Origin of the sequence: Mycolicibacterium hippocampi (genome assembly GCF_010723735.1) — a bacterium.
GTDB lineage: Bacteria > Actinomycetota > Actinomycetes > Mycobacteriales > Mycobacteriaceae > Mycobacterium > Mycobacterium hippocampi.
Window position 1 is genome coordinate 1,250,476 of sequence record NZ_BLLB01000002.1, and the last position, 57,315, is coordinate 1,307,790.

At 67.0% G+C, this 57,315-nt stretch carries 53 protein-coding genes, 1 tRNA gene and 1 pseudogene (1 of these 55 only partly in view); 20 read left to right on the forward strand and 35 right to left on the reverse strand.

All coding sequences use genetic code 11. The annotated features are described in order from the left end of the window. Positions 1-92, reverse strand: partial view of a nuclear transport factor 2 family protein gene (locus tag G6N53_RS07050; RefSeq protein WP_163887828.1) — the 5' portion only. The gene continues 367 nt to the left of window position 1, outside the view; 92 of the gene's 459 nt are visible here — the first part of the coding sequence; its start codon is at positions 90-92; the stop codon falls past the left edge of the window. Positions 93-867: 775 nt separating this feature from the next. Here G6N53_RS07050 and G6N53_RS07055 point away from each other — a divergent pair. Further along, entirely contained in the window at positions 868-1,308 is a 441-nt protein-coding gene (locus G6N53_RS07055; RefSeq protein ID WP_163887829.1) for a hypothetical protein, read from the forward strand. A gap of 68 nt (positions 1,309-1,376) precedes the next feature. Here the strand turns inward: G6N53_RS07055 and G6N53_RS07060 are convergent, their stop codons facing one another. Together G6N53_RS07060 and G6N53_RS07065 are read right to left on the reverse strand one after the other, a co-directional pair. After that, entirely contained in the window at positions 1,377-1,655 is a 279-nt protein-coding gene (locus tag G6N53_RS07060) for a hypothetical protein (RefSeq protein WP_163886472.1), read from the reverse strand. Beyond that, a complete protein-coding gene (locus tag G6N53_RS07065) occupies positions 1,652-2,020 on the reverse strand; it encodes a hypothetical protein (protein WP_237166446.1) in 369 nt (122 codons plus the stop codon). Before G6N53_RS07065 ends, G6N53_RS07060 begins: the two co-directional genes overlap by 4 nt. Before the next feature lie 222 nt (positions 2,021-2,242). Here G6N53_RS07065 and G6N53_RS07070 point away from each other — a divergent pair, with 222 nt between their 5' ends. Both G6N53_RS07070 and G6N53_RS07075 read left to right on the forward strand, forming a co-directional pair. Beyond that, positions 2,243-2,518 carry a hypothetical protein gene (locus G6N53_RS07070; RefSeq protein ID WP_163887830.1) on the forward strand — a complete coding sequence of 92 codons (276 nt, stop codon included), beginning with the start codon at positions 2,243-2,245 and terminating at the stop codon, positions 2,516-2,518. A gap of 42 nt (positions 2,519-2,560) precedes the next feature. Further along, on the forward strand, positions 2,561-2,842 hold the full coding sequence (locus tag G6N53_RS07075) for a hypothetical protein (RefSeq protein WP_163887831.1): 282 nt from the start codon (positions 2,561-2,563) through the stop codon (positions 2,840-2,842). A 316-nt stretch (positions 2,843-3,158) separates the two neighbouring features. Here the strand turns inward: G6N53_RS07075 and G6N53_RS07085 are convergent, their stop codons facing one another. From G6N53_RS07085 to G6N53_RS30425, 8 genes are all read right to left on the reverse strand, one after another. Then, positions 3,159-3,962, reverse strand: coding sequence for a hypothetical protein (locus tag G6N53_RS07085; RefSeq protein ID WP_163887833.1), 804 nt, complete (start codon positions 3,960-3,962; stop codon positions 3,159-3,161). Between the two features lie 771 nt (positions 3,963-4,733). Beyond that, positions 4,734-5,678 (reverse strand): hypothetical protein, encoded by a 945-nt coding sequence (locus G6N53_RS07090; RefSeq protein WP_163887834.1) that lies wholly within the window; start codon positions 5,676-5,678, stop codon positions 4,734-4,736. Then, complete coding sequence (locus G6N53_RS07095; protein ID WP_163887835.1) at positions 5,675-6,928, reverse strand: helix-turn-helix domain-containing protein; 1,254 nt, start codon at positions 6,926-6,928, stop codon at positions 5,675-5,677. Before G6N53_RS07095 ends, G6N53_RS07090 begins: the two co-directional genes overlap by 4 nt. Next, positions 6,909-7,094, reverse strand: coding sequence for a hypothetical protein (locus G6N53_RS07100; protein ID WP_163887836.1), 186 nt, complete (start codon positions 7,092-7,094; stop codon positions 6,909-6,911). The genes G6N53_RS07095 and G6N53_RS07100 overlap by 20 nt, the downstream gene beginning before the upstream one ends. Further along, a complete protein-coding gene (locus G6N53_RS07105) occupies positions 7,091-7,345 on the reverse strand; it encodes a hypothetical protein (protein ID WP_163887837.1) in 255 nt (84 codons plus the stop codon). The genes G6N53_RS07100 and G6N53_RS07105 overlap by 4 nt, the downstream gene beginning before the upstream one ends. A 30-nt stretch (positions 7,346-7,375) precedes the next feature. Next, positions 7,376-7,762 carry a hypothetical protein gene (locus G6N53_RS07110; RefSeq protein WP_163887838.1) on the reverse strand — a complete coding sequence of 129 codons (387 nt, stop codon included), beginning with the start codon at positions 7,760-7,762 and terminating at the stop codon, positions 7,376-7,378. An 84-nt stretch (positions 7,763-7,846) separates the two neighbouring features. Then, a complete protein-coding gene (locus G6N53_RS07115; protein ID WP_163887839.1) occupies positions 7,847-8,170 on the reverse strand; it encodes a hypothetical protein in 324 nt (107 codons plus the stop codon). Then, complete coding sequence (locus G6N53_RS30425) at positions 8,167-8,295, reverse strand: hypothetical protein (RefSeq protein ID WP_264063547.1); 129 nt, start codon at positions 8,293-8,295, stop codon at positions 8,167-8,169. Before G6N53_RS30425 ends, G6N53_RS07115 begins: the two co-directional genes overlap by 4 nt. Before the next feature lie 173 nt (positions 8,296-8,468). Between G6N53_RS30425 and G6N53_RS07120 the strand changes: the two genes are divergently transcribed. From G6N53_RS07120 to G6N53_RS07130, 3 genes are read left to right on the forward strand one after another with little or no spacing between them, the layout of a single operon-like run. After that, entirely contained in the window at positions 8,469-9,059 is a 591-nt protein-coding gene (locus G6N53_RS07120; protein ID WP_163887840.1) for an RNA polymerase sigma factor, read from the forward strand. Positions 9,060-9,088: 29 nt separating this feature from the next. Continuing rightward, positions 9,089-9,829 carry a hypothetical protein gene (locus G6N53_RS07125; protein ID WP_163887841.1) on the forward strand — a complete coding sequence of 247 codons (741 nt, stop codon included), beginning with the start codon at positions 9,089-9,091 and terminating at the stop codon, positions 9,827-9,829. A gap of 26 nt (positions 9,830-9,855) precedes the next feature. Continuing rightward, the gene (locus G6N53_RS07130; protein WP_163887842.1) at positions 9,856-10,800 is read left to right on the forward strand and encodes a hypothetical protein; all 945 of its coding nucleotides are present in this window, start codon (positions 9,856-9,858) and stop codon (positions 10,798-10,800) included. Positions 10,801-11,225: 425 nt separating this feature from the next. On the opposite strand, the gene G6N53_RS07135 is transcribed toward G6N53_RS07130, so the two are convergent. After that, entirely contained in the window at positions 11,226-12,752 is a 1,527-nt protein-coding gene (locus G6N53_RS07135) for a recombinase family protein (protein ID WP_163887843.1), read from the reverse strand. Between G6N53_RS07135 and G6N53_RS07140 the strand changes: the two genes are divergently transcribed. After that, positions 12,751-14,541, forward strand: a complete 1,791-nt coding sequence (locus G6N53_RS07140; protein ID WP_163887844.1) for an Hsp70 family protein — start codon at positions 12,751-12,753, stop codon at positions 14,539-14,541. The two genes, G6N53_RS07135 and G6N53_RS07140, sit on opposite strands and share 2 nt — an antisense overlap. 172 nt (positions 14,542-14,713) lie before the next feature. On the opposite strand, the pseudogene G6N53_RS30125 reads toward G6N53_RS07140, so the two are convergent. The 3 genes and pseudogenes from G6N53_RS30125 to G6N53_RS07155 all read right to left on the reverse strand — a co-directional run. After that, a pseudogene (locus G6N53_RS30125) lies at positions 14,714-14,806 on the reverse strand (2-deoxy-D-gluconate 3-dehydrogenase); the annotation flags it as partial. A 1-nt stretch (position 14,807) separates the two neighbouring features. Next, complete coding sequence (locus G6N53_RS07150; RefSeq protein ID WP_163887845.1) at positions 14,808-16,040, reverse strand: FAD-dependent oxidoreductase; 1,233 nt, start codon at positions 16,038-16,040, stop codon at positions 14,808-14,810. A 63-nt stretch (positions 16,041-16,103) separates the two neighbouring features. Next, on the reverse strand, positions 16,104-16,856 hold the full coding sequence (locus G6N53_RS07155) for a hypothetical protein (protein ID WP_163887846.1): 753 nt from the start codon (positions 16,854-16,856) through the stop codon (positions 16,104-16,106). Positions 16,857-17,035: 179 nt separating this feature from the next. On the opposite strand from G6N53_RS07155, the gene G6N53_RS07160 reads away from it, so the two are divergent. From G6N53_RS07160 to G6N53_RS07170, 3 genes are read left to right on the forward strand one after another with little or no spacing between them, the layout of a single operon-like run. Then, positions 17,036-18,250, forward strand: coding sequence for an acetyl-CoA C-acetyltransferase (locus tag G6N53_RS07160; RefSeq protein ID WP_371870879.1), 1,215 nt, complete (start codon positions 17,036-17,038; stop codon positions 18,248-18,250). A gap of 2 nt (positions 18,251-18,252) precedes the next feature. After that, positions 18,253-19,041, forward strand: coding sequence for an enoyl-CoA hydratase/isomerase family protein (locus G6N53_RS07165; protein ID WP_371870807.1), 789 nt, complete (start codon positions 18,253-18,255; stop codon positions 19,039-19,041). 11 nt (positions 19,042-19,052) lie between these two features. Further along, positions 19,053-20,348 (forward strand): acyl-CoA dehydrogenase family protein, encoded by a 1,296-nt coding sequence (locus G6N53_RS07170; RefSeq protein WP_163887847.1) that lies wholly within the window; start codon positions 19,053-19,055, stop codon positions 20,346-20,348. Here G6N53_RS07170 and G6N53_RS07175 read toward each other — a convergent pair. From G6N53_RS07175 to G6N53_RS07205, 7 genes are all read right to left on the reverse strand, one after another. Beyond that, complete coding sequence (locus tag G6N53_RS07175; RefSeq protein WP_163887848.1) at positions 20,345-21,310, reverse strand: phosphotransferase family protein; 966 nt, start codon at positions 21,308-21,310, stop codon at positions 20,345-20,347. The genes G6N53_RS07170 and G6N53_RS07175 overlap by 4 nt on opposite strands. Continuing rightward, the gene (locus tag G6N53_RS07180; RefSeq protein WP_163887849.1) at positions 21,303-22,103 is read right to left on the reverse strand and encodes an SDR family NAD(P)-dependent oxidoreductase; all 801 of its coding nucleotides are present in this window, start codon (positions 22,101-22,103) and stop codon (positions 21,303-21,305) included. Before G6N53_RS07180 ends, G6N53_RS07175 begins: the two co-directional genes overlap by 8 nt. Continuing rightward, positions 22,100-24,316 (reverse strand): molybdopterin-containing oxidoreductase family protein, encoded by a 2,217-nt coding sequence (locus G6N53_RS07185; protein ID WP_237166448.1) that lies wholly within the window; start codon positions 24,314-24,316, stop codon positions 22,100-22,102. The genes G6N53_RS07180 and G6N53_RS07185 overlap by 4 nt, the downstream gene beginning before the upstream one ends. Positions 24,317-24,391: 75 nt before the next feature. Then, entirely contained in the window at positions 24,392-25,303 is a 912-nt protein-coding gene (sodC, locus tag G6N53_RS07190) for a superoxide dismutase[Cu-Zn] (protein ID WP_163887850.1), read from the reverse strand. A gap of 57 nt (positions 25,304-25,360) precedes the next feature. Beyond that, positions 25,361-26,422 (reverse strand): GGDEF domain-containing protein, encoded by a 1,062-nt coding sequence (locus tag G6N53_RS07195; protein ID WP_163887851.1) that lies wholly within the window; start codon positions 26,420-26,422, stop codon positions 25,361-25,363. Between the two features lie 64 nt (positions 26,423-26,486). Next, entirely contained in the window at positions 26,487-28,484 is a 1,998-nt protein-coding gene (locus G6N53_RS07200; protein WP_163887852.1) for a lipocalin family protein, read from the reverse strand. 240 nt (positions 28,485-28,724) lie between these two features. After that, positions 28,725-30,380 (reverse strand): GMC family oxidoreductase, encoded by a 1,656-nt coding sequence (locus G6N53_RS07205; RefSeq protein WP_237166449.1) that lies wholly within the window; start codon positions 30,378-30,380, stop codon positions 28,725-28,727. 115 nt (positions 30,381-30,495) lie between these two features. Here G6N53_RS07205 and G6N53_RS07210 point away from each other — a divergent pair, with 115 nt between their 5' ends. Then, complete coding sequence (locus G6N53_RS07210) at positions 30,496-31,389, forward strand: MerR family transcriptional regulator (RefSeq protein ID WP_163887853.1); 894 nt, start codon at positions 30,496-30,498, stop codon at positions 31,387-31,389. On the opposite strand, the gene G6N53_RS07215 is transcribed toward G6N53_RS07210, so the two are convergent. The 3 genes from G6N53_RS07215 to G6N53_RS07225 all read right to left on the reverse strand — a co-directional run bounded on the left by G6N53_RS07215 (position 31,332) and on the right by G6N53_RS07225 (position 33,885). Further along, positions 31,332-32,165, reverse strand: a complete 834-nt coding sequence (locus G6N53_RS07215) for an alpha/beta fold hydrolase (protein ID WP_163887854.1) — start codon at positions 32,163-32,165, stop codon at positions 31,332-31,334. The two genes, G6N53_RS07210 and G6N53_RS07215, sit on opposite strands and share 58 nt — an antisense overlap. A gap of 41 nt (positions 32,166-32,206) precedes the next feature. Then, positions 32,207-32,908: an alpha/beta fold hydrolase gene (locus G6N53_RS07220; protein WP_163887855.1), complete on the reverse strand. Its 702-nt coding sequence runs from the start codon at positions 32,906-32,908 to the stop codon at positions 32,207-32,209. Between the two features lie 320 nt (positions 32,909-33,228). Then, the gene (locus G6N53_RS07225) at positions 33,229-33,885 is read right to left on the reverse strand and encodes a GntR family transcriptional regulator (protein WP_163887856.1); all 657 of its coding nucleotides are present in this window, start codon (positions 33,883-33,885) and stop codon (positions 33,229-33,231) included. 81 nt (positions 33,886-33,966) lie between these two features. On the opposite strand from G6N53_RS07225, the gene G6N53_RS07230 reads away from it, so the two are divergent. Continuing rightward, positions 33,967-34,974 carry a 1-aminocyclopropane-1-carboxylate deaminase gene (locus G6N53_RS07230; RefSeq protein WP_163887857.1) on the forward strand — a complete coding sequence of 336 codons (1,008 nt, stop codon included), beginning with the start codon at positions 33,967-33,969 and terminating at the stop codon, positions 34,972-34,974. On the opposite strand, the gene G6N53_RS07235 is transcribed toward G6N53_RS07230, so the two are convergent. The 4 genes from G6N53_RS07235 to G6N53_RS07250 all read right to left on the reverse strand — a co-directional run bounded on the left by G6N53_RS07235 (position 34,946) and on the right by G6N53_RS07250 (position 39,858). Further along, positions 34,946-37,729, reverse strand: coding sequence for an AAA family ATPase (locus G6N53_RS07235; protein WP_163887858.1), 2,784 nt, complete (start codon positions 37,727-37,729; stop codon positions 34,946-34,948). The genes G6N53_RS07230 and G6N53_RS07235 overlap by 29 nt on opposite strands. Before the next feature lie 70 nt (positions 37,730-37,799). Further along, entirely contained in the window at positions 37,800-38,645 is an 846-nt protein-coding gene (locus G6N53_RS07240; RefSeq protein WP_163887859.1) for an SDR family NAD(P)-dependent oxidoreductase, read from the reverse strand. Between the two features lie 2 nt (positions 38,646-38,647). Beyond that, complete coding sequence (locus tag G6N53_RS07245; protein ID WP_163887860.1) at positions 38,648-39,001, reverse strand: nuclear transport factor 2 family protein; 354 nt, start codon at positions 38,999-39,001, stop codon at positions 38,648-38,650. Positions 39,002-39,784: 783 nt separating this feature from the next. Continuing rightward, positions 39,785-39,858: transfer RNA gene (locus G6N53_RS07250), tRNA-Gly, on the reverse strand. Positions 39,859-40,104: 246 nt separating this feature from the next. On the opposite strand from G6N53_RS07250, the gene dcd reads away from it, so the two are divergent. The 8 genes from dcd to rfbA all read left to right on the forward strand — a co-directional run bounded on the left by dcd (position 40,105) and on the right by rfbA (position 47,734). Next, positions 40,105-40,677: a dCTP deaminase gene (gene dcd / locus G6N53_RS07255; RefSeq protein WP_163887861.1), complete on the forward strand. Its 573-nt coding sequence runs from the start codon at positions 40,105-40,107 to the stop codon at positions 40,675-40,677. Between the two features lie 226 nt (positions 40,678-40,903). Then, positions 40,904-42,613 carry a DUF7159 family protein gene (locus G6N53_RS07260; protein WP_163887862.1) on the forward strand — a complete coding sequence of 570 codons (1,710 nt, stop codon included), beginning with the start codon at positions 40,904-40,906 and terminating at the stop codon, positions 42,611-42,613. Positions 42,614-42,686: 73 nt separating this feature from the next. Beyond that, a complete protein-coding gene (locus G6N53_RS07265; RefSeq protein WP_163887863.1) occupies positions 42,687-44,027 on the forward strand; it encodes a UDP-glucose dehydrogenase family protein in 1,341 nt (446 codons plus the stop codon). A gap of 10 nt (positions 44,028-44,037) precedes the next feature. Further along, positions 44,038-44,361 (forward strand): DUF1330 domain-containing protein, encoded by a 324-nt coding sequence (locus tag G6N53_RS07270; RefSeq protein ID WP_163887864.1) that lies wholly within the window; start codon positions 44,038-44,040, stop codon positions 44,359-44,361. Next, positions 44,361-45,707: a cytochrome P450 gene (locus tag G6N53_RS07275; RefSeq protein ID WP_163887865.1), complete on the forward strand. Its 1,347-nt coding sequence runs from the start codon at positions 44,361-44,363 to the stop codon at positions 45,705-45,707. The genes G6N53_RS07270 and G6N53_RS07275 overlap by 1 nt, the downstream gene beginning before the upstream one ends. Before the next feature lies 1 nt (position 45,708). Continuing rightward, positions 45,709-46,455, forward strand: a complete 747-nt coding sequence (locus tag G6N53_RS07280) for a maleylpyruvate isomerase family mycothiol-dependent enzyme (RefSeq protein WP_163887866.1) — start codon at positions 45,709-45,711, stop codon at positions 46,453-46,455. A gap of 47 nt (positions 46,456-46,502) precedes the next feature. Then, positions 46,503-46,871 (forward strand): nuclear transport factor 2 family protein, encoded by a 369-nt coding sequence (locus tag G6N53_RS07285; protein WP_163887867.1) that lies wholly within the window; start codon positions 46,503-46,505, stop codon positions 46,869-46,871. Further along, a complete protein-coding gene (gene rfbA, locus G6N53_RS07290) occupies positions 46,871-47,734 on the forward strand; it encodes a glucose-1-phosphate thymidylyltransferase RfbA (RefSeq protein ID WP_163887868.1) in 864 nt (287 codons plus the stop codon). Before G6N53_RS07285 ends, rfbA begins: the two co-directional genes overlap by 1 nt. A 3-nt stretch (positions 47,735-47,737) precedes the next feature. Here rfbA and G6N53_RS07295 read toward each other — a convergent pair whose 3' ends face one another. From G6N53_RS07295 to G6N53_RS07320, 6 genes are read right to left on the reverse strand one after another with little or no spacing between them, the layout of a single operon-like run. Next, complete coding sequence (locus G6N53_RS07295; RefSeq protein WP_163887869.1) at positions 47,738-49,840, reverse strand: xanthine dehydrogenase family protein molybdopterin-binding subunit; 2,103 nt, start codon at positions 49,838-49,840, stop codon at positions 47,738-47,740. Then, entirely contained in the window at positions 49,837-50,826 is a 990-nt protein-coding gene (locus G6N53_RS07300; protein ID WP_163887870.1) for an FAD binding domain-containing protein, read from the reverse strand. The genes G6N53_RS07295 and G6N53_RS07300 overlap by 4 nt, the downstream gene beginning before the upstream one ends. Then, complete coding sequence (locus G6N53_RS07305) at positions 50,823-51,344, reverse strand: 2Fe-2S iron-sulfur cluster-binding protein (RefSeq protein WP_163887871.1); 522 nt, start codon at positions 51,342-51,344, stop codon at positions 50,823-50,825. The genes G6N53_RS07300 and G6N53_RS07305 overlap by 4 nt, the downstream gene beginning before the upstream one ends. Positions 51,345-51,386: 42 nt before the next feature. Beyond that, the gene (locus G6N53_RS07310) at positions 51,387-52,622 is read right to left on the reverse strand and encodes a YibE/F family protein (RefSeq protein ID WP_163887872.1); all 1,236 of its coding nucleotides are present in this window, start codon (positions 52,620-52,622) and stop codon (positions 51,387-51,389) included. Positions 52,623-52,655: 33 nt separating this feature from the next. Then, entirely contained in the window at positions 52,656-53,921 is a 1,266-nt protein-coding gene (locus tag G6N53_RS07315; RefSeq protein ID WP_371870808.1) for a pyridoxal phosphate-dependent aminotransferase, read from the reverse strand. 51 nt (positions 53,922-53,972) lie between these two features. Continuing rightward, on the reverse strand, positions 53,973-57,191 hold the full coding sequence (locus G6N53_RS07320; RefSeq protein ID WP_163887873.1) for a (Fe-S)-binding protein: 3,219 nt from the start codon (positions 57,189-57,191) through the stop codon (positions 53,973-53,975). Positions 57,192-57,315 lie beyond the last annotated feature (124 nt).

A 57,315-nucleotide genomic window follows, 5' to 3' on the forward strand; every position in this document is an offset into this window, starting at 1 on the left:
GTGAGGGTGTCGGCGAACTCGTCCCAGTGCTTGGTGTCGAGCGCGCGGAGATACCGGTACTTGACCTGCTTGATGTCATCGATGTCACCCATGGCGACATTGCAGCACACCGCGGCAACGCGGCATAGGGCAGAGTGTCTGAGCGGCCGGGATCGGTTCGGGCGCTATCGTGGCCTGGGTCATGACCGAACCCCTGGGGTTGTCCATCGGTAGCTATTACTCAAAATGCATAGCCGGTTCTCATGTGTACGTACGCAAAATGCCAGGTGACCGACATTCGGGCCGTGGAGCACAACGACCAGGCGGTTCCGATGGAGTACTCGAACATCATGTTTTACGCCGATGCGGTATGTGACTCAAGGGCAACCCCGCTAGGTTCCGGTCGAATAAGGTGACTATCGGGGTCATAGACCGCAACTCGTTAGGGGCTCCTGGTGTTTGGTAGAAGAAGAAGAGAACGTTCTCAACTAGGTCAGCAGTTGGATGCCAAAGGTGGATGGGGTGATTCGAAGGACCCGATGGTAGGCCTTTCCGAGGTCGCCAAACAGTCGGAGTTTGGTGAACCGGACAACCCATCGCCCTGGATCTCCCGGCAAGCAAGTCTGAACGATGGCGCGTCACAACCAGCAGGCTCTGTTGCAGCCACACTGGTTATGATCGCGCTGCTAATTATTTTTGTCGCCAATTCGGTCCCGACGGCCACCTGGCCCTTCATTGCCGTAATTATCGTTGCCTTGATCGTGGGAGTGACTGTCCTTTCGGTCACTATTGCTCTAACGTCTGTGTTTTGGCTGCGGAGCGCATCGAGAAACACCGAGGATGTTCGCTATAGGTCCAGCTCAACCTCCAGAGAAAGCTCGGACTGAGATGGCTTGGGATCCGTCCGAGATTCTGAGTTCACTCGCCCAAAAGGGGCTTTCGTCACGGCGTGTTGCCGCCGCCACAGCAAGTGGATACGTGATTGGTCTGGTCCCCGAAGCGTTCCTCGATTACGTACCGGATCTCGGCCCTGAGGATATGGGTACCGCAGGGGGGCTAGCTGGTTTTGTTATCTATGTATTGACAACTACACAAACAGAGTCTCGAGCACGACGCCAGCTTCTCCAGGCTTGCCTGCGCGGAGGCTGGCAAGAATTCGCCTTCGAGCTGAAAAGAAACGGCCGTGGTGACCTTGCCGATAAATTGAGGGCGATTCTCCAAATGTATAGACGTGATTTGATTTCGAGGCGTGATTTAGGCTTTGAACTGCGTCGGATCCAGCGCGAGTTTCTAAGCGGACAACGAGACGATGTCAATGACGAGGAGTGAATTCTTGCGCGCGGCCTCCCCGGCGATTTGCTGATCAGTTCGCATACCCGCCTCGGGCGGCTCACGACTCATTCTCGCTGTTCGATCTCATCTTGTCCCATTAGCACTGCCCGGTACCAAGCCTCTGGCGGAACGCTGATGGCACTCATGACGTCCACGGTGGGAGGTTCGTCGTCGTTGCGGACGCCTAATTTGCAGCGCAGGTGCGTCGTCAGATCGCTCATGTATTCATGTAGGCCGGACATGCAGCGGTCCTCGGCGGTCACCTCTGCATGCAGGAACCTGCCCGGCAGCTCGGAAATTTCCACGTCAAGGGGTGCGCGCTTGGCGCTGCGTCGTACTGTCATCGGTTCACCACCCGTAGTCGAGCGGACTTCGTGGCGCGCCGGCGCGTTTGCAAGAGCTTCTCGGCCTTGTCGGCGATGGCCTCGTCGGTGTCCGGTAGGCCCAGCCTGCCGAGCAGTTGGGCCAGGAGGCCGCGCTGGAATCGGACCTCGCTGATCAGCGGGTGGATGACCTTCTGCTGGGCGGAACCGAGCACAGTCAGCGGTTCCTTGGCCGCTGCCGTTTCGAGTTGGTGAATCCGGTCGGCAACTCTGCACGCCTGCGTCAACAGGGCCACCTTGTGCGGCTCGTTCTCCAGGTCGAACTCGTCGGTGACGGTTCTCCACAGCTTCTGGCCGTGGCCGTCGCGGCGTAGGCCGCTCGGCATTCTCAGTCTCATTCTTCCTTCTTTCAACGTGGCGAAATAGCCGCTGAGCTGCGGCTGGTCTAAAAATCGGAATCCGGTTTGCTCGCCGGATGGCTCACCCGCATTACCGGCCGGTCGAAGCCCCCGGGGACGGGGGGTAACCCCCGTGGGGCTCATAATTCGTGGGTCGCGGGTTCCCACGCCCGCGCGACCACAACGGCGGAACTACCACAAGGGGGCGCGATGGCCGTCGGCGACAAGGTCTGGCTCGTGACGGTTACAACCGAACCGGCCGAGGAGACTCCCGGCAACCCGACGATGACGGGTTACTTCATCCACGCGAGCCCCGACGGTGCCGCCGACCGGCTGCGGGAAGCGCTCGACGAATGCGGCGTAGACGACATGCCTCCCGAACTGTTCGAGAGCGAGTTCGAGGACGATGGGACGTACCACGGCAGCTTCACGATTGACGAGCAGCTCCTGTCGTACACAGTGGCGGAGCTGACGGTTGGCCACTAATCGCCGAACAGGTCGCCGTCGTCGCGCGTATGGTGGCCTCCGATGACCGCGGACGATCCCGAGATTGCAGATCCCCCCGGCGCAGTGCGCGTTGAGGGGTGGAGGGTCCAAGATGGCCGCCACGAACGGTTCGTCAGCTTCCAAGCCCGTGAAGGTACTGAACTCGAGGTCCACGTCACCGGCTTCCAGCAAGCTGACGGTCAGTACCGCGAGGTCCGGATCTTCGTCGGTGACTGCGAACTCGGCATCGATGATGTCGACACCGTGATCGGCGATCTCGTTGCCGCGCGTGATGAAGCACGAGCTCTTCACCACGCCGACTGATCGGCGCCGCAACCCATAGCATCGGTTCCACTTGCGCGTCGTGTACTCGTTACCTTTTCAAGCAGCTCGTGGGCGCACGACTATCGAACGATTATGTTGTGTCGGTTCGACATTGGAGTAACTCCGTTGGTAGCTGCGGATGGACTCTATCGGTGCCATGCCCTGCGGCGGATCGGGTCGTTGGTGACGCCGGTCGAAGAGCGCCCGACGCTCGTCCATCGAGTCGGTCCACAGCGTGCCGTCGTTCTCCAGGACCGCAGCGGCCCAGTGCTGACCGGACTGTTCCCACCATGTATCGAATGTCTTGCTCATCGGGTCAGAGGCCCTGGACGCGGCGACGGATCGCGGCTGCGTCGGCCAGCGCGGACAGGTTCAGCTCGTAGCCGTGCAGCACGGGGACGACGAACGGCGAGATCTCGGCGTATCGCTGCACCGAGTCGGGTCGCGGGACGGATCCCATCGCCGAGAGCCGACCGGCGGCGGCTTCAAGGGTGCGCCTTGTACCGGGGTGGCCGAGGATGCACGCGGTGAACATGTTGGTCGCGACGTTGTTGGAGTTGACAGGGCCGATCTCGTGACCGTGGTGGGTGGCGATCCTCTTGTATGCCTCCCACAGCGGTCGCAGTTGTCCCGATGCGGTTTTCCAGCGGTCGACAGCATCGCCTTGTGCGCGGGTGAAGCTGAGTACGTTGATCAACCTCGGATCTCCAAGGTCGGGGAGATTACCCGCGACCTCGTTGAGTTCGTGCTGTGCGACGACCGCGTTGAACTGGTCGACGATGGCTGACTCCCACGCTGGACTGGCGTCGTAGATCGCGGCGTTGAGCCGATGCACCGCTGCGTCGATCAGGGCGGTACCCGCTCCTTGGACGAAGGTCAGTAGGTCGGATGCGGCCTGGATGAAACCGTCTCGGGCGGTGTCGAACTCGTCCGCCTCGGCCGTCCGGAGACCGGACGCTGCGGCGTCGTAGTCGGACTGTGCGGCGTCGTGTGCACGCTCGGCGTCTTCGTAGATCTGAACCTCGGCTCGGACCTGTTGGGGAACGTCGATTCCGAGCTTGCTGATGGACTTCACGATGCCGAGGCTGCGGCGGTTGATTGTCGCGTTCTGCGTGAGCATGCTTCTCCTGGTTGATGTGGTGGATAGCGAGAAAGCCGCCCGAGTTGGAGAGATTCGCCTCTCCGCACCCGGACGGCCGTTGCGTCGGTATTGAGTTGTAGGTGGCCGACTCGCTACGTCTTCGAGCCGGGGTGCACCCAAGTTGTCCGACTGCTGCTGTTGCTGAGCTGCTCGGCGAAGAACTGAGCGAACTCTGCGCCGGGGTCCTCGGTAGTGGACTCGCCTGTAGCCGAACGGTGTCCGGCCTCAAGGACGGTGAACAGTTCGTGTAGCGATGTTTTGGTAGTCAACGACTTTGACCCTTCTCGATGTTGAGCGTGCTGTTGGATCCGGCCAACTTGCGTGTCGTCGCTCACGTTGCCACCGTCTTCAGTGCGCCGACCAGTGCCAGTGCTTCCCGGCAGCGCTGTCGATATCGCGCGCCAGCATCGCGGTTGCATCGCTTGCAGTACCCGGACGGAAGCCGGTCCTGCGGACCACGAATGCGGTGGCCGTTACGGCATAGTTCGCCCATGACGTTGCCACCTTCCTTTCATTTCTAATGGGTGGTTGCCAAACAAAAAGACCCCCGGCACCTTTGCCGAGGGCGTGGGCTGATCCGGGCACAAGAAAGCCCCCGACCATCACGGCCGGGGGCGATCTCGAAGCGACATCAACCCGAACAGAACGAGGCGCACCGGAAAGGCAGCATCCCGGTGCCCCTACACTACTAGGGAACCAACGGACCGCTTATACGCCCTAAGCGGCCCGCTAGCAATGTGTCATTCGTCACTAGTCGGGTCTGCCTGCGAGAACGTGCGTCCGATAGAGCTTCATTCCGTCGAATACGCCGTCGAACACGTTGTGGTGGTACGGCTGTGGCGCGGCGTCCGACTTGCTGATCGGGATGCCGAGGCCGGTTCCTACGAGCAGGCGGTCCCGAAGTTCCGGGTGATCCACCGCCCGCGCGGCGATGTTGCCGGTCGAGTCGCCGTAGTCGGTATCCGGCCCCCGCCCGAGGGGTACCGAGCCCGCACGCCAGAACTTCAACCACGGGTCAGCGGCCCAGCACGGCACTGTCCACGGCACCACCGCGCCCGTGGGCAGGCGCGCCTGTGGCCCGGTGCTCACCTGTCCGCAGGGCACGCCGTACGCGGCGGAGTAGGTCGACAACACCCGCCTGCCGCTAGCACGTGCGCGGCGGTAGCGGCGACGGCTGTTCTTTCCGTCCAACTGACAGCGCGCAGAACAGTATTCGGCCTGTCCGCCGATACTGCGCTGTACGAATCCCTCATGGTCACGCGCTAGATTGAGCCGGGTCCCGCACTCCCGGCACACCTCAAGGTGGTCGGGGTCGCTGTAATCCTCGAACCCGTACGCGCCGCCTGTCTCGGCGTGGAGATCGAGCAGCGAGCCTGACTCCATCTGAACCGACCGATCGCGGTCGGCGCTGTCGTAGGTATCCGAGCCCGCGACGCTGCTCGGGTGCCCGCCACGGTTGTCTTCTGCGGCCAGAGCACCGTCGCCGTGGATGCCACGGTTTCGATACCACCGCTTGCGGTCGTCCCAGCACTGCCCGGGTTTGAGCTGCCGGGGTAGCGACTGCCTGCGCCGCTTCGGCTCGGCCAACTCGGCCAGTTCGGGATGGCTGTTGATGAACAGATTCCACCGATGACGCTGTGCGGGATCGTTCTTCAACTCCCGCATCGCGGCGAGCATGTCGGGGTCGATACTCACAACATCCCCCATTCCGTTCTCGTCGTGGATGTCCTTCGGCGCGAGCGCTGGCCTCTGCGTCGCTGTTTCTGCGGACCTGGGTCGGCTAGGTCCCGCTGATCGCCGAGTTCAGCGAGCCTGGCCTGAAGCCGCACCTGGTAGTCCTCCCACTCGGCGGTCTGCGCGAACGGGTCGGGACAGGTACCGAGTTCGGCCCGGGCGACCCGTTCCCGGATCTCCCGCTGTCGGCGCGCTTCTCTTTCTGCGGCGAAGCGCTCCTCTTGCTCGCGGTCCCACTCGATGTGCGCCTGAACCTTGGCCGAGTACCAGGCTTTGCGTTGGGTGAGGTTGTTGGCCTGGTCGATCGCGAACGTCGACCGCAACGATTCCCGGTAGCCCGCCACGCCGAGCCGGTCCGCCACGGCGTCCAGGTCGGCCGCAGGCGTCAAGCCTTCCCGATCCAGCACAGTGAAGGCCCTGCCGACCGTGCGGGTCGACAGTCCCAGTAGTTTCGCGATGTCGGACACGCTTCGGTCCGGCATCACACTGCGAATAGCGTGGACCCACCCGGCCACCGGGCCGAGCGCGCCCCGGGCGCGGGTGAATACGTCGTGCGGGCGTAGGTGGGCGGACAAAGAACACACAAATAAGTCATCCCGGGATGTGTTATTTGTGTGCGTTTTGTCCTTCCAGTCGAGGTGCAGCTCCACCTTCCGCAGCGACCGCCCCCGGCCGGTGAGCGTGATCAGCCCACGGTCGGCCAGCGCCCGCAAGGCGCGGGACGCGTTCTTCGGATGCTGAATGCCAGCGGTTGCCGCGAGGAACCGTGCCGAGCAGTCGAACGAGTAGGCACCCCGATCCACCGCCACCGACACCAGCGCCAGCGCGGCCATGCGGTGGGTGATGCCTTCCCTCGACGGCCACGACGCGAACAGCACCCTGCACATCAACTGCCGCGCCCGATCCTGGATGGACCGGACGCCGTCGACCGCCACCGGAGGCTCGTAGATGTCCTGCGCCCACTCCCACTGCCGGGACAGCAGCTTGTCCAGGTTGCTCGGCACCCTGTCGAACTCCGAGCGGTCGCGCAGCTGTCGGCCCAGATCCGAGCGCAACACCATGTGCTCGTAGTCGACCTCGGTGAGGTCATGGCGTATGCACGCCAGGGCCACCACGCCGAGCGCCTGCGGGGGCCAGTTGCCCCACGCATCGCCCTGTCCGGACAGCCACGCCAGCGCTTGCGTCTCCGAGTCAGGTAGTCGATCGGACATCGTTGCCCCCCAGGGCAGCGTCGATCTGGCCGCGCAGCTCGGCCAGCTCGTCGTTGTTGAACAGCAGGAAGGCCGATGTGCCGGCCTTCCCGATCTTGTGGGTCACCTCCGAACGCTTGGCGTTCCAGTGCGTGTGGAGGACGGGACTGTGTGCGCCTGCCGTCATTCCGGCACCTCCGGGATGTGCAGCTCATACGTCCACATACGGCCGTCGATGGCGACCGGCCGCAGGAATCCACGCAGTTGCAGCCGGAACGTCGCAGTGTCGAGCTGCTCGGTAGTGATGTCGGTGGGTGCGCCGACGATGTGCAGCGCCGCCAGCACGTCCGCAGGCGTCGCCTCCGGGTGTGCGCCGATGGCGTCGAGCCAGTCGAAGTTGTCCACGCCGCTGGGCGCGGTCTTCGTTGATGTGGTCATGTGTCGGTCTCCTTCAGTCGGTTGTTCGGGCTATGCGTTGCTGTCGCGGACGTGCGCCACTGCCATCGGCAGCGCGAACGCTGCGGCGGTCGCGAACTCGTCGTCTCCCAATGCTTCGAGCGCCTTCACGCCTTCGTCATGGGCGACGGACGCGCGCTCAGGATCGATTGCCTTCTCCCGTTCCACGCTCTTGCAGAAGGTCCGAACCAATCTGCGAACAGTGGCCCGCATGATGCGTCCGCCTTCATCGGCGTTCATGCCGCGCCAGCCCGTTGTTACGTCGCCGTCTGAAACTTCCAGTTCCACTGCGGCATACACCGCCGCGTTCCATGCCGTTGCGCCGTTGGGGTGAACAACAGCGTCGAAGTCCTCTGCGGACGCGCGCCCGTCTTTGCTCATGCGATCGGCCCAGTTCATGTCTTCTCCTATCTCGTGGTGGCTGTGGCGGCTGTGGTGGTCGGGGTGGCCCGTCTGCCTCCCGGCGATGGACCCACCCAGCGGTCAGAGCGTGGACATGGCGTTGGCGTAGGCGTCGCGCAGCCCCGAGCGCAGGTCGATCCCTTGCCGCTCGGCTACGTCCAGCACCGGGGCCAGGACGTGCCGCGTCATCATCGAGAGCGCAGACGCCGCGACGTACCCGAACTGGTCGGGTCCGATGCGGTCCAGCCACTGGGCCGCTACCGCGTCGGTCTTGGCGTCGTCACCGGCCGATTCGGCGAATGCGTACATCAGCAGCGTCGCGTTCGATTCCAGATCATCGACGTTGATCTGGCCGATTGCCGTCCCGTCGTCGGCTACGACGTTGATTCCGGTCGTTTCAGTCATTCGGGTTCTCCTCGGGTTGTCGGCGGCAGCGCGTCCCCGCTGCCGTGGGGTCGCTCGGTTTGAGCGGCGTCGGCGATGACGTTCATGCCGGGGCTGTAGCCGTCGCACTTCTGCCGTAGTTGCATGTGTCCGCTGCGACCCTCTCGGGGTCCGGCCTGCCGGGATCTGTGGTCCCGGCGGTTCCTCGCCTCCGTCGTCATCGTTGACAACATCGACAGTAGCAACCACAGCATGTTGCGGCAAGACATGTCGAGGCGCGACATGACAGGACTCGACATGTTTTGCTAGGCTCGGGCGCATGACCAGCGCAAAGAACGGCCGATCGGTGATGCAGCCGATCGGAGACGATTGGGTCGTGACAATGGAATGGCCGGACGGCGTCGAGGACGGCGGGCCGGCCCGGCTGGTCATCGAGCCAATAGGCAGGATGCCGGTCGGCGGCCTCTCATCTACGGTGCTGCGCCGAATCAACTTCCGAAGCGCCATCGAGAACGTCCGCGAACAGATCGCTGCATCGGAACGTCGCAACAGCGAGCACGAAGCCATTCGCGAATTCGAGCGCGAGCAACTACGGACGGCGCTCCGCGAGGGCATCACCGAGGCGTACCTCGCGCTGTTGTCGTGGCACTACGTGCAGGCCGCAGAACGCGGCCAAGCCAACATCAACAACTATCTAGCCGAGATGCTTGGCAAGCCCGTGGGCACCGTCCGCGGCCATCTAATACGCGCACGCCACGACGGTCTTCTGTCAGGCAGCCACGGACGCAAAGGCGGCGAACTCAGCCCCGAAGCCCAGGCGTTGATAGAGCCTTACGCGAAACGGTGGCTCGACGAAATGGACAAGATCGTTCACGGCAACCGCGCGCACATCGCTGGCGCTGAAACTTGACATCGCACCAGGAAGGGAACCCACCGACCGTGAAAGCGTGGCTCGATGGCGTTGCCGCAGATCTTGAGCTCCTCGCGGAGCTATTCGCCGAAGGCGATATCAGAGTGGTGCGAGATGGTGCCGATTACTATCTCACAGCTCCTGACATCGACAATCCGCCACCTGATACTAGGTTCCACTCGGCAGCGACAGCCCGACTACACGATCTTAACGGCCTTGCACGGCTCGAGGACATCGCCTTTCGTCCCGTCGGCCTCAGTGGCAAATACACCGACGGCGAGCGCGTGCATCATGTGGTCTCGCCCGCGCCCGCCCGCCTAACACTCCGAATGGGCAGACCGAAAGCGACGATCACCCGCGCAGATGGCACAGTCGTCCCCGATCCTCCCTCACCGTGGCCGAGCCGCGCCGAACTCGTAGCGTCCCGTCGAGCGGTCGCCAGGGTTATCCGAATCACTGCACGCAACGAAGATCTGGACTGGTACGACCTCTACAAAATCCACGAGATCATCAGAGACGACATCAAATCGGAGGATATCGGAGTAGAGGGGTGGGCGAATAAGATCGAGGCCCTCGGTTGGGCAACCAAGGCAGAGGATGGGGCGTTCACAGCTTCCGCGGATCGGTACGACATCAGCGGCGAAGATGCACGCCACGCGGTAGATAAGCACCCGGAACGACCGAAGCGCACCATGAACCTGCATGAGGGCCACGCGTACATCAAAAGGCTGGCAAAGCGGTGGATGGACTACCGCATAGCGGCAAGGTAATCGCCGCAACCGCACGAGAGGAACCGATGCAGATACTCGCCTCGGCGCTGCCGGGGTTTCGTGACCTGCGGGCACCACTAATTGCGGGTTACCTGTGGCTGCTCTGTTTGTGGACTTTGGTCAAGCCGAATATCGCGGTTAGGCCTGCAAACGACATTGCCGCTTCGATCTACGACCTCGCCGTAGCCACAGGCCCGATCTGGATTGGCCTGGCCGTCAGCGTCGGCGCGTATCTCGTGGGCTCAGTTTCGCAGATACTATCGCCTGTTGTCCGCCTCGTTACCCGCCGCACGGTTAATCGCGCCGCACGCCTGTTGGGTGGAGCCTTGTACGCGTTGTACGCTGCGGCGCAACTGGGCTGGGCGCGAGTAAGGCACGGAATCCGTCAACGCTCAGTCTCCGCTATAGGAAAGTTGACAATTGCGACCGATTTTCAACCCTCGCTAGCCGCTAAAGCACTCAGTTTGCGCCTGATCCCACCACCGCCAAAATGGTCGGATAATCCAGCACTAACCAGGCATCGGTTTGCCGCCGACGAGAAGTTACGTAAGCTCGAAAAATCAGCGCCGGCAGGTTGGGTGTCTGAACACAATATCGAAGAGCTGCGAAACGAACTCAGTGACAGGTATCAGAGGGCCGCGGATCAGCTGCGGGATGAAATGTCTCTTCCCGCAACACTTCTGGTTGGAGAGAACCCCGCACTCTTCTCCGAAGCCGATAGGCTAAAAGCGGAGGGAGAACTAAGGCTAGCGCTCGTTCCGCCTATTGCGGCAATAACAGTATTGCTCTCGATATCACACACGCCTATCTGGCTCTGTCTTTTCGTCGCACTTATTATTATTGCCGCCCAGGGCCTGGACCGCGAGCACAAGTTTCAAACGCTCATGGACGGCGCTTTGCGGCAGGGTCAAATAATTGCACAGAGCATCGAAGAATTTAAAAGCTGGGTCGACACAATCCCGGCAGAATGAGAGTCACCCCTTGTATGGCTGGCGACGCCACCGCTGGAACCGTTCGACGTCGCCGACGTCTAACCGAGCATGGATGACGCACTAGACCCGGAGACAGACGACCTCGTGCGCTGGGAACTCGAACTACTCGCGCACGACCTTGGGCTCACCCGACCCGAGTTCGACCCCGACCCGAGTTCGACGCCCCGGATGCCGGCATCCGTTATTGCGGCGACGACGGCTTGCCACCCGGCCGCGGAACCGCTGGGATTGAGCTGACTGGTGAGTGTCTCTAGGTCGCCGAGGTCGAGGGCGACCGCCGGGCCGCGACCTTCCGGGGAGTAGGAGAATCCGAGGCGCACGTTCATCGACCGGAGCCAGATGTTTCGGGCCTCTGTCTCCTGGCGTTCCCACGGCCTCCTGGAGGCCGCGCCAGCCGGGATCGGCTAACTCATCATGCGGCTGGGACTGTGGGTATTGAGGCGCGCCAGGATGTCACCCGGGACATGCAGATGACCCTGGAACACGCCACCTTGAGTTCTCGTCTTGTGCTCTAACAACACCTCGTACCGGATGCCGGAGTCCAACAGCAGACGCCGCCTGACGGCCGGGTCAGCGTCCCAGTAGTCTCGGTACGTCCGACCGGTCGGGACGTGTTCGGTCCTCGCTGGTTGAATCGGCAGCGCCTCCAGTTCGGTGATGCGAACATCGAGATCGGCGACCTGCTCGGCGAGCGTCTCCAAGACGGCCTGCGACGATGCGCGCCGCATCGCGCCGGTGACTGCCTCCAACTGCATCTTGGCCGACTCCAGCTCGTCGGTGTGATCCGACGCGGGGACCACCACAGGCTCGTGGACCTCCACGTCGCCCAGCTCGTCTAGGAACGTTTCTTCCATCACTGTCTCTAGCCAATCGGCGGGAATCTGACAGCCGTGCCGCTCCGGGCAGTAGTAGTACCGGTACCGCTTGCCCTTGGCTAGCTGAGACTTCTGGTGCATCGCGCTGCCGCACTCCTGGCAGACGGCGATCCCGAGCAACGGGCTCGCGTTGCCGGTTCGGTTCGTCTGCTTCGGCTTCTTGCGCTGGTCCAAAACCACCCGGAGCGAACGGAACTCGGACGCCGTCAGGATCGGCTCCGACTTCATCACGCCGGGATCAGCGTTGCCCTGATGGACCGTATAGCCGAGCAGAGTCTTGGACTCCAGCAGCCGGTGCAGCGTCGTGGTGCTCCACGCGCTCGGACGGCAGTCCGGGCACTCCCACGAGACCACTTCGTGGTTCTCGCACGCCGTGCCCGTTGGGGGCTTGCCCTGGAGTTGCCGTTGTCGGTCGCGGGCGGATGGCACACCCTCGGCGGTGAGCTTGTCAGCGATGGACTGGACAGAGTCGCCGCGCATCACGTCGGCGACGATTCGGCGGATTACCTGGACCGCCTCTGCGTCGTGGACTAACCGGTAGCCGCCTCCGGGCAGCTTCTCGGGCTTGAGCCCGTAGTGAACTGTCTCACCGCCCCATCGGCTGTCGGATCGGAGCTTCTTACGGGCCTGGACAACTCGCTCCCGGATCGCGTTCCGCTCGACCTCGGCGAAGATCGACGCAAGCTTGACCCACACCTGGCCCATCTGGGTATCGGTGTCGATCCCGTCGTCTACGCAGACGATGCGTTTGCCCCGGTCCATGCACCAGCGCAACAGAGTCTCGGTGTCCATCGAAGACCGAGAGATCCGGTCCAGTTTCCACGCGACCAGCACGTCCCAGGGCTGCGGGGGAGTGTCGCTGAGCCACTTGCCGAGCGCCTCCCGGCGGAACGGGTCGACCGCGCCGGAGATGTCCAGATCCTCGGTAATCGCGACCACCGTGGCATCGTGGCCTTGTGCCCACCATTCGATCCGCTCTCGCTGGCGTACCGGAGAAGTCGACTCGTCGGTCATCCGCGACAGCCGCACCGCACCTAGAACGTTGAACCCCGCCATGGTTGAGCACTCTAGCCCGTTAGGGTTGTCCATCGGGACGACCAACCTCGTCGCCGCCAGTGTCGGACGTCAACCCGTGATCCGGCGGTCGGTGCTGACCCTGTTCGGCCACGCGCCACCCGAGGTCGGCGCCGCGCGCAGCGATGCCAACGGAGTCGTGCTCTCCGGTTTCGTCGACCGCGTCGGCGATCCGGTTCCGCTGGTGGCCGCCGACGGGAACCGGTACCCGGCCGAACAGCTGCTGGTCGAGGCGCTGGAGTCGATGGCGGGCCTCGCGACCCGGCAACGGCCCTCAGACGTCGCGATCGCCGTGCCCTCCTACTGGAGTCCGGCGATGTCGGGTGCGCTGCAGAGCACCGTGGCGGCGAGCGAGATCCTGGCGCCGGGCGGGGTGCCGCCGCGGTTGGTCCCGGACGCGGTGGCCGCCCTGACTGCGCTGAACGCCAGCCCCGGTCTGGACCGGCGGGGCACGGTGGCCCTGCTGGACTTCGGTGGCGGCGGTACCAGCATCACCCTCGCCGATGCGGCGTCGGCGTTCGACGTGATCGGGCGCACCGAGAGGATCCCCGACTTCGCCGGAGACCAGATCGACCAGGCGTTGCTGAGCCATGTATTGGAAGGCATCAGCGGTGGGGGTGGCGACGTGGATCCCGGCCAGACCGCCGCGGTCGGGTCACTCGCCGTGTTGCGCGAGCAGTGCCGTACCGCCAAGGAGCAACTGTCCCGCGACACCGTCACCGAGCTGAACGTCGAGCTACCGGGCTACCGCGGTGACATCCGGGTGACGCGGGCCGAGCTCGAGGAGCTGATCGCCCGGCCGCTCGATCGGGTGGTAGGTGCGATCGAAGACATGTTGGCGCGCAACAACATCAGTTGGAGCGGTGTCTCCACGGTGGCCCTGGTCGGCGGCGGCGCCAGCATTCCGCTGATCGTGCAGCGACTTTCGGAGCGGTCGCAGGCCAGGGTGGTCGCCACCGCGCAGCCTGCTCTCGACGCCGGGGTGGGCGCCGCACTGTTCGCCGCGTACGGGCGCGGCGCGGACACCGCCACCTGGGCGGCACCGGCGGTACCCGTGCCGGGACCGCCGGCTCAGGACGCGGACTCGGCGACACTGGGCGCGTTGGCGTGGTCGCAGGACGACGCATCGGGTGACGACGTCGTCCCGTACTCCGGTGAGGACTTCTACGTCGCCCCGGAGGCGTACGAGCCCGTTGACGCCTACGAGCCCGAACCTGTGGATCAGGACGACGACAAGTTCTGGCAGCGCCTGCCCATGTCGGTGTTCGGAATCGCGGCGGCCATCGCCCTCGTCGCGGTGGGAGGCGTCGCGATCGCGCTGACCAGCGTCGACAACTCCGACCAGGAGCAACCACAACCGGGGACCGCTCCGCTGAGCAGCGCGTTCACCCCGTCACAACCTCCCGCGGAGGTCCCGACACTCACCAACGAACCCGCTCAGCCCCCGCCACCGCAGCCGACGGCCGAGGCCCCCCCGCCTGCCGTCGTGCCCACGACGACTCCGCCCACCACGACGGTGCCCACCACCACGACGACAACGACCACCACCACCACAACAACAACGACGACGACCACCACGCCGACGACGACGACCACGACGACCACCACGCCCCCCACGACGACAACGACGACAACAGCGCAGACGACGCAGCCGACCACGCAGGCACCGCCGACCACGACTCCACGCGAGACCACCCCGATGACGACGACGTATCTCGATATCCCGTTCGTCCCGGTGCCCGTACCGATCCCGGTTCCGGACGGCTCATAGCAGTTCCGCGGCCGAGCGAACGGAATTGACGCCGGGGTCAGACTTCGAGGTATAGGGATTCCCCCGATTCCTCTCCGGGCGTTTCGGGCATATGTTTTGCATGTCGGTTCGATCGGCTGTGGAGGGGACAGCCGATCGGGCCGATTTCCGCGCGCTCGGGCTGTCAAGCCGGTCAGAACTTGAGGTAGCCGCCGTCGATGCGCAGTACGTCGCCGGTGTGATATCTGCTTGCCGCACTGGCCAGGTACGCGGCGGCGCCGGCGACCCTAACCGGGCGCCCTTCGGGCGAACGCAGGTGCGCGTTCGGGCCGGATGCCGACCCCGACCACGTAGCCCGGGATGACCGCGAGCCACGGCACCCGCTCGACGAGTCCGACCAGCCCTGTCGGCAGACCTGCGCCACCTTCGCCGCGCACGATCGGCCCGAGCAACCGTTCGTCGATCTGTCGCTGCAGCGCCTGGGTCACCGCGGTGGGAACGATGCGGCGTCGCCGCACCGCGGCCAGATCCCGGTCGGTCACCGCACCCTGCAACAACGGTCCGGCCAGCAGCCGCGCCGCGGCCACCCCGTCCTGCACGGCCACGTTGATCCCGATGCCGCCGGCGGGGGACATGGCGTGGGCGGCATCACCGATGCAGAGCAGCCCGTCGGTGTGCCAGCGGCGCAACCGGTTCAGCCGTACGTCGAGATGCTTGACGTCGTCGAGCGTGGTGATCGACTCGACCGTGTCGCCGGCCTCGGGGAGCAGTTCGAGGACGTCGGCGTGGAACGCGGCGAGCCCGCGGGCCCGCTGTCGGGCATCCGATCCCTTCGGGATGAGCAACGCGATCTGCAGGTAGCCCTCGCGGGGAATGACGATCATCGCCTTCCCCGGAGCGAGCCGCGGGAACAGCGTGTAGTGCTGGTCGCTACGTTGGCGCGGCAGCCGGAACCACCATACGTCGAAGCTGACCGGCCATTCCCGTACCTGGAACCCGGCGTCGTCCCGGACCACCGATCCACGCCCGTCGCATCCGACGGTGAGGTCGGCGAGCAGTTCCCCGGGCCCGTCCGGGCTCTGGTAGCGGACCCCGGTGACGCGGCCGTCGTCGCGCAGCAGCCCGGTCACCTCGGTGCTCATCCGGAGCGTGAAACCCGGCTCAGCCCTGCCAGCCTCGGCCAGCAGGTTGAGCAGGTCCCACTGGGGCACCATCGCCACGTACGGGTGCGGCTGGCGCAGCCGCGAGAAGTCGACCATCGTGACGGAGTGTCCGGGGCTGACCTCGAACGTGCCCTTCTCCAGCCGGCTGTGCGGCAGGGCGGCGAACTGCGGCCACAACCCGAGCTCGTCGATGAGCCGCAGAGTGGTGGGATGCACCGTGTCACCGCGGAAGTCGCGGAGGAAGTCGGCGTGCTTCTCCAGAACGGTCACGTCGACACCGGCCCGGGCCAGTAACAGTCCGAGCACCATCCCGGCCGGACCCCCGCCGACAACGGCACAGGTGGTCTTCTCACTCACGGCACCATGGTGGCTGATCGGGCGGCGACGGGAATCCCGTTTGGGCGATCAGGGAGTCTGCAGTCAGGGAGCCGAGGCCTGCTGGTGTGGGTGCTGGTCGAGCCACTGCTGTCCGGCCTTCGCCGCACGCACCAGCGCACCCCGCTCGCCGAGGTAGGCCGCGACTGCGCCGACCACCGGCAACATGCCCACGTACCGGTAGGGCGCCCGTGGTTGGGGGCGTTTGGCGAACTCGGCGCCCACGGCGTCGAGAAGGCCCACCAGCTTCCACAACGCTTTGGCGATGCCCAGCGGGGTGCGTGAGATCTCCTCTGACGGGAGTTCCGCGCCGGCGTCCTTCACCTCGGACAGGTCTCGCTCACACAGCACCGCGGCCAGCATGCGGACCTGTACGCGACGGTCTGACACCCCCAGTTCGCGCGCCACCGCGCACAGCACGATGGCCTGGTTGGTGAACCCGAGCAGGTCCTGGATCGGCAGTTGACGGCCGACGACACCGAGCACTCCGGGGAACGCCACCGCCACCGTGTTCAACGCTCCGACGCGGCGCACCCACCAGCTGATCCTGGCATCGGTGTCCATGTCATCCCAGGCCGGTGTGCCGGGCACGTCGGCGGCGTTGAGCGCACACGCGATCCCGCCGCCGACCTTGTCGAGCGGCCCGTCATCCGTGTTGGAGTGCCGCCGTTTGAGACCCAACGGGTCTGTTCCCCACAACACGTCCAGCAGCGGGTTGATGACCTGCACGGCACGCCGCAACGCCTCCTCGACGGCGGCGTCGTCGAGCGTCACATCGGGGGTCGGTAGCAGGCTCACTGTCCCATCATGTCCGCTTCGGCCATTCCCCAAACGAGCCAGCCGCCGCACACCCTTGCGGAGAATGCATTATCGCGTAGCGGTATTGCGCTGAGCATTCTACGAGAATACGCTTCTCGCATTCTCGACCACATCCTTTGCGGCTCGCGACGACGGGAGCTTCCACCATCGACGCCTGGATTCTCGACGCCGTGCGCACGCCGCGCGGAAAGGGCCGCCCCGACGGTGCCCTGCACCACGTCCACCCGCAAGCACTGCTCGGACAGTGCCTGGCCGCGCTGGCGACCCGGACCGGTTTCGATCCCGCGGAGGTCGACGACGTCATCGCCGGCAACGGCATCCTCGCCGGGGACCACGGCGACGACATCGCGCGGCTGGCCGTGCTCCTGAGCGGTTGGCCGGAGACCGTTCCCGGCATGACGCTCAACCGTTTCTGCGGGTCCGGTCAACAGGCGATCACCGTCGCTGCGACAGCCGTCGCCAGTGGTGCCGAGCACCTGGTGGTCGCCGGCGGCGTCGAATCGATGTCCCGGTGGGGACTCACCGTCGGGGTACCGACGATCGACGGCGGCAATCCCGCCCTCCGGGCGATGTATCCGACTGTTCCGCAAGGAATCTCAGCCGACCTGATCGCCACCCTGGAGGGCTTCGGCCGCGCCGACGTCGACGCCTATGCGGCACAGAGCCAGCGGCGTGCCGCCACCGCCATCGCCGAAGGGCGATTCGATCGCTCCCTGATATCGGTCACCGCTGCCGACGGGTCGGTGGTGCTCGAACAGGACGAGCACCCGCGACCGGGCACCACGGCCGACAAACTGGCCGCACTCAAGCCGGCATTCGCGGCGATGGGAACGGTGTCGGTCGACGGTGAGGACCGCTCATTCGACCAGATCTGTCTGGACCGGTATCCCGACGTCGACTCCATCGACCACGTGCATCATGCCGGCAACTCCTCGGGCGTGGTCGATGGTGCCGCCGCGACGGCCATCGTGTCCGCCGACTACCTCGAGGCCCACGGCGTGTCGCCGCGCGCGCGCATTCGCGCCACCGCCGCCGTGGGCAGCGAACCGATCATCATGCTGACCGCCCCAGGGCCCGCAGCGCTGCGCTGTCTGGATCGGGCGGGCATGGCCGTCGCGGACATAGACCTCTGGGAGATCAACGAAGCGTTCGCCGCCGTGCCGCTCAAGGCGATTCGCGACCTGGGCCTCGACCAGGAACGAGTCAACGTCAACGGAGGCGCGATCGCGCTGGGCCACCCGATCGGCGCCACGGGGGCGATGCTCATCGGAACCGTGCTCGACGAACTGGAACGTCGCGACCTGGGCACCGGCCTGGTCACCATGTGCACCGGCGGGGGAATGGGCACCGCGACGATCATCGAGCGGGTCTGACCGTGTCCTCCGACGTCGTCACCCTCGACACCCCACGCGACGGTGTCGCCGTCCTCACCCTGAACCGTCCCGAACGCCTCAACGCCGTCGACGAGGTGATGCGCGACGAACTGATGCGGACCCTCGGCACGCTCGCCGCCGACCACTCCGTGCGGGCAGTGGTTCTCACCGGAGCCGGCCGCGGCTTCTGCTCCGGCATCGACGTACGCGACTTCGGTCCCGGGATGCTCGAGGCGACCGCACCCGCGATCGATCGGTTGCGCTTCCAGGAAGCCATGGCCGCGCTGCCCCAGGCGATCCGCGATCTGCCCCAACCCGTCATCGCCGCGGTCAACGGTGTCTGCGTCGGGGCCGGACTGGCGTTGTGTCTGGCATGCGACATCAGAGTGTGTTCGGACAGCGCCACCTTCGGGAACGCCGCAATCCTGCTCGGCCTGTCCGGTGCGGAGATGGGCATGAGCTACCACCTGCCGCGCATCGTCGGCACCAGCGTGGCAGCGGACTGGATGCTCACCGGTCGAACGGTGTCGGCCGAGGAGGCGGACCGCCGCGGTCTGGTCAGCGCAATGGTCGGGCCGAACCGCCTCAGCGACGTGGCGGTGGGGATGGCCGCTGTGATCGCCGGGCACACGCCACTCGGGGTGCGGTTGACCAAGCAGGCGCTGCAAGCGAACACCGACGCCGAACTCGGTGCGGCGCTGCAACTGGAGAACCGAAACCAGGTACTCACCCACGCGACCGACGACGCCGCGGCGCGACGCGCGAAGTGGTCTCGCCGCGGGACTGACTGAAGGGACGACCGATGGCGTGGGACTTCACCACCGACCCGGACTGGGCCGCGCAACTGCGCTGGGTCGAGGAGTTCGTCCGAGAAGAGTGCGAACCGATCGACATGATCGTCAAAGAGTCGCACGATCTCGGTGATCCGGTCCGGCAGGCGCTGATCCCGCCGCTGCAACAGATCGTCAAGGACCGTGGCCTGTGGGCCACCCACCTCGGAGCGCACCTCGGCGGTCCCGGCTACGGCCAGGTCAAGCTGGCGCTGCTCAACGAGATCCTCGGCCGCTCGGAGTGTGCACCGATTGTGTTCGGTTCGCAGGCACCGGATTCGGGCAACAGCGAGATCCTCGCCCACTACGGAACCCCGGAACTCAAGGCGCGCTACCTCGAACCGCTGCTCGACAACCGGATCGTGTCGTGCTTCTCGATGACCGAGCCTCAAGGCGGCGCCGATCCAAAGGTGTTCACCACCTCGGCGGTCCAGGATGGGGATCACTGGGTGATCAACGGCGAGAAGTGGTATTCGTCGTTTGCCTCGATGGCGTCCTTCATCATCGTCATGGCGCTGACCGACCCGGAAGCGCCACCTTACCAACGGTATTCGATGTTCGTCGTACCTGGTGGCACCGCCGGGGTGAACGTTCTGCGGGACGTCGGGCTCGGATACCAGCCACCCGGCGGTGGCCGTGAGGGTTACATCCGCTACGAGAACGTCAGGGTGCCCGCCGATCACATGCTCGGGCCGCGGGGCGGCGCGTTCGTCGTCGCGCAGACCCGCCTCGGCGGGGGTCGTATCCACCACGCCATGCGCACCGTGGGCCTGGTGCGGCGCATCTACGACATGATCGCCGAACGGGCGGTGTCGCGCTACACGCAGGGCAGCGTGCTGGCCGACAAGCAGATGGTCCAGGAGATGATCGCGGACTCGTGGATGGAGATCGAGGCCTTCCGCCTGCTCACGCTTCAGACTGCGTGGAAGATCGATCAGCACAACGACTACAAGGCGGTGCGGGCGGACATCTCGGCGGTGAAGGCGATGATGCAGAAGGTGCTGCACGACGTGTCCGCGCGGGCGCTGCAGATCCACGGGTCGCTGGGAACCTCACACGAGATGCCGTTCGTCCAGTACCTGACGGAATCGTTTGTCCTGGGCCTGGCCGACGGACCCACAGAAGTGCACAAGGTGACGCTGGCCAGGTTGTTGCTCAGGGATGTGGTACCAGCACCGGACGCTTTCCCGTCCGAGCATCTGCTCCGCTTGCGAGCGGCCGCCGAGGCCAAGTTCGCCGACAAGCTGGCCGGCATCCCGCGCGGTTAATCGAGCAGTGCGCGGGCCCGACTCAGCAGCGCCGGCAAGACCGGAGCCATCGCCTCCAGCTCGGGCCGCGGACTGGAACTGCGGCGATTGTGTTTGACGATCAGCGCCCATGTCGCAGCGGATTTGAAGCAGGCCAGGGCCATGAACCAGGCCAGATCCGGTACCTCGACGCCCCGCATGTCGCCGTAGTCCGCAGCGAGTTGCTCGATAGCCGGGACGGCGTCGACGTACGTGCCGGGGCGGCGATAGGTGTTGGGGTCCGCGTTGACGAGAAACCAGCCCAGGTCGATGCGGGGGTCGCCGACCGACCAGATCTCCCAGTCGATCACCGCGGTGATGTCGGTGTCGACGGCGAGGAGGTTGCCCAGCCGGAAGTCGCCGTGCACTACCGCGGGCGCCATCGCTGCCGGGACGCAGGAGCGCAGCGCTTCTGACGTCTCGGGCCACCCCGGCACCCACGCGGGATCGACGGTTCGCAGTGTCGCGCACCACCGGTCGATCTCAGCGGCGGCGCCGAGGACCGGTTCGCCGGCGTATCCGAGGGCCGCAGGCCTCAGTTCGTGCAGCATCGCCAGAACCTTGGCGGCTTTGTGGTAGCGCTCGGAGACAACGGTTTTCGGCGGGCCTTCGACAGTGTCGAACAGCGGCTCGAAACTGGTCCCTTCGACCATCGACATCACGAACAGCGGTGGGGTGTCGGGCGGAGCGCCCACGTCCCGCCACAACACCTCGGGCACCGGCACATTCGTCGCCCGCAGAGCACGGATCATTCGAGCCTGGCGCAACACGTCGCGGTGCCCGACCGGTGGCCGGCCCGGCGTCGCGACCTTCACCACCACGGGCCGATCACCGACCGTGCCCTGAAACGTCAGGCTCGACGCCCCGCCGGCCAGCGGGAGCACATTTGACACACCCGCCGTCGACAGCCGGGCCCGCAACTCGTGGACGTCCAGTTCAGCCACCGAGCCAGTTCACCTCCCGCAGGAAAGGCTGGGTGTGGACGACACGGCCGGTGAGCGTTCTCGGATCACCGGTACACAACCGGAGCGCGGTCTCGGTGATCAGCGCGATGTCCTCGGTGTCGGTCTTGGCAAGGTCGAGCGTACCGGCGCCAGGGGTGGCGACCGGATGGGACGGCGCTGCGGCGTTGACGGCGATCCCGGCGTTGTACAACTCGGCCGCAAGGCTTTTTGTCAACCGGTTGAGGGCTGCCTTTGCCGTACCGTAGATCCCGAAGCCGGCCGATGTGTCGAATTCGGAGAACGGCGGGCCGGTCGGCAGGTCCCCGGCGACCGACGTCAGGTTCAATATCCAGCCCCGGCCACGCTCGCGCATGCCGGGGACGGCCAACTGGCTCAGGTGCAGTGGCGCGACGACGTGCATCTCCAACATCAGCCGGACCCGGCGCTCCGGAAACGTGTCGAGCGGCCGCAGGAACGTCACCGCGGCATTGTTGACCAGGATGTCCGGCGCGCCAACGGTGTCGACGACCTCGGCGAAGAGGCGGTCACGGTCGTCGGCCTTCGACAGGTCGGCTTGCACGGCGAGTGCGTGACCGCCCGCAGCCACGATCTCGTCGCGGGTCTGGGTCAGGGATCCGTCGTACCTGGGGTCACTGTCGAGGGTGCGGGCGGTCAACGCGACCACCGCGCCCTCGCGGGCCAGCCGCACCGCGATCGCCTTGCCCAAACCCCGGCTGCTCCCTGTGACCAACGCGACCTTGCCGTCGCACCCGCCGCGTTCTGGCGGCGTCATCCCGCGATCCCTGCGGTGACACGCACCGGGATGTTCCCCTGCCGGGGTAACCCGGTGATCGCGTCGTACTCGATGTCGGTGGGGACGAGGCGCCCGACATTGCTTCCGCGGTGCCGGAATTCGGCGTCCTCGGCGACGAGTCCGCCAAAAGCGTGATGCATGGCGATCACGTCGCGGCGCAGGGTGTCGTCGGGCTCCAGCACCGCAGGGATGCTGTCATGCGGTGAGGTGATCGTGACCGCGGTGCCCAGCTGTGCCCCCAACGCGGCGATGCTGTCGGGATGCATGTAGGCCGGGTTGTAGGGCTTGCCCCGGTTCAGCCCGGCAAGGTTGGTGCCCGAGGAGTTCATGAAATTCGGGTGCCTGCGCGGTATCAGCCGGTACGGGAACGCGGCGTCGTCGCGGGCGGATCTGAAGTCCTCGGCGAGCACCACGGCAAGGTCACCGAGCAGGTACTCGTTGCCGATGTCCAGCCGGGCCATGCAGTCTGGATCCCGCTCTTGCACAACCGCATCGACGTCGAAGATCTTACCGTGCGGGTGGCGGGCCACCTCGTCGAGGGGGATGCGCGCGGTGGCACACATCTCGGCGAAGAGTTCTTCGGTGGTGAGGTCGGTATCGGCGTCCATGGTGAGCACGATCGGCGGCGACTCCATGTACCGGCCGCCACCTCCGCCGAAGAAGTTGACGAAGAACAAGGTGAGGTTCATCCGCTTGGCGAGGCCCAGGAAGAACTGCCACTCCTCGACGAGGTCGGATCCCGGCGGCGGCTCGACCAGTCGCGGCGCGTACTGCGCGTAGGCGGCGGGGATGCCGGTGCCCGCTGCGTAGTACTTGATCAGCTCGCTGCCCTGGGTCATGGCCGGTGTTTCCATCTGCATCTTCGGCGCGATCACGTAGTGGGCCAGCCTCGAGGTCAGCGACATCTCGGTGTCGAGGGTGACCAGCAGCTCCAGCTTCTCCATCGCCCGCTGGGTCTTGCGCTGGTCCGGCCAGGCCGCCATCGGGTTGCCGCCGATGCAGATCAGCGCCTTCACCTGGCCCTCGCCCTCGAGCAGGATCTCGTCGGCCAACGCGGCCGTCGGCATCCCGCTGACGGTGTCGGTCAGGCCTCGGACCCGCAGCCGTTCACCGTAATCCCATCCCTCGTAGGGCGGCAGCGGCTGGGCTTTGGCGGTGTAGGCGGGCAGCAGAGTGTTGGGCCGGGTGACGGGTTCGCCGGCCCGCTGCCAGCGCCCGCAGATGGTGGTCAGGCACAGTGCAAGGTATTCGAGCAGGCTGCCGTGCATCGCGAAGTTGGCGCCGGTTCCGCAGTTCACCATGCCGCGGCGGGTTCCGTAGGTCGCGAACAGGCGTGCGGCGTCGATCAATTGCGAAGCGGGGACGTCGGCACGTTCGGCGACGTACTCGGGAGTGAAGCCGCCGACCGCCTCGGCGAGCTCGTCGAACCCCTCGACATTCTGTGCCAAGAACTCTGTGTCGCACAGTTGTTCACGAATGATCAGGTTGATCATCGCGGCCAGTATCGACGCGTCCTCGCCCGGGCGCGGCTGGATGTGGATCGCGGCGCGCGCAGCCGTCTGGGAGCGGCGTGGATCGATCACGATGAGCTTCATGCCGCGGCCGATGGCCTCCTTCAGGCGCTGTGCCGGGTTCTGGCCCGGAATCCCGATCGCTTTGGAGACGATCGGATTGGTTCCGACCAGCAACCAGCTGTCGGCTTCGTTGAAGTTGACGTCGCCACCGAGCCAGTGCCCGTGCGCAGCCAGCGCGATCTGCTTGCCGGGTTGGTCGATGGTGTTGGCGGTGAAGAACATCGGCGATTCGATCCCGCGCAGGAACGCGTTGGCCATCAACGGGCTCGCCGGGTAGGGAAGCCCGTTGGTGCCCAGGTACATCGCCACCGAGCGCGGCCCGTGCCGGTCGATCAGCTCACGCAGCAGGGCCGCAATCTCGTCCATCGCGCGTTCGCTCTCCACGGGGGCGTAGGTCCCGTCCGGTTGCCGCTTCTGGCTGTGCAGCAGGCGCGCCGGGTTGTTGTGGATCTCCGGCAGCGCCCGACCCTTCGCGCACGTGTAGCCCTTGAACATCGGGTTGTCCGGATCGCCGGTGACCTTGGTCAGCTTGCCGTCCGTGACTGTGGCGAGCACACCGCAGTGAGCGGAGCAGATGCGGCAGATTCCCGGTGACGTCGACTGTGTGATGCTGAGCACACGCTCAGCATATGGTCGCGCGACGCCCCGCGTTCGGTTTTGGCCCGGGCGTCATTTGTTCGGGTAGTGCGGCTCCTACGGGTTGCCGGGTCCCGGCACGCCGGGGATGTTGGGCACCGCGGGCACGTCGGGCACGTCGGGGACTTCCGGGACCGGAGGCGGGCTGGGAATCTGCGGCGGGGTGATCGTCGTCGTGGGGGGAGTCACGGTGACGGTTTCGGTGTCCGTGGTCGCCGGCGGCGGTACCACGGTGGTCTCGGTCTCGGTGGTCGCCGGCGGGGCCGTCGTCTCGGTCGTCTCGGTCGTCACGGTGGTTTCGGTGGTGGCAGTGGTTTCTGCCGCCGGATCGGTGATGACACCGCACGCCACCCGGCCACCGGCGTCGCCGGTGGCGAGCGTCTCCTGATCGGGGCCGGGAGTGCCGTCGATGGTGTAGCGCGGCGGGATGTTGGCGAAGTTGTCGGCCCCCTCGTGGATCATCAGCGCGGTCTTCTCGCCGGCCAACAGATCGTCGGCGGTGAAGGCATCGGTGGTGGTCACCAACCTCGCGGATCCGTCGGAACGCACCTCCAGCGACGTCAGGTCACCGCTCGCGGGATGGCCACTGTTCCCGGGGGCCTGGAAGTGACCGCCCGCGGAGAGGAAGTCTCCCCGCTCACCGCCGCCGGGAGGTTCCGAATCGGGGTCACACCTGCCCACCGAGTGGATGTGCATGCCGTGGAACCCGGGGGACAGGATTCCGGGCGTCACCGTTTCCACCGTCACGGTGGCGAAGCCGTCGGCGAAATCGATCGTGGCGTCGGCGACCTCGGTTCCGTCGGCGGTGGCCAGTTGGGCGGTCAGCCGTTCGGTACCCGCGGGCGGACCTCCCGGCTCACTCGTGGTCGCCGAGGTCGTCTCCTCACCGGCGGAGTCCTCGGAACCGCAGGCGGTCAGGAGCAGCGCGGGGGTGGCCAGGAGCATTGCGAAGGTGACGGGCTTGAACATGTCTCCACGGTAAAACTTCGGCACCCGGCTGTCGGGCAGTTTGCCGGACAGCGCCGGCTACTGGTGCCTGACCTGGTTTCCGCCGTTGCGCTTGGCGGCGTACATGGCTGCGTCCGCCGCCGCGATGAGGTCGTCGAGCCGCGGTCCGGTGTCCCGGCTGCGCAGGCTCTCGATCGGCATTCTGCTGATGCCGACGCTGGCCGTCACCTCTTCGGGTAAGGCCGCGATGGCCGCACACAGCTGCGTGGCCATCGAGTCGGCGAGGGCGACGTCGGTGCGCACGGCGATCAGGAACTCTTCCCCGCCCGCGCGGCAGATGGCTGCATCCGGCGGGCAGTGGTGCCTCAATAGCTCGGCCACCGCCTTCAACGCGCGGTCACCGACAACGTGTCCGTGCGTGTCGTTGACGCGCTTGAAGTTGTCGAGATCGACCATCACGAGGGTCAGGTGTGCGTCGGCCTCAGTCGCATGACTGAGCTGACGGAATACCCGGTCGGCGAACCCCCGGCGGTTGAGCAGCCCGGTCAGCGGATCGGCGTCCGAGCGCATGGCGTAGGTGCCCATCGCCCGGGACATGCTCCGAATCGAGACCGGCACAGTCAAGTTCAGAAACCAGACCAGCCAGAACGCCGCTACCGCGGTGCCTACGCCCGCGTCGGCGGCCAGCCGCCACGAGGCTGTCGTCGCGATCACGATCGCGACGACGAAGTTGAACGCCAGCAGCTTGGTGCTGTGGAAGAACGCGATGTAGCCACCGGTGACGGCGGTGGCTGTGCAGGCCAGTAGCGACACCGCGGCGGTGGGCTGACCGAGGCTCCAGACTGCCACGAACAGCGTGCCGAAGATGATGGCCGCCTCGGATTGCCGGCGGGTCGGCCACCGGGTGAGCCACACCACCGTCATGCCGATGGTGAGGGCTGCGCCGACCACGCCGAGCGCAACCAATGTCACCGGGGGCCAGCGAAGGGTGCCCAGGAAACTCAGGGGCACCAGTGCCGCTGACACCGATACGATGGCCATCACGATCTGTGCCGAGCGCAGTAGCCCCCGCTGGGTCAAGAAGTCTGTGGTCCAGTCGTATTGGTCTGGTTCCCGCCACCACCGCTGCAACCGCGACACAATCAGCGCACCCCCGGGACGAGGGTACCGCCCAGCTAATCGATCCGACAGGCGATCGGGCCTGCTAGAGCGCGGTGGTGGCCTCCGCGGCCGGCTGCCGGGTCGGGGTGATCCGCCCCTTGACCCCCTTTACCGACGCCCGGTCCAGCAACTCCTGGTAGAGGGCGTCCGAGACGGTGCGGGTGCGGCTGAGAAGGAAACCACTGAGGCCGGTGCGGTCACTGACGACGGCCCACTGGTAGTCCGGGTCGAGGTCGACGATCCAGTAGTTCCCGGGGGGATCGGCCGAGGCCGGCCCGAAGAACCGCACATTGAGCTTGTTGTTCGTGGAGTCGACGGGCAACGCGACGCCGGTGATGGTCGACTGCGGCCCGTTGTTGAAGAAGTAGTTGCCGGAGTTCTCGACCTTGATCGACCCGTCTGGGTTGGGGCTGTACACCGCGGTGGTGTTCACCAGGCCGATCGAGAAGAACTGCTTGACGCTGCCCACCTCGTACCAGGTGCCGAGGTAGCTGTTGATGTCGACGACCGGCGGGGGGCCGAGAACGATGGCGGCGGTGTCGCCCATGACGATGTACTCGTCCGGGGCGCCGTAGATGCCGTTGCCGTCGGTCGGGCCCAGGCCCTGGTACATGTCGTTGATCCAGCCGGTGGCCAGTGTGTAGACGGCCTCGGTGTTGCCGGGTGGGGAGAATCCGGTGACCAACTGCCCGAAGAAGTCGATGAGCGGGTTGGCGCCGATCAGTGAATCGTAGTGGGAGCCGCCTGCCAGGGTCGCGCCGACGAACTGTCCCGGGCGGGCAGCCACCAGCTCCGCGGTGGTGGCGCCGTTGGAGTTCCACGGTTGAGGCGGTGCCGCCACCTGGTAGACGGGGATGTCCAGGGTGTCCAAGCGCTCCAGGGCGTCGGTCACGACGCCGTTCCACGCGAATCCGTCGAACATCACGACGCCCCGCAGGCTGTCGTCGTTGCCGGGGTCGGTCGCGTAGTAGCCTCCCGCCGCGGCGGCGAAGCCACCGCCCGCGGACTGACCGGACAGGATGAAGTTCTCCGGCAACGTCCCCTGGAAACCCGCGGCGAGCGCGCTGGCGTTCAGCGAAGCCCGGTCGGCGAGGAACATGCTCGCGACGGCCTGTTGCATCGGCACGCCGTTGAGCCAGCAGGCCGAACAGGACAACGGGAATGACGAGATGTTGGGCGCCACGACAATGCTGTTGGTCTGCTGCGAGAGCCTCTCGGCCAGCGCGGACACGAACAGCTTGTTGCCGAGGAAGCCGTGCTGCAGCCACATCACGCCCGTCGCGGCGACCGAACCGTCGGCCTGGGTGGGGAGGTACCAGTCCGCGCGGGTGGTGTAGCCGTTGGTACCAACCGGAATGGTCAGCTTGGCCCGGCCGGTCTGGACGCCGGTCACCGTGCCGGCACCGGCCGCGAGCGACCCGGCTTCGGCCACGGCCGTCTCGGGGCGGGCCGTCGAACCGAGCGCCGAAAGCACGTTCAACACCACGGGCGCCACCGGTTCGGGAGACGGCGTCGCGTCTGTCTCCGAGGCCCCGGTCGAGGAGTCCGTCGCGATCTCCACTGTCGTGGCGTCGGCGGTGGGGTCGACCGCGTCGGACACCGATGCCGGCACCGTATCGGCGATCGACTCGGCTGGGGTGTCCGCAGGTGCAGACGTTTCCGCGGGCTCAGCCTCTGCCGACGTCGGCGCCGCCGAGCGCTTCTTTGACGGGGTGGAGTCGTCCTCGGCCGAAGCGTTGGCCTCGCTGTCGTCTGCGGCGGCCTCGCGATCGAGGGTGGACGACGCCTCCGCGTCCGAGCGTCGGGTCGATGAAGAAACCGATCCCGGATCCTTCGAGGTGTCGGTTTTCCTGGTGGCATCGTTGCTTCGCGTCGACGAATCGGCGGATTGCGACGAGTCCTGTCCGGCTGACCGGCTGGTGGCGCCGCTACTGTCGGAGGAATCCGTGTCAGCTGTGGCGACGCCTTGACCTGCGCCGAGCGCGATGCACGCCCCCGCGCTCACAGCCCCGATCCACAGCACCCACCGTCGCGTCGTCACGGCCGGAATTAAACCGTGGATCTGCAGACGGTGGGCGAAATTGTCAGCAACGTCAGCGAGACGTCATTTTGCTGGGCAGGGATGGACAAGTCCAGAGTCGAAAGAACTCGCGGTGGTGAGGGCAGTGAGAGCCCGTCGTCTACCGCTCGCATCTGTGCGGAGTTGCCGCACGGCTGAGGCCGGTGACACCACCGGTGACCTGGTGCACCGGTCCTCTCGAGCGCACGGTTTGTGATGGCGCTACTCGCGAAATGCGTCAGAATGCGTACTTTCGCGGGCGCGCGCGCCGGTGATCGGCGGCGGCAGCTGCAGTCTTCGCTGCCGGATCAGATCGGCCGCCTTCTCTCCGATCATGATGGCCGTGGCATTGGTGTTCACGGGCAACAGTCGGGGCATGATCGACGCGTCGGCTACGCGCAAGCCTGCCAGGCCGCGCACCCGTAGGTCCGGGTCGACCACCGCATCCGGTCCGGTGCCCATCGCACACGTACCGACGGGGTGGTAGTACGTGGTGGTGCCGCGAGCGACGAAGGCGCGCAGTGCCACCTCGTCGGTGACGTCGGGCCCGGGCAGCACCTCGCGAGTGCGCCAGGGCCCGAACGGCTCGCCCGCCGCGATCTCGCGAGCCACCTCGATACCGTGGACCATGCGCCGCACGTCGGATTCCGCACCGAGGTAGTTCGGGTCGATCAGCGGCGGCGTCGCCGGATCCGGCCCCGCCAGCCGGATCGAACCGCGCGCGTCCGGCACCGTCGCCACCGCCAGCGTGTAGCTGTTCGGCGGTGCAGCCAGGTGCGGCGGGTGAAAGGGCACGTGGATGAACATCAGTTGCATGTCCGGGCCGTCCAGCGCGTCGTCGCTGCGCCACAGCAGTGACGTTTCGGCGAGATTCGTCTGCCCGGCCGGAATCGGTTGCGCTGCCTCGTAGACGACGCCGCACAGCGGATGGTCGTGCAGATTCCGGCCCACCCCTGGCAGGTCGTGGACGACGCCGACGCCGGCGGCTTCGAGTTCTGCGGCAGGCCCGACGCCCGACAACAGCAGCAGCCGCGGAGAGTCGACCGCGCCGGCGCTGATCACCACCTCGGCTTCGGCATAGACCGTCATTCCGCGGCCGTTCTGTACGAAATCAACTCCCACACAGCGGTTTCCCACGAATCGCAGGTTGTGGGCGCGAGAGTTCGTCATGACGCTCAGGTTGGCTCTGTGACGCACCGGATGCAGGTAGGCGGCGGCGGTGCTCTGCCGCGTCCCGCCGGAGATCGACAGATCATGCCAGCCGGCTCCCTCCGCGTCAGCGCCGTTGAAGTCGGCGGTCAGCGGGAAACCGGACGCGACCGCCGCGTCTACGAACACCTGCGACAGTGGATTGGCCACCTCGGCCGCGGTGGGTGCCGGCGACATCGGGCCCTCGGTGCCACGGTAGCGCGGATCCCCGCCCCGGACCGTCTCCATGCGCCGGAAGTAGGGCAGCACCGAAGCGTAATCCCAACCGACACAACCGGATTTGGCCCAGCCGTCGTAGTCGGTCGGGTGGCCGCGCAGATGCACCATCGCGTTGATGCTGCTGCTTCCCCCGAGTGTGTGGCCGCGCGGCCAGTTGTGGGCGAAGCCGGCTGTGCCCGGCTGCGGGACGGTGTTGTACGAGTAGTCGACCTCGGTGCCCCACAACGCCGGCCACGCCGGTGGCGCCGCGATTTCGGGCCTGGTGTCCCCCGGCCCGGACTCGAGTAGCAGCACCTGGACGGTCGGGTCCTCGGACAGCCGGGCGGCGATCACACTCCCCGCCGATCCGGCGCCGATAACCACGTAGTCGTAGTGCGCCAGCGACGCATCGCCGGCGGCCCAGCGTGCCGCGGCGACGGTGGTGATGTCCTGATCGAAGGCCGATCGCAAGTCAGTTCTCCTCGAGTCGGTTGAACGAGCACAGGCCGCCGGCGCCGGCGGCGCTGTATTTTGCATATTGGAAGGTCCGGTCTCCCGCGGGGAGATGGCCGAGGAGGCAGGTTTCATGCGGTCCAAACTGACCATCGGAGAGTTCGCCACCGTGACGCATCTGAGCGTGCGGACGTTGCGGCGCTACCACGAAGCCGGACTCCTCGAGCCCGCAACGGTCGATCCATTCACGGGTTACCGGTACTACGAGGCCGACCAGATCCCGACGGCGCAGGTCATCCACCAGCTCCGTCGACTCGATGTGCCGTTGGTGGAGGTCCGGTCGATCCTCGCCACCGATGACCCGCAGCGACGGGCCGACGTGATCGCCGGCCACCTCAGCCGATTGGAGGCCGAGCTGAACCGGACCCAGGCAGCCGTGGTGTCGCTGCGCCGGCTGCTGCGCCCGGAACCAGCCGATGTTCACGTCGAGTTGCGGTCGGTCCCCGCCCGCACCGTCGCCGCGATCTCGGGCGAAGTGCGCGTTGGCGATTCGCTGGGTTGGTATGACGCTGCGATGGCCGAACTGGACGCGGCATATCCGGAAGCCGACCGCACCGGCCCGCCCGGCGGGCACTACGCGAACGAGCTGTTCTCCCACGGCGTCGGGGTGATGACCGTCTTCCGGCCGGTCCGTGCCCCCCGTCCCTCCGGCCGGATCGAGGCCATCGAGCTTCCGGCGGCAGATCTCGCCGTCGCCGTCCATTCCGGACCTCACGACGACCTCGACGTCACCTACGGCCGGCTCGGCGCTTGGGTGGTGTCCCACGCGCTTGCGGTGGACGGGCCGATCCACGAGACCTATCGGGTGGGCCCCCGTGACACCGAGGAGCCGACGAGGTGGCGGACGGAGATCGGCTGGCCGGTGTTTCAGCTCGCCCCGTTGAGTGGGACGGACCAGGGCAGCGGCGATCACGTGACGGTGGCGCCGGCAGCCTCGCCGATCAGATCGGCGACTGCCTCGGGGTGAGAGACCGTGACGGCGTGGGACGCATCGATCTCCACCGTCTGCGATTTCGCCCGTTCACCCATGAAGCGCATCGACTCGGCGGGGATCGCGAGATCCTCGGTGGTGACCATGTTCCACGAGGGAATGTTCTTCCACGCAGCCACGGTCGCCGGCTCGTTCAGGGCGGCCTCGGCGATCGGTCGTTGCGTCGCCGCCATCAGCCCGGTGACTTCCGGTGCCACGTCCGCGGCGAACACCCTCCGGAACTCGTCCTGCCTGATGTAGAGGTCGCTACCCTCCTCACCGCCGGGCAGTGGGAACGCGACGGTGTCCAGCGCCGGTCCGAGCTCGGCGCCGGGAAACTTGGCCGCCAGCTGTGAGGTGCTCTCACCGGGTTCGAGGATGAAGCTGGCGATGTACACAAGCGCCTTGACATTCGGGTGCCCGGCGGCTGCCTGGCTCATCACCGACCCGCCGTACGAGTGCCCGGCCAGCACGACCGGGCCCGACACGCTGTCCAGGACGCTCCCGACGTACTCGGCGTCGCTGTGCAAGCCGCGCAATGGGTTTGCCGCAGCGATCACCGGATAACCGTCGCGCTGGAGATCCTCGATCACGCCGTTCCAGCTCGAGGAGTCGGCGAACGCTCCATGGACGAGCACCACGGTGGGTTTGCCCTCCGCTGCCGTGGGCTGTCCATGCGGATCCTGTTGCTCGGCTGTCGCATCGCCGCACCCGGAGAGGGCGGCCATGGTGACGCCGGCAGCGATGGTCGTCAGTGCAGAGGTGAGTTTCATGGTGCGCTCCTGAGGGGTGTGACAGGGATGTGTCGTCGAGGTCAGACGGAGGCAGCGGCCTCGAGGATGAAATCAGCGACCGCATCGGGCTGCGAAGCCGGAAGCGCGTGCGAGGCGCCGGGAATCTCGGTGCTGGCGCGGGCGTCGGCGCGCCCGGCCATGAAGCGGAAGGTCTGCGCCGGGATGGCGAGGTCGAGTTCGGGATAGATGAACCAGGACGGCAGCGTCTTCCACGCCGGTTCACCCGATCCCTCGTTGAGTGCGGCGGTGTTGAAAGGACGCTGCGTGACGGCGTCCAAAGCGGCTTGCTCCGCGCTCAGGTCTGCGCAGAAGTGCTGGTGGTAGGCGTTCTGGTGGATGTACACGTCGGCGGTGCCGTCGGCGAGCGGCACCTCGTAGAGGTGCTCACCGAGCGTGGCGCCGGGGTACCTGCCGAGCAGATCGGGGGTGGTCTCGCCCTTGTCGGGGGCGAGGCCGGCGACGTACACCAGAGCTTTGACGTCGGCGTTGTCGCGGGCGGCGTTGGTGATGACCGCGCCGCCATAGGAATGGCCCGCCAGCACGATCGGGCCCTGGATACCGGCCAGCAGATCCGCGACGGCGGCGGCGTCGGAGCTCAGGGTGCGCAGCGGGTTGCCCGCGGCGATGACGCGGTGTCCGGTGGTGTGGAGGCGGCGGATGACGCCGTTCCAACTGGCGGACTCGGCGAAGGCGCCATGGACAAGCACGATGGTGGGTTTCATTGTGGTGGCTCGCTTTTGTGGAGTGTGCGGATGCCGTCTTCGGCCCGCACACTCCACTGTCGTGTCCGTGACGGCCCGGCGAATCTGTCATCCGACTACCGGTCCAACGGGCACCGATCCCAGCCGGTGCAGTCGTTCGACCTAATTGCGTCGCTTCGGCTTGAACCGGCATCGCCAGCGCGATATATTGCATATCGCTAATCCACGCCGGGCGGTGCCGTTCGCCTCAGGTCGGGTGACTGGCCGCTCAGGGAAAGGTCGGGATGGGACGCGGTATCACCGGAAGTGCCTGTGCAACAACGAAAGCAGATCGAGGCCGGTCAGGCCTCTGCGGCGTGCGCGTCCAAAGTCAGCCAGTTTCGCCGTGTTTCGAGCGCGGCAGCCTCCGCGTCGCCGGCCCCGGCGAAGGCGATGATCCGGGCGTGCTGGGCGACGGAATCGCGTCCCTGCAGCGAGGCGAACCGGATGCGCTCCACCCGTCTGAGCACCGGGGTGTACTGGTCGAGAACGGTGCGGATCGCCGCGTTCCCCGAACGGTCGACGGGGATTCGGTGGAAGGCGTCGTCGGCATCAACGGCTGCGACGACATCCCCGGTTCGCAGCGCCTCGGCGAAAGTGTTGTTGGCGGCCCGCATACCGGTCAGATCGGCCTCGGTGATCAGTGGCACCGCCGTGCGCACTGCAAGCTCGTTCATCGCGGCCGTCACCTCCTGCGCGTCTGCCAGGGTGTGAGGGTCGATCGGGCTGACGATCGTGTAACGGCCCGGTTTGGTCTCGACCAGTCCGGCCGATTCGAGGCGGGCCAACGCCTCCCGAATTGGTGTCCGGCTCACGCCGAGCCAACTGCTGAGCTCTCCGTCGACCAGTCGTTCGCCCGGTTCGAGGGTGCCGTCGATGATTGCGTCGCGGATCCTCACAAACACGCTGTCGCGCAGCAACTGCCGCCCTTCGGGACCACTGGCAACGGGAACCGGCATACCTCAATCATGCACCGTCGGTCTCGGGCACGGGCGTGAACCCATCACCTGACCCCCGGACCCACCGTCAAAAGGAGAATCATGTCCGTTGCCGACTTCGAGCGGTATCCGTTGCTCTTCGGCCCCAGCCCCGTCCATCCGCTGGAGCGGCTGAGCGAGCACCTGGGCGGTCCGCGGATCTGGGCGAAGCGCGAGGACTGCAACTCGGGACTCGCCTACGGCGGTAACAAGATGCGCAAGCTCGAGTACATCGTCCCCGATGCGCTGGCCATGGGGGCCGACACCTTGGTCTCCATCGGCGGTTATCAGTCGAACCACACCCGCCAGGTGGCCGCAGTCGCCGCGCGGCTCGGCATGAAGTCCCGGCTCGTGCAGGAGCGGTGGGTCGACTGGCCCGACGTCGTCAACGACAAGGTGGGCAACATCCTGTTGTCCCGGATCATGGGCGCAGACGTACGCCTGGACCCCGCTGGATTCGGCATCGGGATCAAGGACTCTTGGGAGACCGCGCTCGAAGAGGTTCGTGCGGCAGGCGGCGTGCCCTACGGAATCCCCGCAGGCGCCTCCGAACACCCGCTCGGCGGACTGGGTTTCGCCAACTGGGCCTACGAGGTGCGGGAACAGGAACAGGAACTCGGCGTCTTCTTCGACACGATCGTCGTCTGTACAGTCACCGGTTCGACACACGCCGGGATGATCGCCGGATTCGCGGGACAGCACCGCCCGCGCCGTGTTCTCGGCATCGACGCCTCCGCGACCATCGAACGGACACGCGCGCAGGTAGCCCGTATCGCCCGCAACACCGCCGAGCTCATCGGTCTCGGCCGGCCACTGCAGGAGGACGAGATCACCGTGCTGGACGGCTGGGCCGGTGACCGGTACGGCATCCCGGTGCAGTCCACCATCGACGCGATCAGGCTCACCGCCAGCCTCGAGGGGATGATCATCGACCCGGTTTACGAGGGGAAGTCGATGGCCGGACTCATCGACCTGGTCCGGGGAGGGCAGATCTCACCGGAGTCGACGGTGCTCTACGCGCACCTGGGAGGACAACCGGCCCTCAATGCGTACGCGGGTGCGTTCGACTGACGGGGACGTCCAGGCTCGGGTCGGCGGACAGCGCGTCCCGAAGCCCAGCCCGCGAGGACACGCCCAGTTTGGGGAAGACGCGGTACAGGTGCGCGCCGACGGTCCGGTGCGACAGGTAGAGCCGTTCGGCGATCTGCCGATTGGTCATCCCGCTGGCTGCCAAGTGCGCGATCTCCAGCTCCTGCGCCGTCAGCGGAGCAGAGGTGGGCGACGATTCACCACGGCGACGGAAGCCGTTGGCGTGCAGCGCTTTTCGGGTTCGCTCCAGCCACGGCTCGGCTCCCATGGCCTCAAAGCCCTCGCGGGCATCGAGGAGGAGTTGCCGTGACCTGTGTGAGATCTTGCGCCGCCGAAGGCTTTCGGCATGGGCCAGGCGGATGCGGCACGCCTCGAACAGCCACCGGTAGGAGGCAGGCGCGGTGAGTAGTTCTTCCAGTCGGGCATCCGCTGCGTCGTCATCGAGGACCAGCGCCTCCACCCCGCGCTGGATGAGCTCCATCCGCGGGGACAGCGCGCCGACGTCGGCCTCGCGTATTGCTTCGACGTGCGCTCGGGCGTCCTCGTTGCGTCCGGTGCGCAGCGCCGCCTCCACGAGGTCGAACATCACCCAGGTGCTTTGCGGTACGTAGGAGGTGAGGACGCCGGCCGGGCTCAGCGCCGCGGCGTGGCGGAATGCGGCGTCGAAGTCACCTGTGGCCGAAGCGGCGAGCGCACGCGGATGGTGGGAGTACCGATGGACACTGGTGATCCCACGGGGCTTCGCCCAGTGGCTCATCTCGTCGGCGAGCGCGAACGCCTCGTCGGCACGGCCGCGGCCGGCCGCCATCAGCGCCCGGTTGTACAGGAAATACCACGTGAAGAAGGTCAAACCGGTGGTGATGCAGAGTTCTTGCCCCTGCTGCGCGAGCTCCTCGGCCTCGTCCCAGCGGCCGGTGAGGTAGTCATCCAGGCACAGGTGCATCAGCGCTCCGATATGCCTACGCGGGGAACCGCCTCCGCGCCCCTGGTGAACCAGCCGCCAGTGCGCTTCCCGCGTGTCGGCAAGACGGTCCAGATATACCGATGCCGAGCCGATGCGGATGATCGTCGACGGGTTCTCTTCGCCGGGAAGCGTCGCGAGAATGCGCTCCAGCTCAGGTGCGGCCGCGGCACCGGTACGAACCGGGTCGACGAACGTTCTGCTGACCAACGCAAGAATCTCCGGCGGTTCGGGGGTCAGTTTCCGCAAGGCGCGGAAGAACGGCTCCCAGTGTGCGGGCGTGCCCGCGTACCACGAGAGAAGCAGCAGGGTGTGCATTGCTTCGACCAGCGCTGTGTTGTCGGCCCGGTAGCCGTGATCGGCGGTCTCGATGGCACCTACCAGGAGCCGGTGCGCGGTGTTCACGTCACCGTCTCCGTTGAGCATCAGGAACGTCGCGGCGTTCGCCGCATGCAGTGAGCCACTGGGGTCCGGGCCCGCTCGGCGGGCCTCTGCCAGAAGGGTGTTCGGGTTGCCGACGCTGCCTCCGGCTTCCGCGCCGATGTATGCGGCCTCAGCCAGCCTGCGTCCCCGGCCAGCGGTCGTTGTGCTCAGTTCGGCTGCGCGGACGAGCGCCGAGACGGCCCCGAGCGCATCGCCGCGCAGCATTGTCCGATGTGCCACGCCGTCGAGCATGCCTGCGGCCGTCTCGTCCGGCCCGACCGCCGCTGCGGCCAGATGCCAGGCTCGTCGCTCGGGATCACCATGTGGCAAGTCGGCCAGCACGAGGTGGGCGTGGCGCCGTTCCTCGTGCGTGGACATCGCAACAATCGTCGACCGGATCAGCGGGTGGCGGAACGTGATTCGCGCCGCGCTATCGTCGACGTGTACCAGTTGCGCTCGCTCAGCGGGTGCCAGATCACTCAGGCCGAATTGCTCGCCGGCCGCCTCGCGGAGCAGCCGGACATCGCCGGTGCTTTCGAAGGCCGCGACGAGCAGCAACCGCCGAGTGGGTTCTGGGAGCGCTGTGATGCGGGAGGCGAAGAGGGCTTGCAACCGATCGCTCAGCGGCACGTCGTCGGGCTGGTCCGTGTTCTGGGTGTCGGATCCGGTCAGCGGGGCGGCCATTTCGACCAGTGCGAGCGGATTGCCCTGGGCCAGGTCGAGTACCCGCCGGCGGGTCCGAGGTGGCAGGTGGGGGAACCGGTCGTCGATCAAGTGTTCCGAGGCGTAGATGTCGAGTGGTTCGACGAGCTGCTCGGTCAGCCCGCGCCGGTCGAGGAAACTCGCGCTGCCGGTTCGGCAGGACATGACCACCCCGATGGGGTGACCTGTCACCCGCCGGGCGATGAAACCGAACACGACCGCACTGGCGCGGTCGGTCCACTGCACGTCGTCGATGAGGAGCAGCGCCGGTGTCTGCTCGGCGACCGCGGCGACGAGCGACAGTGCTGCGTTGCAGACGAGCAGCTCGCCCGGCGGCATGCCGGACCCGAAGCCCAGCGCCACCGACAGGGCGTCTTGCTCTCCAGGTGCGAGGCGTCCCAGCTCGGCACGTAGGGGGAGCAGAAGCTGGTTCAGCCCGGCGTAGCTGACGTCGGCCTCGAACTCCGCCCCCGAGGCGCGCAACACGAGCATGTCGGCCGCGCCCGCCAGGTCCGCTGCGGCGTCGAGCAGAGCGGTTTTACCGACACCGGGTTCACCACGGACGAGGCGGGTGTCGCCGGTGTGTTGTGCCCGGTCGAGGAATCCCGCGATACGGTGCAGCTCCACGCCGCGACCGAACAGATTCACCATGGTGGTCCGTACCCCTCGCCGCTTGCAATATATTGCATATTGCCAGTGTCATGTTGTCAAGAGGCACTGGTCAGTCGGGTGGGAAGTCGGAGCCGCGGGACAGCGCCTCGTGGGCGCGGATTTCGGTCAGCGAGTCTTCGAGCGTCGCGACGACGGTGTCGAACCCGCCGCTGCCGAGGATCAGCCGTCGGGGCGGCGGGTCCTGGGCCATGGCGGCGATCACCGCACGGACCCCCCGTTGCGGATCGCCGGGCTGGGTGCCGTTCTGTTCGATCATCGCGGCCCGGATCTGCTCGAGCATCGGCCGGTATTCAGCGATGGATTCGGCGACGGGCTCGTCGCCGAAACCGGCGTAGGCGCGGGTGCGGAAGGCCCCCGGCTCCACGGTCATCACCCGAATACCGAGCGGCGCAACCTCATCGCGGAGAACATCGGTGACCGCCTCGACGGCGAACTTCGTCGCGCTGTAGTAGCCGAATCCGGCGACACCGCGCAGCCCCGCCACCGAGGACATGTTGACGATCCATCCACTGCCTCTTGCGCGCATCCCCGGTAGCACCGCCCGGATGACGGAGAGCAGCGCGAAGAAGTTCAGCTCGAACATCGCGCGAACATCGGCGTCGGCCATGCCCTCGATCGATCCGAACCAACCGCGCCCGGCGTTGTTCACCAGAACGTCGATACCGCCGAAGTGCTCCTCGGCCTCTTGTACGGCGGTCTGCACCTGTTCTACATCGGTGACGTCGACGGGCAGGACCAGCACGCGGTCGCCGTAGAACCGGGCCCACGTCTCCAGTTCCGCCGGCCGCCGCACGGTGAGTACCACCCGACCCCCGATATCGAGTGCGGCGTCGGCGTAGGCCATTCCGAATCCACCGGGGGTACCGCCGGTGATGAACCAGGTCTTAGCCGTCATGGTCAGGGCTCGATCACGAGTCGGCTGATCAACTCGCCGTCGAGAGTGAACCGATAGTGCAGGTCGGCCGTCCCGCCCGGGAAGTCGCCTTCGAGGCGCTGTAGGACGTCGATGTGCGCTGGGTCCGTCGTTGTTGCACCGGTGAACTCGGTCGTGAACGTGTACTCACTACCGGCGCTGCCCAGCCAGGTCCTGATTGCGTCCCCGCCGTGGAAGGTGTGGCCCTCGTCTGTCACTTCGGCGTCGTCGGTGAAGGTGCGTACCGCGGTGGCGACGTCACGTGACCGGTGGGCAGTCAGGTACGTCGTCACCACGGTGGGCAGGGCGTTCCAGGTGGCGTTGTCGTTCTCTGTCATACCGCCACCGTCGGCCCTCCCCCAAGGAGAGGGTCAAGGTGGTTTGGTTGCGCTGCCGTCTGATGGGTACCGGTAGAACATGGTGCGCGGCGACGAACTGCTGCATCGGCCGGCGGACCAGCGCGAACGCTGGGCCGACGAGATTCTGGACCGGTTGGCGCCGATCATGGGCGTGCTGGGCATTGTGTTCGTGCTCTTGGTGCTCGGCGAGCAACTGGCGCGCCCGGGACCGCTGTCGACGGTGCTGGCGGTGCTGAGCTGGCTGTTGTGGGCGGTGTTCGCCATCGAGTTCGTCGCGCGGTTGGTGGTGGCGCCCAGCACAACGACGTTCCTCCGGCGCAACTGGTGGCAGGTGATCTTCCTGGTGTTGCCGTTCCTGCGGCTGCTGCGACTGCTCCGAGTCGCGCGGTTGACCAGGTCAGGTCGCGTGTTGGCCGGCGCGGTGCGGGGCAGCCGATCCGCACAGCAGGTGTTGGGGAGCAGGCTGGCCGGTCTCGGGTCGGTGGTGGCGATCACGGTGCTGGGCAGCAGCCAGTTGCTGTACCAGTTCAGCGATTACCCCCGGTACGCCGATGCCTTGCATTCGGCTGCGCTGGGAGCTGTCACGGGTGAGCCGTTGGGGAAACCCGACGGCTTCGCCCAGGTGACCGACGTGGTCCTGGCGATCTTCTCGGTGGTGGTGTTCGGCGCGCTCGCAGGGTTGCTCGGTTCGTTCTTCATCGAGAATCGAAACCAGCACAAGGAGGCCGCCGGTCAGTCGAGTAGCGACCAGACTGCAATTCCTGGAGCCGATGACGGGAATCGAACCCGCGTATTCAGCTTGGGAAGCTGATGTTCTGCCATTGAACTACATCGGCCTTTTCGAACACGAAGGCTAACACCCGGCGGCCACCTGCCGTGAGCTGCCCAGTGTCGAGTTGAGTAGTGCTCTGCCAGCTCATCGAGGAGATGTACGCCCAAAGTACGGTTTGTGATGGATTTCCGTCCAATCCCGTCATAGACCGTGCACTCGCGCGTCTTCGAGTTGCACAGCGATGCGGCGTGTGACCGGTTTACCGCCTGCTCGGCGATTCCCGGCCCGGGTCGGCGGCTACGCTCGTGCCGTGCTGCTCTCTGACCGTGACATCCGCGCCGAGATCCAGGCCGGCAGGCTCGGTATCGACCCGTTCGACGACGGCCTGATCCAGCCCTCCAGCGTCGACGTCCGTCTCGACAACCTATTCCGGGTCTTCAACAACACCCGTTACACCCATATCGACCCCGCCGAACGCCAGGATGATCTGACCTCCCTCGTCGAACCGAAGGAGGGGGAGCCGTTCGTCCTGCACCCGGGCGAGTTCGTGCTCGGGGCGACGCTGGAGCGCTGCTCCCTGCCCGACGACCTGGCCGGCAGGCTGGAAGGCAAGTCCTCGTTAGGCAGGCTCGGTCTGCTCACCCACTCCACGGCCGGGTTCATCGATCCAGGGTTCTCCGGGCACATCACGCTGGAGCTCTCCAATGTCGCGAACCTGCCCATCACGCTCTGGACCGGGATGAAGATCGGCCAGCTCTGCCTGCTGCGGCTGACCAGCCCCGCCGAGCATCCCTATGGAAGCGCGAAAGCGGGCTCCAAGTACCAGAACCAGCGAGGCCCCACGCCGTCGCGTTCCTACCAGAACTTCATCAAATCCAGCTGACCCGGAACGTCACAGCCGAGTCTCGATCACGCGAGTAGGGTCGGGAGGCACCGACGCTCTGCGCATCCGTGCCGTCGCGTTCCGGCCAGATTTTCGTCGCCGTCAGCTAACTGCATCAGGTGTAACGCGTCAGCTGGTCAGGCCGATGAACTATCTAGTTGTCGGCTCGTCGTGCCTGGATGAGCATCGGCGACGAACCAGGCGTAGCAAACATTTTGGAGGGTCAGTGGACATCGTGCTGGGTGTGTCGATGACACCTACGACGGTCCGCATGGTGCTGGTCGAAGGCGAGAACGCCGACGGCGTCACCGTCGACCACGACGTCTTCGACGTCGCTTCGGGAGACGGCACAGCAAACACGGCGGCGGGCCGCCCAATGGACGTCGCCGATCAGGTTTTGGCGGCGGTTCTGGGTACCCGGGAGAGCGCGCAGGCCGGCGGGCATCACCTCAAATCGATCGGTGTCGCCTGGAGCGACCACGCCGAGGCCGCCGCGCTGCGCGATGCGCTGGCCGCCCACGACATCGACGACGTCATGCTGGTCTCCGAGGGGCACGCGGCCTCCTCGCTGGCGCAGGCCGTCGGGCGCGCGGTCGGCTACGACACCACCGCATTGCTGTTCGTCAACCGTGACACCGCGACGCTGTCGGTGGTGCAGACCGACGACGGTTCGGTGGTCAAGGTCCTCAGCCGCACGCTGCACAGCACCGACGCGATGGCCGTGCTGACGGAGATGGCCGAGGCGGTCGCCGCGCAGGAAGCCCCACCGCAGGCCATGTTCGTCGTCGGCTCCGGGGTGGACGTCAGCTCGGTCAAGGCGCACCTCGAACACCTCGTCTCGCTGCCGGTGAGCGCGCCCGAGGACGCGGAGATGGCGCTGGCCCGCGGAGCGGCGCTGGCCTCTGCCGCGGCGCCGGCATTCGAGGCGTCCACCGTGGGCCTGGCGTACTCCCAGGACCCGGACGGCCCCACCGCCGGCTCGGTCTACGCCGGTCTGGCCGGCGCCGACACCCAGCTGGCGCCGGCGGGCGCCGAGCCCGCCGACATGGTCGGCGAGGTCGACGAGTACGCGCAGACTCAGGCGCGGCCCGTCGAGGAGGAGCGCAAGCCGTTCCTGCTCGTCGGCAGCGCGCTGACCTCGATCTTCGTGGTCGGCGTGGTGGCACTGGTCATCTCGCTGGCCGTCAGCATCCGCCCCACGGCCGACCAACGCCCGAGCCCCGCGGAGGCCGTCATCGTGCCGAGCAGTCAGGTTCCGGCGCCGGAACCTGTCCAGGAAGCCCAGCAGCCGGTCGACCCGCCGTCGGCCGAGACGATCAAACCGCCGGTGCCCGTGGTCCAGCAGGCGCCGGCTCAGGCGCCGCGGACGGTGTTCGTCGAGCAGGCCCCCGCGCCTGCCGCGCCCGCACCGGCTCCCGCGCCCGCCGCGCCGCCGCCCGCTCCCGCCCCGGTGGCCCCGCCCCCGGTGGTCGCACCTCCCGTGGTGGTGCCGCCGCCGGTCATCGTGTTGCCGCAACCCGAATGGCCGCGGTGGCAACCGCCGTGGGAGCGGGACGACAACGAAGACGAAGACGCATCCGAGGCTCCGACGCAGACCGCGACTTCCAGGCCGACGACGCCCAGGCCGACGACTGTGGTGCCCACGACTGTGGTGCCCACGACTGTGGTGCCGACGACACCACGACCGACCGTTCCGCAGGTTCCACAACAGTCCCAGTGGCCGTTGCCCGGTAGCGGCTCCGGCTCCAGCGGTGGTCCCGGTTCGGGCTCTTCGAGCAGCAGCAGCGGCCGCGGATCCGGCGACTCGGGCTCCTCGCGCGGCGACTCGGGTTCTTCGCGCGGCGACTCGGGTTCCTCGGGCAGTGGCGTGCCCGGCGACCTCAACGGTGACGGCTGCTTCCTGGTCTTCTGCTCGTCCGACGGTGGCCGCGGCTAGCATTCACCTGCCGTTGGCCCGGCGCTCAGTGTCGCGTAGCGGTCAGCTCATCCCGGCTGCCTAGAGAGGCAGTATGCGATGCACCGTCTTCGGCACCGGCTACCTCGGAGCGACCCACGCGGTGGGAATGGCCGAGCTGGGCCATGACGTCCTCGGTGTCGACATCGACCCGGGCAAGGTCGCCAAGCTGTCCGGCGGTGACGTGCCGTTCTACGAGCCTGGTTTGCGAAAGATGCTGCAGCGCAACCTGAACGATGGCCGACTGCGTTTCACCACCGACTACGCCGAGGCTGCAGAGTTCGCCGACGTGCACTTCCTCGGGGTGGGCACCCCGCAGAAGAAGGGCGAATACGGGGCCGACCTGCGCCATGTCTACGCAGTGATCGACACCCTGGTCCCGCTGCTGCGACGCCCCGCGGTGATCGTGGGCAAGTCCACCGTGCCGGTGGGCACGGCCGCCGAATTGTGCCGGCGCGCCCGCGGCCTCGCCGGCGAGGGGGTCGGCGTGGAGGTGGCGTGGAATCCCGAGTTCCTGCGCGAGGGTTTCGCCATCCACGACACCCTGCACCCTGATCGTATTGTCCTTGGGGTGCAGCAGGATTCGGTTCTCGCCGAAGACGCGATCCGGACGCTGTACGCATCCCTGCTCGACGACGGCGTGCCGTTCCTGCTGACCGACCTGCAGACCGCCGAGCTGGTCAAGGTGTCGGCGAATGCGTTCCTGGCGACCAAGATCTCGTTCATCAACGCGATCTCCGAGGTGTGCGAAGCCGTGGACGCCGACGTCACCCTGCTGGCCGACGCGCTCGGATACGACGCCCGCATCGGTAGGCGATTCCTCAACGCAGGACTCGGTTTCGGCGGCGGCTGCCTACCCAAGGACATCCGCGCGTTCATGGCCCGCGCCGGCGAGCTCGGCGCCAACCATGCGCTGACGTTCCTGCGCGAAGTGGACAGCATCAACATGCGCCGCCGGGTCAAGATGGTGGAGCTGGCCACCAGGGCGTGCGGCGGTTCGCTGCTGGGGGCGAACGTCGCGGTGCTCGGCGCGGCGTTCAAACCCGAATCCGACGACGTGCGTGACTCGCCCGCGCTCAACGTGGCCGGAATGCTGCAGCTCAACGGGGCCACCGTCAACGTCTACGACCCCAAGGCGATGGAGAACTCGCGTCGGGTGTTCCCCACCCTGAACTATTCGACGTCCGCGGTGGAGGCCTGCGATCGGGCGGATGCGGTGCTGGTGCTGACCGAATGGAACGAGTTCGTCGAGCTGCAACCCGAGACGCTGGCGCAGATCGTGCGCGCCAGAGTTGTTGTCGACGGCCGCAATTGCCTCGACGCCGCGCTGTGGCGGCAGGCGGGCTGGCGGGTGCACGCGTTGGGCCGGGCGGAGGGGCCACCGTCGGCGGCGTAGCGTCGCGACCATGACCGTGTACGCGCTGAACCTCTTCGACATCGCCGACCGCGACGAGTACCTGGCCTATTCGAAACGCTCGCCGAAGGAGGTTGCCAGACACGGTGGCCGGGTCGTCGCTCTCGGACAGTTCCGTGAATCGGTCACCGGCGACGTCGAGCCGCGCACCGTGCTGATCCTCGTCGAGTGGGATTCCAAGGACGCTTTCGACAGCTATCGCAACGATCCCGAACTGGCGGATCTGCACGCCCACCGGGAGAACGGCTCGTCGTCCTACATCTGGCATCTCTTCGATTCCTTGGCCGATCTGCGGCCCCTGCTTAAACTCGGGTGATGGCAGTTCATCTGCAGCAGAGAATCCGCTGGCTGGCCCTGCATGGAGTGATCCGCGGAATGTCCAAGGTCGGTGTCCGCCGCACCGGGGACCCGCAGGCCCGGCTGATCTCCGACCCCGCCGTGCGCGCCGATCCCGCCGCGTTCGCCGACGAGCTGCGCGAGCGCGGCCCGATCATCCGGTGCCGCGCGGTCCTGCTGACCTTCGACCATCGGGTGGCCCACGAGCTGCTGCGTTCCGACGATTTCCGGGTGTCGTCGCTGGGTGGCGGACTGCCCCAGCCACTGCGGTGGATCAACGAGAAGACCCATCCCGGGCTGCTGCATCCGATCGAGCCACCCTCGCTGCTGTCGATCGAGCCGCCGGATCACACCCGCTGCCGCAAGCTGGTGTCCTCGGTGTTCACCCCCCGGGCGGTCGCCGCGCTGCGCGATCGGGTCCAGCAGACCGCCGATCAGCTCCTCGACGATCTCGAAGCCGAGTCCCGGGGCGACGGCAGCGACGTCGTCGACATCGTCGAGCGGTACTGCTCGCAGCTGCCGGTCGCAGTGATCAGCGACATCCTCGGCGTGCCCGAGCGCGACCGCCAGCACATCCTGCACTTCGGGGAGCTCGGGGCGCCCGGCCTCGACATCGGGCTGTCCTGGCGGCAGTACATGCAGGTGCATGAGGGTCTGGTCGGGTTCAACAACTGGCTGGGCGGGCATCTGCGGGAGCTGCGCCGCAACCCCGGAGACGACCTGATGAGCCAGCTCATCCAGGCCAGTGAGGACTCGGCCGAGGAGGCCCGGCTCTCGGAGCGTGAACTGCAGGCCACCGCCGGACTGGTGCTGGCAGCGGGCTTCGAGACCACGGTGAACCTGCTCGGCAACGGCATCCGGATGCTGCTGGACACTCCCGGACACCTCGAGGCCCTGTCGGCCCGGCCCGAGCTGTGGCCCACCGCGGTCGAGGAGATCCTGCGGCTGGATTCGCCGGTGCAGATGAGCGCACGCTTCGCCCGAAGGGACGTCGAGGTGGCCGGCACCGCGATCAAGCGCGGTGAGCTCGTCATCATCCACCTGGCCGGTGCCAACCGCGACCCCCAGGTGTTCGACGATCCGCACCGCTTCGACATCGAGCGTGACAACGCGGGCAAGCATTTGTCGTTCTCCGGGGGCCGGCACTTCTGCCTGGGTGCCGCGCTGGCCCGCGCCGAGGGCGAGGTGGGGTTGCGGACGTTCTTCGAGCGCTATCCCGACGCGCGACTGGCAGGAGCCGGCAGCCGGCGCGACACCCGCGTGCTGCGGGGATGGTCAACCCTGCCGATCACGCTTGGCAAGGCGCGCGCCGCGTTAGGTTCATGAGGTGGACTTCCGAGCATCCCTGCTCGAGCAGACTCGAGCCTTCGGTGACCTGATCAGATCGGCGGATCCGGCCACGCCGGTGCCCACCTGCGGAGAGTGGACACTGCGGCAGCTGTTCCGGCATGTCGGCCGCGGAAACCGTTGGGCCGCACAGATCATCAGCGATCGACGCAGCCAGCCGCTCGATCCGCGCGACGTGCGCGACGGCAAGCCGCCGGAGGACGCCGACGCCGCGATCGACTGGCTCGACGACGGCGCACAGCTGGTGATCGACGCGGTCGACCGGGTGGGCTCCGACGCGCGGGTGTGGACGTTCATCGGCCCCCGGCCGGCGGGATGGTGGATCCGGCGACGGCTGCACGAGGCGACCGTGCACCGTGCCGACGCCGCGTTGGCCCTCGACGCCGAGTACGACCTGCCGCCGGAACTGGCCGGCGACGCGCTGAGCGAGTGGCTGGAACGGGCGTGCGTCGACAAGCGCAACGCCGTCGTGCTGGACCGCGGGCAGTCCATCCATTTGCACGCCACCGAGGAGAAGCTGGGCCCGACGGGCGAGTGGACGATCGTCCACGACGGCGACGGCGTGTGGTGGTCTCACAGCCACAGCAAGGGCAGCGTGGCGCTGCGCGGCCCGGTGACCGAGCTCCTGTTGGCCACCGTGCGGCGCAAGACCGCGGCCGAGGCCGGACTCGAGGTGTTCGGCGACACCGCCGTCTGGGACGCCTGGCTGGACAGCACGCCGTACTGAGGGTGCGCACTTCGTCGGAGACGAACATTTGCAGTAGTTTCGCGGACATGACCACATCGGAGATGGCCACCGTTCTAGCCTGGCACGACGCGCTCAACGCCGGGGATTTCGACACCCTGCTGTCGCTGTCCAGCGACGACATCGAGATCGGTGACGCCCACGGCGCCGGCCAGGGGCACGCCGCGCTGACCGAATGGGCCCGCGATCTCGACGGCAAGGCAGAGCCCGGAAGGATCTACGTCCACGACGGCGTGGTCGTCGTCGAACAGCGCATCACGTCCGTGACCGGCGAGACCGGTTCGGCCGCTGCCGCGTTTCGGGTGGTCCACGACCACGTCACGTCGGTGTTCCGGCACGACGACCTGGCTGCCGCGCTGGCCGCGACCGAGCTGACCGAAGCGGATCTGACCGGCTGATGCGCGGGATCATCCTGGCGGGAGGGTCGGGCACCCGGTTGTATCCCATCACGATGGGTGTCAGCAAGCAGCTGGTGCCCGTCTACGACAAGCCGCTGATCTATTACCCGCTGTCCACGCTGATGATGGCGGGCATCCGCGACATCCTGGTGATCACCACGGCGCAGGACGCTCCGGGATTTCACCGGTTACTCGGTGACGGTGCCGATCTCGGCATCAATCTCAGTTACGCCGTCCAGGATGAGCCGGACGGTCTCGCGCAGGCTTTCGTGATCGGCGCCGACCACATCGGGAACGACTCCGTGGCACTGGTGTTGGGGGACAACATCTTCTACGGCCCCGGCCTGGGCACGAGTCTGAGTCGATTCCAGAACGTCAGCGGCGCAGCGATTTTCGCGTACTGGGTGGCGAACCCGTCGGCCTACGGGGTGATCGAGTTCGGCGCCGACGGCACGGCATTGTCACTGCAGGAGAAGCCGGCCGCCCCCAAGTCGCACTACGCGGTGCCCGGTCTGTACTTCTACGACAACGACGTCGTGGACATCGCGCGGTCGCTGCGCAGGTCGGCGCGCGGCGAGTACGAGATCACCGAGATCAACCATACCTATCTCGACGCGGGCCGGCTGTCGGTCGAGGTGCTGGCCCGCGGCACCGCCTGGCTGGACACCGGAACCTTCGATTCACTGCTCGACGCCAGCGACTACGTGCGCACCATCGAACGCAGGCAGGGCTTGAAGATCAGCGTCCCCGAGGAGGTCGCGTGGCGGGTCGGCTTCATCGACGACGACACGTTGGCCGCCAGGGCGCAGGCGCTGCTCAAGTCCGGGTACGGCGCGTACCTGCTGGAGCTTCTGGAGCGCTGACTGTCAGTGCATCCCGGCGAGCACCTTGTCCAAGGTGACCGGCAGGTCTCGGACCCGGACGCCGGTGGCGTGGTAGACGGCGTTCACGACGGCGGCGGCCGCACCGACGATGCCGATCTCGCCGGCGCCGCGTGAACCCATCGGGTTGGAGTGGTCTTCGACCTCATCGAGCCAGATCGCGTCGACGTCCATCACGTCGGCGTGCGCGCTGATGTGGTACTCGGCCAGGTCCTGGGTCACCACGTGGCCGAACCGCGGATCGCGGACGCTGTCCTCGTGCAGTGCCATCGACTGGCCCATGATCATCCCGCCGATCAGCTGGGAGCGCAGGGTGCGCGCGTTGATCGCCCGGCCCACCGAGAACACGCCGAGCATGCGCGGTATCCGGACCTCGCCGGTGTCGCGGTTGACGTGCGCCTCGACGAAGTGCGCGCCGAACGACTGCACGGTGACCTCGTCGTCGCCGGGGTTCTCGGGAGCCTGCGCCAGGGTCGTCGCCCCGACGGCGGGTGGGTCGCCGTGGTCGCGGCGGAACCGGCGGGCCGCGCCCACGATCGCCGACCCCCACGACGTGATGCCCGTCGAGCCCCCGGCTACCGAGGCGGGGGGCAGGTCGGTGCTGCCGATCTGCAGGTCCACCGCCGGGAGGTCACAGCCCAGGGCATCGGCGGCGATCTGCGACAGCGTCGTCCACGTGCCGGTGCCGATGTCGGCTGCTCCGATCTCGACCAGGTAGCGGCCTTCGGCGACGTAGCTGATGCGGGCGGAGTTTCCGGGCATGGCCATGCCGGGGTAGGTCGCGGCGGCGACGCCGGTGCCGGTGTACCAGTCACCGACGAGCCGTCCGGCGGGCCGCGGGTCGCGTGACGACCACTCGAACCGCTCGGCCCCGGTTCGCAGACATTCCACGAGATGGCGACCCGACCACGGCTTGCCGGTCTCCGGGTCCACCGCGGGGTCGTTGCGGATCCGCAGTTCGATCGGGTCGACGCCGCAGGCGACGGCGAGCTCGTCCATGGCGACCTCCGCGGCGTAGGTGCCGGGGCACTCGCCGGGCGCCCGCATCCAGAAAGGTACGGGTACGTCGAGTGCGGCGAGCCGGTGTGATGTCCGACGGTTCGGGGAGGCGTACATCTTGCGTGACGTCACCGCGGTCTGCTCGGCGAATTCCTTGACAGCAGACGTCTGTTCGATCACATCGTGGGCCAGCGCGGTGAGCCGGCCGCCGCGGTCTGCACCCAGTCGCAGTCGCTGGATGGTCGGGGTGCGGTAGCCCACCAGGGAGAACATCTGTTGACGGGTCAGCGCCAGCTTCACCGGCCGCCCTTGTGCGCGCTGGGCGGCCATCAACGCCAGCACATCGTGGGCATGCGGGGCACCCTTGGAGCCGAACCCACCGCCGACGTGCGGTGCGACGACGCGCAACTGTTCGGGTTCCAAACCGAAGAGCGGCGCGAGGGTCTTGCGCACCACGTGCACACCCTGCGTTGAGTCGTACATCGTCACGGCGGGGGAGCCGTCGCCGGCGCTCCATGTCGCGATGCAGGCGTGCGGTTCCATCGGGTTGTTGTGCTCGATCGGAGTGGTGTAGGTCTGGTCCACCGTGACCTCGGCGGCGGCCAGCGCCGCGTCGACATCACCGTCGTCGGAGTCCGGGGGGTACGACGGGTTGACCGACTCGGGGGTGTAGAGCGCGGGGTGGTTTCGGCGTAGCTCAGCATCGTGGGGTTGGTCGATGTACTCCGCTTCAAGCAGTGCTGCTGCGTGTCTGGCGATTTCGGCGGTTTCGGCGACCACACCGCCGATGATCTGACCTCGGAAGTGCACTCGGTCGTCCTGCAGGATGGCGAGTTCTCCGTCCGAGGCGTCCGCCAACTCGGGCGCGTCGAACACCGTCAGCACGTCGAGGACACCGGCGACGGCGCGGGCCGCGGTGGTGTCCATGGAGACCACCCGTCCGCGGGCGGTGGTGGCCTGCACCGGATGCAGATACGCGGGGTTGTCAACCTGTTGCTCGAACGCATACGGCGCCGAACCGGTGACCTTCGCGCGGCCGTCGCGCCGGGCGACGGATGTGCCGATGGTGCGGGGTTCCAGCAGTGTCATCGTGCACCCCGCTCGGTCAGCATGCGAAGCTGCGCGGTCAATGTGCGGTGGGTCAGTTCGATCTTGAATTCGTTGCCGGGCAACGGTTTCGCAGCCGCGAGCTCGGCGTCGGCGGCCGCGGTGAACACGTCCTCGGTGGGCTGCGCCCCGACCAGTACCTGTTCTGCAGCTCGGGCACGCCATGGCTTGTGTGCCACCCCGCCCAGCGCGATCCGGGCAGTGGCGATCTCGTCACCGGTGAAACTCAACTCGGCGGCCACGGAGACCAGCGCGAACGCATAGGAGGCCCGGTCGCGGACCTTGCGGTAGTCCGATACCGCGCCCGTCGGTGGGGGCGGCAGCTCCACGGCGGTGATCAGTTCGCCGCGGTGCAGCACGGTGTCCCGGTGCGGTTCGTCATCCGGCAACCGGTGGAACTCCGAAGCCGGGATCCGGCGGGCACCGTCGGCGCCCTCGACCACCACCACCGCGTCGAGTGCCGCCATGGCGACCGCCATATCCGACGGGTGTACGGCCACACAGTCCGGCGATGCCCCGAGGATCGCGTGGTAACGCACGTATCCACCGAGTGCCGAGCATCCGCTGCCGGGGGCGCGCTTGTTGCACGGGGTCGTGATGTCCTGGAAATAAACGCATCTCGTCCGCTGCAGCAGGTTCCCGCCGGTGGTGGCCGCGTTGCGCAGCTGGCCCGACGCGCCCGACAGCAGCGCGCGGGCCAGCATCGGGTACTGGGCCCGGATGAGCGGATGGGCGGCCAGGTCGCTGTTGCGCACGTTGGCTCCGATGTGGACGCCGCCGTCGATAGGGGCGATTTCCGAGAGGTCGAGACGGCTCACATCGATCACCAGTTCCGGTTCGGCCACACCGAGTTTCATGTGGTCGACCAGATTGGTGCCGCCGGCGAGATAAACCGCACGGGGATGTTCGGCCAGCGTCGCCACCGCATCGTCGATGCTGGTGGCGACGTGATAGTCGAATGGCTTCACCGGCCGGCCACCCGCTCGATCGCGGCGACGATGTTCGGATACGCCGCACACCGGCACAGGTTGCCGCTCATCCGTTCCCGGATCTCTTCGTCGGTGAGCTCTGGCGTGGCCTCCAGGTCGTCGCTGACGAAGCTCGGCGCCCCCGATTTCGCCTCGTCCAACATCCCGACGGCCGAACAGATCTGGCCGGGTGTGCAGTAGCCACACTGGAACGCGTCCTCGTCGTGGAAGGCCTGGGCCATCGGGTGCAGCTCCTCACCCTCCCCCAGCCCGGCAGCGGTGGTGATCCGTGCGCCGTCGGCGGCGACCGCGAAGGTCAGGCAACTCGTGACCCGACGACCGCCCATCAGGATGGTGCACGACCCGCACTGGCCGTGGTCACACCCCTTCTTCGGTGCCGTGGCACCCAAGCGTTCGCGCAGGGTGTCCAGAAGGGTGATGCGGTTGTCGACGGTCAGCGAATGTCGGTGGCCGTCGACCTCGAGGGTCACTTCAGAGGTGTGATCGGGCTGGGTCACGGACCGCGGATACCCTCGCGGTCCACCACCAAACCCGGGTGCTCAGTGAGTCGCCCGATTCGGCGTTGCCAGCAGCGCAGCGATACCGGTGGTCAAAGGCACCGACAGCGCCAGCGCGATTCCGCCCACCGCGGACCGGGCGATCTCGATCGCCACGCTCTCGCTGGTCAACACGTCGCCCAGCGACCGGTTGGCGACGCTGAACAGCAACAGCAGCGGCAGCGCACTACCCGCGTACGCCAGCACCAGCGTGTAGACGGTGCTGGCGATGTGGTCGCGACCCACCCGCATCGCCCCCACGAACACGTCCCGCCGGGACGCGCCGTCACCGACCGCGGCCAACTCGAACGCGGTCGAAGCCTGGGTCACGGTGACGTCATTGAGCACACCGAGCGAGCCGATGATGAACCCGGCCAGCAGCAGACCGGTGATCGACACGTTGCCCAGGTAGGCGGCCACCTCGTTGTTCTGGTCTTCGGACAGCCCGGTGAGATGGGCGAACTCTATTGCCCCCCAGGACAGGAACGCCGCCAGCAACAGCGAGGCCAACGTTCCCAGCAGGGCGGCACTGGTCCGCAGGCTCACCCCGTGGGCGAGGTAGATGACCGCATACAGGATCGCGGCGGACGCGACCACCGCCACCGGCACGGCGGGTGCGCCGTCGCGAAGTGCCGGGAGCAGGAACAGCACCAGCACGCCGAACGCGATGACGATGCCGACCAGGGCGCGCAGCCCGCGCCAGCGGGCCACCGCGACGATCACCACCGCGAACACCGCCGCCAAGGCCGCCAGCGGCCACGACCGCGCGAAGTCGTAGAACGCGTACGTGGTTGCGCCGCCCTCGTCGACCGTCCGGCTCAGGCGGACCTCGTCGCCGACGGCGAGGCTGGGCTGGCCGGGCCCGCCGCTGAACTCGAGCAGCGTGTTGGCGCCCTGGTTGGGGCCGGAGTCGATGGCCACCAGGTTCAGCACGCACGGCGCGCCATCCTGCTGGGTGGGGACGGGATCGGCGGTGAGCACCGCGCCTGCCGCCGGGCTCCCGCAGGCCCCGGACCTGCTGGACAGCACGTGCCCGGCCTCGGTGGTCACCGCGCCGCCTGCAGCGTTCTGGAACGGCAGCGGGATGTCGGCCTTCTGGCCGCTGGGCCACAGCAGCGCCGCGCCGACCAGCGTCGCGACACCGCAGGCGATCAGCAACCCGACGACGATCTTGGCGGCCAGTGGCCCGAGCGGCGACGGACCGCTCAGCGAATGCGAGTGCGAATGTGAGTGGGCCACCCCGACAGGGTATGGGTACCGCCGGTCAGGCCGTCACTGCCGGTAGCTGACCAGGAAGTTGCCCAGTCGTTCGATGGCGTTGGCCAGATCGCGCGCCCACGGCAACGTCACGATCCGCAGGTGATCCGGTGTCGGCCAATTGAAACCGGTGCCCTGGGCGACCAGTATCTTCTCCTGCAGCAGCAGGTCCAGCACGAGTTGCTCGTCGTCGGCGATGTCGTAGACCTCGGGGTCCAGCCGGGGGAACGCGTACAGCGCGCCTTCGGGTTTCACGCACGACACCCCGGGGATCTCGTTGAGCCGGGTCCACGCCACGTCGCGCTGCTCCAGCAGCCGGCCGCCGGGCAGCACCAGGTCCTCGATGCTCTGGTGCCCGCCGAGGGCCACCTGAATCGCGTGCTGTGCAGGCACGTTCGGGCACAGCCGCATGTTGGCCAGCAGGCTGATGCCTTCGATGAAGCTGGTGGCGTGCTCCTTGGGTCCGGTGAGGACCAGCCAGCCGGATCGGTAGCCGGCCACCCGGTAGGCCTTGGACAGCCCGTTGAACGTCAGTGTGAGGACATCGGGCGCGACGGTCGCGAGCGCGATGTGCTCGGCGTCGTCGTAGAGGATCTTGTCGTAGATCTCGTCGGCGAGCAGCATCAGCTCGTGCTTGCGGGCGAGGTCCGCGATCTGGGTGAGGACTTCGCGGGTGTACACCGCGCCGGTGGGGTTGTTCGGGTTGATCACCACGATCGCCTTGGTGCGTTCGGTGATCTTGGATTCCAGGTCCGCGATGTCGGGCTGCCAGCCCTGGGTCTCGTCACACAGGTAGTGCACCGGGGTGCCGCCGGCCAGTGACGTCGATGCCGTCCACAGCGGGTAGTCCGGCGCCGGGATGAGCACCTGGTCGCCGTTGTCCAGCAGAGCCTGCAGCGTCATCGTGATCAGTTCGGAGACACCGTTGCCCAGATACACGTCGTCGATGTCGAACCGCGGGAACCCGTCGACGAGTTCGTAGCGGGTGAACACCGCGCGGCGGGCGCTGACGATGCCCTTGGAGTCCGAGTAGCCCTGCGCATACGGCAGCGCCGCGATGATGTCGCGCATGATCACGTCGGGCGCCTCGAAGCCGAACGGCGCGGGGTTGCCGATGTTGAGCTTCAGGATGCGGTGGCCCTCGGCTTCCAGCCGCGACGCATGCTCGTGGACCGGTCCGCGGATCTCGTACAGGACGTCCTGCAGCTTGCTCGACTGCGTGAACGTGCGCGGCCGGCCGTGCTGGCCGGTTGCGTGCCACGGCAACTGATGGGTGCTCACGAAGATCAGTGTCCCACCGGCGTCCAGCGATTATCGAATCCGCCGATCCGGTTACCTCTTGCCGGGGCGGCGGGCACCCTTGGCGATGCCCAGGCCCTTCACCGGCGGCTCGTCGCCCACGACCCGGGCCTCGCCGTTGCCGGACGCCGGTGGTGTCGGTTCCGGTTCAGCTGCCTCGGGTGCAGGCTCGGGCTCGGGTTCCGACGTCGGCTCGGGCTCGGGCGCAGCCTCGGGGGCCGCGGCGGGCGCCTTCTTGGCCCCCGGCCTGCGGGCACCGGGTGCGATACCCAGACCCTTGACCGCGGGCTCGGGTTTGGGCTCGAGGCCACGATCGGAGTCCGCGGTGTCCGGGGCTTCCGTGCCTGCTTCGGCCTTGTCCGGATCCACGTTCGGCGGCTGGACGACCGTCGGCTCACCTTCGTTGGGCGCCACCTTCTTCGCCGGGGCCTTCTTCGCGCCCGGCCGCCGTGCTCCTGCGGCGAGGCCGAGCCCCTTGACCTCGGGCTCGGGCTTGGCCGGAGCCTCGGTCGCAGCCTCGGTCGGGGCGTCAGTGGGTGCCTCGGCGGCCGGTGCTGCCGCGGTCTTCTTGGCGCCGGGACGCTTGGCGCCGCCGGCGATGCCGAGCCCCTTGACCTCGGGCTCTGCCTTGGCCGGCGCGTCAGCTGCAGCACCCTCGGCGGCCGGTGCTGCCGCGGTCTTCTTGGCGCCGGGACGCTTGGCGCCCCCGGCGATACCGAGGCCCTTCGGCGCAGCGGCGGGTGCACTGCCGGTCGGTTCGGTGGCTTTCTTGGCGCCGGGGCGCTTGGCCGCGCCCGCGATGCCGAGGCCGGTGACGGGCTTGGTTTCGCTTGATTCGGTTTTGGTGGCTGTGCCCGCCTTGGCTTCCGTCGGCTGAGCCGACGATTCGGCTTCTGCCGGCGCGGACTCCTCGGCCTCGGCGGGGGCAGGGGCAGGAGCCTGCGCCGCCACGCGTGCCGCGCGCTCCTCGGCTTCCTTTGCCGCCGTGCCCTTTTCGGGCAGCACGACCGCGCTCTTGTCGAGCGAACCCAGCAGCAGCTGGGCCACGTCGAGCACCTCGGCCTTCTCCACGTCGCGGCTGGCCGCGACGTCGTCGACGCCGTCGGTGATCATCACCCGGCAGAACGGGCACCCGGTGGCGATGGTAGAGGCGCCGGTGTCCATGGCCTCTTCCACACGTTCCTGGTTGACGCGCTTGCCGATGTGTTCTTCCATCCACATCCGCGCGCCGCCGGCACCGCAGCACAGCCCGCGGTCGGCGTGCCGCGGCATCTCGGTCAGCTTCGCTCCCGACGCCCCGATCAGCTCGCGCGGCGCCGAGTACTCCTTGTTGTGCCGGCCCAGGTAGCACGGGTCGTGATAGGTGATGTCGGCACCGCCGCCGTCACCATCGACGGACTTGACCGGGACCAGTTTCTTGTCGCGGACCAGCCGGTTGAGCAGCTGGGTGTGGTGCAGCACCGTGTAGTTGCCGCCGAGCTGCGGATACTCCCGGCCGAGGGTGTTGAAACAGTGCGGGCAGGTGACCACGACCTTGCGGTCCACCCGCTCGACGCCCTCGAACAGTCCGTTGAGCGTCTCCACGTTCTGCGCGGCGAGCTGCTGGAACAGGAATTCGTTGCCGGAGCGGCGGGCGGAGTCGCCGTTGCAGGTCTCACCTTCGCCGAGTACCAGATATTTCACGCCGGCGGTCGCGAGCAGCTCGGCGACCGCCTTGGTGGTCTTCTTGGCGCGGTCCTCGAACGAGCCCGCGCAGCCCACCCAGAACAGGTACTCGTAGCCCTCGAACGATTCGACGTCCTTGCCGAACACCGGCACGTCGAAGTCGACCTCGTCGATCCAGTTGGTGCGGTCCTTGGCATTCTGGCCCCACGGATTGCCCTTGGTCTCCAGGTTCTTGAACAGCACGCCGAGTTCGCCGGGGAACTCCGACTCCATCATCACCTGGTAGCGGCGCATGTCGACGATGTGGTCGATGTGCTCGATGTCCACCGGGCACTGCTCGACACAGGCACCGCAGGTGGTGCACGACCACAGCACATCGGGATCGATGACGCCGCCCTCTTCGAGGGTGCCGACCAGCGGACGGGTCGCCTGCAGCGGAGAATCGGCAGGGATGCGCTCGAAGCCGGACTCCGGAACATGGTCGTGCGAATGCTTCTCATCGTGCTTCTCGCCGCGCAACTCCTCGCCGAGACCACCCTCCGGGGTGTTCTCCAGCGGGCTTTCCTTGCCGTCGAGGAAATACGGTGCCTTGGCGAACATGTGGTCGCGCAGGTTCATGATCACGAGCTTGGGCGACAACGGCTTACCGGTGTTCCATGCCGGGCACTGCGACTGGCAGCGGCCGCACTCGGTGCAGGTGGTGAAGTCGAGGTAGCCCTTCCAGGTGAAGTCCTCGATCTTGCCGCGGCCCAGCACCGCGTCCTCGGCGGGATCCTCGAAGTCGACGATCTCTCCGTTGGACTCCACCGGCAGCAGCGGGCCCATGCCGTTCGGCAGCCGCTTGAAGGTGACGTTGATCGGGGCCAGGCCGATGTGCAGGTGCTTGGAGTGCAGCACGATCAAGGCGAAGCCCAAGGCCACACCGATGTGGGCCAGCAACGCCAGTGTCTCGATCCAGGAGTTGGCGGTGTAGCCGAGGGGCGCCATCAACCAGCCCATCAGCTGCGAGAAGAATGCGCCGTTGCCGTACGGCAGCACATCGGTGTTGACGGCGGCACCGCGGACCAGGGCATAGGTCCAGATGACATTGAAGATCATGAACAGGATCAGCCAGGCGCCGCCGGTGTGCGAACCGTAGAACCGGGAGTCACGGCCGTGCTTCTTCGGCTCTCGGACGATGCGGATGATCGCGAACGTGATGATGCCGAGCAGCACCGCGACGGCAAAGAAGTCCTGCAGGAAGCCCAGTGCGTCCCAGCGGCCGATGAGCGGGATGTGGAAGTCGTGGTCGACGAGCAGGCCGAAGGCTTCGATGTACACGGTCAGCAGGATGAAGAAGCCCCACATCGTGAAGAAGTGCGCGGTGCCGGCGGTGTTCCACTTCAGCAACCGGGTCTGACCGAACACCTCCTCGATCTGGGTGGTGATGCGCTTCTGCAGGTGGTCCTTGCGGTTGTTGGATTCGCTCATCGGCTGGCCGGACCGGATCAGCTTCGTCAACCACAGCACCCGCTTGGCGGCGAACACACCGATGACGGCGATCATCAGGACCCCGGCCACGATCCTTATCAGCATCTGCGTTTCCACGCGCGTCCTCCGGTGATGAGGTTACTGACAGGTAACTTAGTCCAGGTTACCGACGAGTAACTTTTGCTCGGTGCCTGCTCATAGTTACATCCTGCCGGGAAAGGGCGCTACGAAGGCTGTCCTA

Coding starts and splice junctions, on each gene's coding strand:
- G6N53_RS07225 (WP_163887856.1), bottom strand. CDS start 33,885: ATGCCGGTTCCCGTTGCCAGTGGTCCCGAAGGGCGGCAGTTGCTGCGC.
- G6N53_RS07170 (WP_163887847.1), top strand. CDS start 19,053: ATGGCGTGGGACTTCACCACCGACCCGGACTGGGCCGCGCAACTGCGC.
- G6N53_RS07110 (WP_163887838.1), bottom strand. CDS start 7,762: ATGAACTGGGCCGATCGCATGAGCAAAGACGGGCGCGCGTCCGCAGAG.
- G6N53_RS07120 (WP_163887840.1), top strand. CDS start 8,469: ATGACCAGCGCAAAGAACGGCCGATCGGTGATGCAGCCGATCGGAGAC.
- G6N53_RS07130 (WP_163887842.1), top strand. CDS start 9,856: ATGCAGATACTCGCCTCGGCGCTGCCGGGGTTTCGTGACCTGCGGGCA.
- G6N53_RS07285 (WP_163887867.1), top strand. CDS start 46,503: ATGACCACATCGGAGATGGCCACCGTTCTAGCCTGGCACGACGCGCTC.
- G6N53_RS07115 (WP_163887839.1), bottom strand. CDS start 8,170: ATGACTGAAACGACCGGAATCAACGTCGTAGCCGACGACGGGACGGCA.
- G6N53_RS07235 (WP_163887858.1), bottom strand. CDS start 37,729: ATGGTGAATCTGTTCGGTCGCGGCGTGGAGCTGCACCGTATCGCGGGA.
- G6N53_RS07295 (WP_163887869.1), bottom strand. CDS start 49,840: ATGACACTGCTGGAACCCCGCACCATCGGCACATCCGTCGCCCGGCGC.
- G6N53_RS07215 (WP_163887854.1), bottom strand. CDS start 32,165: ATGAAACTCACCTCTGCACTGACGACCATCGCTGCCGGCGTCACCATG.
- G6N53_RS30425 (WP_264063547.1), bottom strand. CDS start 8,295: ATGCAACTACGGCAGAAGTGCGACGGCTACAGCCCCGGCATGAACGTC.
- sodC (WP_163887850.1), bottom strand. CDS start 25,303: ATGTTCAAGCCCGTCACCTTCGCAATGCTCCTGGCCACCCCCGCGCTG.
- rfbA (WP_163887868.1), top strand. CDS start 46,871: ATGCGCGGGATCATCCTGGCGGGAGGGTCGGGCACCCGGTTGTATCCC.
- G6N53_RS07245 (WP_163887860.1), bottom strand. CDS start 39,001: ATGACAGAGAACGACAACGCCACCTGGAACGCCCTGCCCACCGTGGTG.
- G6N53_RS07095 (WP_163887835.1), bottom strand. CDS start 6,928: ATGTCCGATCGACTACCTGACTCGGAGACGCAAGCGCTGGCGTGGCTG.
- G6N53_RS07100 (WP_163887836.1), bottom strand. CDS start 7,094: ATGACGGCAGGCGCACACAGTCCCGTCCTCCACACGCACTGGAACGCC.
- G6N53_RS07230 (WP_163887857.1), top strand. CDS start 33,967: ATGTCCGTTGCCGACTTCGAGCGGTATCCGTTGCTCTTCGGCCCCAGC.
- G6N53_RS07220 (WP_163887855.1), bottom strand. CDS start 32,908: ATGAAACCCACCATCGTGCTTGTCCATGGCGCCTTCGCCGAGTCCGCC.
- G6N53_RS07065 (WP_237166446.1), bottom strand. CDS start 2,020: ATGCCGAGCGGCCTACGCCGCGACGGCCACGGCCAGAAGCTGTGGAGA.
- G6N53_RS07105 (WP_163887837.1), bottom strand. CDS start 7,345: ATGACCACATCAACGAAGACCGCGCCCAGCGGCGTGGACAACTTCGAC.
- G6N53_RS07070 (WP_163887830.1), top strand. CDS start 2,243: ATGGCCGTCGGCGACAAGGTCTGGCTCGTGACGGTTACAACCGAACCG.
- G6N53_RS07270 (WP_163887864.1), top strand. CDS start 44,038: ATGACCGTGTACGCGCTGAACCTCTTCGACATCGCCGACCGCGACGAG.
- G6N53_RS07275 (WP_163887865.1), top strand. CDS start 44,361: ATGGCAGTTCATCTGCAGCAGAGAATCCGCTGGCTGGCCCTGCATGGA.
- G6N53_RS07240 (WP_163887859.1), bottom strand. CDS start 38,645: ATGACGGCTAAGACCTGGTTCATCACCGGCGGTACCCCCGGTGGATTC.
- G6N53_RS07060 (WP_163886472.1), bottom strand. CDS start 1,655: ATGACAGTACGACGCAGCGCCAAGCGCGCACCCCTTGACGTGGAAATT.
- G6N53_RS07265 (WP_163887863.1), top strand. CDS start 42,687: ATGCGATGCACCGTCTTCGGCACCGGCTACCTCGGAGCGACCCACGCG.
- G6N53_RS07085 (WP_163887833.1), bottom strand. CDS start 3,962: ATGCTCACGCAGAACGCGACAATCAACCGCCGCAGCCTCGGCATCGTG.
- G6N53_RS07180 (WP_163887849.1), bottom strand. CDS start 22,103: ATGACGCCGCCAGAACGCGGCGGGTGCGACGGCAAGGTCGCGTTGGTC.
- G6N53_RS07135 (WP_163887843.1), bottom strand. CDS start 12,752: ATGGCGGGGTTCAACGTTCTAGGTGCGGTGCGGCTGTCGCGGATGACC.
- G6N53_RS07055 (WP_163887829.1), top strand. CDS start 868: ATGGCTTGGGATCCGTCCGAGATTCTGAGTTCACTCGCCCAAAAGGGG.
- G6N53_RS07140 (WP_163887844.1), top strand. CDS start 12,751: ATGGTTGAGCACTCTAGCCCGTTAGGGTTGTCCATCGGGACGACCAAC.
- G6N53_RS07210 (WP_163887853.1), top strand. CDS start 30,496: ATGCGGTCCAAACTGACCATCGGAGAGTTCGCCACCGTGACGCATCTG.
- G6N53_RS07075 (WP_163887831.1), top strand. CDS start 2,561: ATGACCGCGGACGATCCCGAGATTGCAGATCCCCCCGGCGCAGTGCGC.